This is a genomic window from Frondihabitans sp. PAMC 28766 (genome assembly GCF_001577365.1).
Taxonomy (GTDB): Bacteria; Actinomycetota; Actinomycetes; order Actinomycetales; family Microbacteriaceae; genus Frondihabitans.
This window is the reverse complement of record NZ_CP014513.1, coordinates 901,950-956,561: the sequence shown is the minus strand read 5'-3', so window position 1 is coordinate 956,561 and position 54,612 is coordinate 901,950. Positions and strand designations below refer to the sequence as shown.

Genomic DNA, 54,612 nt, shown 5'->3' with positions numbered 1-54,612 from the left:
CGGGCTGGCACAGGGCAGCGACCTCCCGACCACTGTGCTGCCCTTCATCCTGCGCGGGGTCACGCTCGCGGGGGTGAACTCGGTCGATGCGCCGCTCGCTCTGCGCGAGGAGGCCTGGGCGCGGTTGGCCGGCGACCTCGACTTCGACCGGCTCGACGGGCTCACCGACGAGGTCGGTCTGGCCGACGCGCTCACCCTCGCCGACGAGATCCTGGCGGGTCGTGTTCGCGGGCGGACGGTCGTCGACGTCCGGCGCTGACTTGTGCGAATGCTGCGACCCGGGGGTGTGTCGTGGACAAAACCGTCAGGCGTATTCTAAAGTCTGAGATACTCGATACATTCAGCTGCATAGAAGGTAAGGCATGCCCGTCCCCTCCGGCCCCGAGAACCCAGGGCCCCGCCGCCTGCTGCGCGACATCGTCTTCGAGAAGATGATCGGCGCGATTCAGGATGGCACGCTGCAGGCCGGCGAGCGGCTCAACGACGACGAGCTGGTCGCCTGGCTCGGCGTCTCGCGCACTCCGATCCGCGAGGCCATCGCAAAGCTCGTCGACTACGGCCTCGTCGAGATGGAGGCGAACCGCTACACGCGCATCGTCCAGCCGACATTCGAGATGTACCAGCACGCCGTGCAGATGCTCGGCGGGTTCCACGAGCTGAGCGCGCGCTGGGCCTTCCCGAAGTTCACCGACCGCGACGTCCAGGACTACTCGAAGCTCGCCGACACGGCGATCGCTCATCTGAAGGCCCACGACACCCGGGCCGTCGCCGACATCGGCGCTCTCACCTCGTTCACTCTCGAACGGACGGGCAACCCGCTCCTGCCGCAGCTCGAGGCGACACTCAACGCCCGCGTGGTCTTCATGGTGCAGGCCGCCCTCGACGACTTCCAATGGGACGAGACCCTCGACTACGTCGAGGCCCTTCGCGCGGCTGCGGCCGACCGTGACATCGACGCCGTCATCGGCGCCTTCCGCGTGTTCCAGAGCATCACCGAGCACCACCTCGCGGCCGTGCAGGCGCACGGCTCCATCCCGGCCTGAGGGCCGGACACAACCCGAACCGACCAGGGAGAGCCATGCCAGTCCCCGTCCCCACCAACGAGAACGCCGCGCCCCGCCGCCTCCTGCGCGACGTCGTCTTCGACAAGATGCTCGCCGCCATCGGCGACGGCACCCTCGAGCTCGGCGAGCGCCTCAACGACGACGAGCTCGTCCGCTGGCTCGGCGTCTCACGCACGCCTGTCCGCGAGGCCATCGCCAAACTGGCCGACTACGGCCTCGTCGACATCGAAGCCAACCGGTACACCCGCGTGATCTCGCCGAGCCTGCCCGAGGTCGCCGACACCGTCCGCACCGCCGTCGACCTGTGGCGGCTCGTCGCCGCTCGCGCCGTCGAAGTGATGTCGGACGAGCAGGCGGCCGGCTTCGCGACGCTGGTCGACGACGTCCTCGCCGCCTTCGATCGGCGCGAGGGCGACTTCGGCCTCCGTTTCGGCAGCCTGTTCGACTATCTGACCGCTGCGGCCGCGAGCCCGGCCCTCGACCGCATGTCCGAGACGGTCTCCGCCCGAGCCGCCTTGCTCACTCGCAAGGCCGAGGGCGCCTACCAGTGGGACGCCGGCAAGGTCGTCGCCACGAAGCTCAAGACTGCTGTCGCCGCGCACGATCCGAAAGCCGCCGCCGCCGCGCTGCCCGCATCCGACTTCATCGAAGGATGGACCGAGCGCGTCCGCGCCCTCAACGTCTTCCCCGCCTGACCCCGCCCACACACACCGTCCGATTCGGAGTACACACCCATGCCCGTCCCCGTCCCCGCCGCCGAAGCCCCCGCACCCCGCCGCCTCCTGCGCGACGTCGTCTTCGACAAGATGCTCGCCGCCATCGCCGACGGCACCCTCGAGTTGGGCGAGAGGCTCAACGACGACGAGCTCGTCCGCTGGCTCGGCGTCTCGCGCACCCCGGTGCGCGAGGCCATCGCCAAGCTCGCCGACTTCGGCCTCGTCGACATCGAGGCCAACCGGTACACCCGCATCATCTCGCCCTCGCTCGCCGACTTCGCCGACACGACACTGACCGCGTTCGACGTCTGGGCGATCGCCGCACGCCGCGGCCTCCCCGAGCTGTCGAAAGACGAGGCCAAAGAGGTCGCCCGCCTGTTGGGCACCGTGAAGCGCAGTGCGTCGGGTGCTCTGCCCGCCGACGCCATCACCAACTTCGCATCCGCGCTGCAGGTGATCGCCGGCGCAGCCTCCAGCCCCAGCATCTCGCGCCTCCTCGAGACGGTCGGCGATCGCGCCGCCCTGCTCTTCGGCATCGCCAGCAAGACCGTCACGTTCGACGTCGCCGCAGTGCTTCTGCCCAAGCTGCTCGACGCGGTCGCAGGGCGCGACGGCGAGGCCGGCGCGAAGGCGTTCTCCGATGCGTTCGACGGGATGGGCGACTACGTCGGCAAAGTCGGCGCTGCAGGCGTCTTCCCCGAGAAGTAGGGTGCGCTGAACTCGAACGCCGCGGCCGGCACCGGTGACGCGCCCGTCGTCCTCGCATTGGACGATGTCCGCGTCACCCGTGCCGGTCGCGATCTCCTTCAGCACATCGACCTCTCCGTGCGCTCCGGCGAGCACTGGGCCCTCATCGGCCCCAACGGCGCCGGCAAGACGACGATGCTCACCATGTGCGGGGCGCTCGGGCACCCGTCCGGCGGCACTGTCGAGGTGCTCGGCCGCCGTCTCGGCCGCGTCGAGCTGCGCGAACTGCGCACGCACATCGGCCACGTCGACCCGCGCCACCGCATGATCGCCGACAACAGCGTGCTCGAGGTCGCTCTCACCGGCATCACCGGCTCGAGCGACCCGGTGCCCCGCTGGGAGGCGAGCGCCGACGAGGTCTCCAGAGCGCAGGATCTCCTCGCCTCGGTCGGCCTCGCCCGTCGCCTCGACTCCCGCTGGAGCACCCTGTCACAGGGCGAGCGCGGCCGCGCCCTCATCGCCCGCGCCCTCATCGGCGATCCTGCCCTCCTACTGCTCGACGAACCCGCGACCGGGCTCGACGTCGCCGCTCGAGAGCACCTGCTGGAGACGGTCGACGCGCTGCGGGTCTCGCATCCTGCGCTCGCATCGGTGACGGTCACGCACCACCTCGAAGACCTTCCGGCATCGACCACGCACGCCATGCTGCTGCGCGACGGCCGTGTCTTCGCGACCGGTGCCGCCGACGACGTGCTCACGAGCGAGCTCGTGTCGGGTGCGTTCGACTTCCCGCTCACGATCACCCGCACGGCAGGCCGCTGGCAGGCCCGTCGCGCCTGACCCTCGCCCCGCCTCGCCCCCGCCCCGCCCCGCCCCGCCCCGAAACCCTCGCCGGCGGCTGAAACCCTCGCACGCGGCGGCCGCGCAATGCCTAGGCATTGCGCGGTTGCCGGCGGCGAGGGTCGAGCCGGGGCAACCCACCGGCCAGCAGTCGCCGAGCGAGCTGGTCGGGGTCTCGCGCGACGGGATAGTCCCACCGCACGACCCGCCGCACTTCAGGATGTGCTTCCAGCCGATTCTGTCTCCGCTTCTCGTCGATCACGGCTTGGGTGGCCGTGCGGCCTCGGAGGAAGCGTGGATCGCTGTACTTCCAATTGCCGTCGAACTCTCCAGCGATGCCGTGCGCGGGCCACCAGAAGTCGGCGAACAGCTTGCCCTGCGCGTCGAAGAACGTCTGCTGGAGGATCGGTGTCGGAAACCCGCGGGCCGCCATGCCGATCCGGCTGAAGGACTCTCCCGGGTACTGCGCGTCGCCTGATGCGAACTCGAGGGCACGGGTCGCGGCGCGGTGACGGCGTGCTCGTGTTCGCGACTCCAAGCAGCGTTCGAGCTGCTCTCGCGTGTACATCTTCGCGTGCAGGCCGTGATCGAAGAGCACGACTCCGGTCTCGAAGCCCTCGGCGAGAGCCAGATCGACCGCAGTCCGCACGGCAGACGTCACCAGGATGCCGTCGACGCGCACGAGTTCGACGTCGGGCACGGCGCCCGGTCGGCGGAGGAGCGCGGGTGTGCGAGAGCTCGTGCTGCGCGAAGGGTCGGTGACCTGGGTCTCGGCGGGCCACGAATCGATCACGGGCATTCCCCACAGAGCCGCCGCCGACCAGTGCGAAGCGACCAGCCGGGGCGAGACGCGCGCCATGTGTTCGCGCACCCGGAGGGCGTATCGCTCGCGCTTGTCCAGCGCCTTCCACGTGAGACCGTTGATGTACGAGCCGGGAACGACCCGAGCCATCGTCCCTTTTGCAGCGAGATGCCGAAGCCCGCGACTGTTCAGGCCGCCCGCCTCGAATTCGGCGGACCGGATGGGCAGGGGCGGTGGCTCGGAAGACATGCGACGAGTGTGGACGGCATTCGAACCGTCGTCCGGGCCACGATGGCGATCTGTGGACAGCTGTGCAGCGAGCGGGGCCTGTGGAGGACAGGAGGCTCACCGCGAAACCCTCTTGGACGGCATCGGCGCAATGCCTAGGCATTGCTCGGTGCCCGGCCGCGAGGGTTTGCGCCGACGGCGAGGGTTCGCGCCGGCGGCGAGGGTTTACGCCCAGCGCGAGGGTTCGCGCCGGCGGCGAGGGCTTGCGCCCAGCGCGAGAGTGCGCCGGCAGGGCCGCCCGGGCGGGGGCTACTGGGGCGCGACGGCCGCAGCGGCGGCACGAGCCGCCGACGGCAGCGCCGACAGGATGCGAGAGATCGCCGCGTCGTCGTGCGCCGCGGTCGCGAACCACGCCTCGAACACCGACGGCGGCAGATTCACGCCCTGGTCGAGCATCGAGTGGAAGAACGGCGGGTAACGCCAGGCCTCCTGCGCGCGCACGTCGTCGTAGTTGCGGGGCGCCGCGGAGGTGAACGAGAACGAGAACAGGTTGCCGGCGTGCTGCACCGAGTGCGCCACACCCTCGGCCGAGAGCGCCGCCGAGGTTTCGCGCGACACGATGTCGGCGACCTCGTCGAGCCGCCGGTAGATCGCCGCATCGGCGAGCCGGAGCGTCGCGATGCCGGCGGCGACGGCCACGGGGTTTCCGCTCAGCGTGCCGGCCTGGTAGACCGGGCCGAGAGGCGCGAGAAAGTCCATGATCTCGGCCCGACCGCCGAGGGCAGCCAAGGGCATGCCGCCGCCGATGACCTTGCCGAACGTGATGAGGTCGGGCTCCCACCCGGCCCCGTCGGGCACGACCCGAGCGGCTTCGAGGCCCCACCAGCCGGCGCTGCCGACGCGGAAGCCGGTCAGCACCTCGTCGACGATCAGCAGCGCACCGCCCCGGCGGGTGATCTCCGACAGCTCGCGGTTGAACCCGCGTTCGGGCGCCATGACGCCCATGTTGGCGGCGGCGGCCTCGACGATCACGCCGGCGATGCGCTCGGAGTTCTCGTCGAACGCCTTCCGCACGGCGTCGAGGTCGTTGTAGGGCAGCACCAGGGTCTGTGCGGCCGTCTCGGCGGTAATGCCGGCCGACCCCGGCAGCGACAGCGTGGCGAGACCGGATCCGGCCTCGGCCAGCAGCGAGTCGGAGTGACCGTGGTAGTGCCCGGCGAACTTCACGAGCAGGTCGCGGCCGGTATAGCCGCGGGCCAGCCGGATCGCCGTCATGGTCGCCTCGGTTCCGGTGGACACCATGCGGATCTTGCCGATCGGCTTCTGGGAGCCGACGCTGACGCGCTCGCGCACGATCTCGGCCAGCTCGGTCTCGCCCGGCGTCGACGCACCGAACGACAGGCCGTGGCCCGCCGCGGTGCGCACGGCATCGACGACGGCCGGGTGCGCGTGCCCCAGGATCGCGGGGCCCCAGGATGCGACGAGGTCGACGTACTCGCGGCCCTCGGTGTCGGTCACGTACGGGCCGTGCGCGTCGACGAGGAATCGCGGGGTGCCGCCCACCGAGCCGTAGGCCCGCACCGGCGAGTTCACGCCGCCGGGGATGGAGGCCTTGGCGCGAGAGAACGCGAGGTCGTTTGCTGTCTGGGTCGTCACGATCCTGAAGCCTTTCGAAAGAGGTGCAGCAGAGCTAGCGGATGGCGCGCGACGGGTCGCCGAGGCCGCGGAGGCGCTGGGCGAGGTCGACGGCGAAATACGTCAGGATCGCGTCGGCACCGGCCCGCTTGATGCCGAGGACGCTCTCGTAGGCGGCTGCGTCGAGATCGATCCAGCCGTTAGCGGCTGCCGCCTGCATCATCGAGTACTCGCCGGAGATCTGGTAGGCCCAGACCGGCACGTCGCTGGTCGCAGCGGTGTCGGCCAACACGTCGAGGTAGCTCATGGCGGGCTTGACCATCACGATGTCGGCGCCCTCGTCGAGGTCGAGCTGCACCTCGCGCATGCCCTCGCGGCGGTTGCCGTTGTCCATCTGGTAGGTGCGCCGATCGCCGACGAGCGACGACTGCACGGCCTCGCGGAAGGGGCCGTAGAACGCGCTCGCGTACTTCGCCGCATAAGCCAGGATCGCCGTGTTGCCGAAGCCGTGGCTGTCGAGCGCGTCGCGGATGGCAGCGACCTGGCCGTCCATCATGCCGCTGGGCGCGACGAGCTCGGAGCCCGCCTCGGCCTGCACGACCGCCATGTCGCGGTAGCGCTCGAGGCTGGCGTCGTTGTCGACGTAGCCGTTCTTGTCGAGCACGCCGCAGTGGCCGTGGTCGGTGAACTCGTCGAGACAGAGGTCGGTCTGCACGACCAGCGCGTCACCCGCCTCGGCGGCCGCGACGCGGGTGGCGACGTTCAGGATGCCCTCGGGGTCGGTCGCGCCCGACCCGACCGCGTCCTTCTTGTCGTCGAGTGGCACGCCGAAGAGCATGACGCCGCCGATGCCCGCCTCCACAGCCGACGCGAGCGCCGGCTTGAGGCTCTCGAGCGAATGGTGCACCACGCCCGGCATCGACGCGATCGGCACCGGCTCGGTGATGCCCTCGCGCACGAACATCGGCAGGATCAGGTCGGCGGGGTGGAGTCGGGTCTCTGCGACGAGGCGTCGAAGAGCCGGGGTGGCGCGGAGGCGCCGCCCGCGCACGGCGGGGAACGAAGACATGATCAGCTTTCGGTGGTGGAGGGCCAGCCGGCGAGCGCGTGCTCGACGACGGCCTCGACGAGGGCGGATGCCGAGCGGGTCTCGGCGATGAGGTGCACCGGCAGGCCGGCGGCACGAGCGTCGAAGGCCGTGCGGGGGCCGATGCAGGCGACGATTGCGCTCTCGGGCAGCGGTGCAAGCTGAGCGGCGATCTGCCGGGCCACGCTGCCGGAGGTGATCAGGATGACGGAGATGGAGCCGCCGGCGACGCTGTCGCGGATCACAGGATCGACGGGCACACCGACGGTGCGATAGGCGGCCACGAAGTCGGCGTCGATGCCGCGGTCGGTGAGGCCCTTCACCAACGTCGGCTCGGCCAGGTCGGACTGCGGCACGAGCACGCGGCCGTGGATCTGAGTGTGCGGCAGCTCTTTGACGAGGCCGCGGGCGGAGTTGTCGTTCTCGGGCACGAAGTCGACGCGGATGCCGGCGAGGCCGAGGGCCGCGGCGGTGGTCTCGCCGACGGCCGCGATGCGCGTGGTCGGCGCGGGCCGGATGCTGTTGCCCATCAGCACGTCGACGGTCGTCGCACTGGTGACGACGAGCCAGTCGTACTCGCCGGCCTCGAGCTTGAGCAGTGCGACCATCAACTCGTGGGCGCTCTCGGTCGGGGCGAAGTTGATCAGCGGGGCGATGACGGGGTGCGCGCCGAACGAACGAAGCATGGCGGAGACGTTGTCGCCCCACTTGCCGCCGCGCGGCACCAGCACGCTGACGCCCTTGAGTGGCTTCTCGACGTCGACGATGCGGTCCGTGTCGTTCGTCACCGTGAGCCGCCCCTCACAGGGACCCGCCCAGCGGAGCGAGCGACGCCGCGCCGTTGGCCAGCAGCTCGTCGACGACGCGACCGGCGACCTCGTGCACGTCGGCCAGCTGCGAGGCGAGCGAGCCCCACTCGAGGGTGACGCCGTGAGACGAGCTCAGGCGAGCGGTGCCGTCCGGCTGGTAGACCGTGGCGCTCAGCAGCAGCAGGCCGGCGTCGACGACAGCGGTCGCACCGATCGGCGCAGCGCAGCCGGCTTCGAGCCCGGCGAGCACCTCGCGCTCGGCCGTGACCAGCAGACGCGTCTCGCGGTGGTCCAGAGCGTGGAGACCCTTCGCGAGATCGGGCCCGGCATCGCCGTCGCGCACCTCGATCGCGAGCGCGCCCTGGCCCGGGGCGCTCGGCCAGAAGCCGAGGCCGAAGAGCTCGGTGGCCTGCTCGATCAGGCCCAGCCGGGTGAGGCCGGCCGCCGAGAGCATGACGGCGTCGAGGTCGTCGCCGACGCGGGCGAGGCGCGAGTCGACGTTGCCGCGGATGTCGACCACCTCGAGATCCTGACGCCTCGACTTGAGCTGCGCGACCCGACGCGGCGAGCCGGTGCCGACGCGAGAGCCCTCGGGCAGCTGGTCGAGCGTGAGCCCGTCACGAGCGCACAGCGCATCGCGTGCGTCGGCCCGCGTCGGGATCGCCCCGAGGGTGAGACCCGGATGCTGAGCGGTCGGCAGGTCTTTCAGCGAGTGCACCAGCAGGTCGCACTCGTCGGCCAGGAGGGCCTCGCGCAGCGCACTGGCGAAGACACCCGTGCCGCCGAGGGTGGCGAGGCTCGCCGACGACCGGTCGCCCTCGCTCGTGACCGTCACCAGTTCGACGTCGCGCCCGGTCACCTGGGCCAGCCGGTCGCGCATGAGGGTCGACTGGGCCACCGCCAGAGCGGAACCGCGTGTGCCGATTCGAAGAGCTGTCATCGCATCGAGCCTACGGAACCAGACCGGACGCCGCAGGCTTGAAGCCGAGGCGCACATTCTCGCAGCAGCCGGGTCGGCAGACGTCGTACCAGGGCCCGAGGTCGGTCACGTGCGGCCGGTCGCCGGCGGGCACACCGTCGCGGCGCTCGAGCACCAGGTCGACGAGACCGGTGACGTAGACCGGGTCGATGCCCGGCGTCGGCGTGCGAACCGCCCAGAAGCCCTCTTCTTCGCAAGATTCGAGGGCCTCGTTGTCGAGATCCCACATGACCTCCATGTGGTCGCTCACGAAGCCCAGCGGCACGATCACGACGGCCTTGGTCGGCCCGCCCGAAAGGGCGTGGATCGCGTCGTTGACGTCGGGCTCGAGCCACGGCTGCGTGGGCGGGCCGGAGCGCGACTGGAAGACGAGCTGCCACGGCACGGAGGTCGACGAGTCGAGCTCGAGGGCCGCCTCGGCTGCGGCCATGACGACCTCGGCCACCGCGCGGTGCTGCGCGGCGTAGGCACCCTCGTCGTCGAAGCCGCGGGCGGCGGGGCCGCTCTTCGAGGCGTCGGACGACGGGATGGAGTGCGTCGAGAAGAGCACCTGTACCTCGGTCGCGAGGTCGAGCCCCTCGATCTCGTTCTTCGCCTTCGTGAGCGCGTCGCGCACGCCGTCGATGAACGGCTGCACGAACCCGGGGTGGTCGAAGAACTGGCGCACCTTGTCGATCTGGACGGTGCCGAGCAGGTCGGTCGACTCGAGGGCCATCGCGAAGTCCTCGCGATACTGCCGGCACGACGAGTACGAGCTGTAGGCGCTGGTCGCGATGGCGATGAGCTTGGTGAAGCCGCGCTCGTTCGCCTCGCGCACGGCGTCGGGGATGTACGGCTCCCAGTTGCGGTTGCCCCAGAGCACCGGCAGGTCGATCTCGCGACGTGCCAGCTCGGCCTCGAGAGCCGCTTTCAGCTCGCGATTGTGTTCGTTGATGGGGCTGACGCCGCCGAAGTGCCGGTAATGGTGGGCGACCTCTTCGAGGCGCTCCTCTGGGATGCCTCGACCGCGCGTGACGTTGCGGAGGAAGGGGATGACGTCGTCCTGCCCCTCGGGCCCGCCGAAGCCGGCCAGCAGGATCGCGTCGTAGGCCGTGGGCTCGGAGACCCACTCCGGGCCCCCAGCTGCGGCCGGCGTCGCGCCGAGCACGAGCTCGCCCGTGGTGCCGACGGCGCCGTTGGTGATGTTCGTCAACTCAAGACCTCGCCGATCTCGGCCGTGGAAATGCGGCGGCCGGTGTAGAAGGGGACCTCTTCGCGCACGTGCATCCGGGCCTCGGTGTAGCGGAGGTCGCGCATGAGGTCGACGAGCTGGACGAGCTCGGGGGCCTCGAGCGCCAGGATCCATTCGTAGTCGCCGAGGCTGAAGCTCGCCACGGTGTTCGTCAGAACCTTGCGATGCGCGGCGCCCTTCATTCCGTGGTCGCGAAGCATCTTGCTGCGCTCCTCGTCGGGCAGCAGGTACCACTCGTAGCTGCGCACGAACGGGTACACCGTGAGCCAGGTCTCCGGCTCCTTGCCGCGCATGAAGGCGGGGCTGTGGTCTTTGGCGAACTCCGCCTCGCGGTGCATGCCCATGGCGTTCCAGGTGGGCAGCAGGTTTGTCAGCAAAGCCGACCTGAGCAGTTTGCGGTAGCCCGACTGGATGTCTTCGGGCACGCTGCCGTGCAGCCAGATCATGATGTCGCTGTCGGCCTTGAGACCCGAGACATCGTAGAAGCCGCGCACGGTCACACCGAACGCAGTCAGTTCGTCAACGATGGAGTCGAGCTCGGCTGCGTGGCTCGGATCGAACGCAGAGGGGCGGGCCGGATCACGACGGAGCACCGTCCACAGGGTGTAGCCCAGGGTCTCGGTTGCGGCGGTCTCGGTGTCGGTGTCGGTGTCGGGTGCAGTGTGCGCGTCGGCGCTGGAATTCATTGGTCTATCATCCCTCGTCCGGCTGGAAGCACGGAATCGGGGCACACGTCACCGCTCGCCGTCGAGGAATCAGCGGCGGCGTGACCCTCGACGGCACCCTTCAGCGACGACGCAGGGCGAGCAGAGCGAAGCCGCCCACGGCAGCCGCGGCAGCGGCAGCGCCGGCCAGCCACGGCTTCGGGTCGTCGCCGAAGCTGTCTTTCGCCTTCGATGCGGCCATGCCGAGCTGCTTGGGGATGTTGAGCTTGTCTTCGAGCTCGTTCAGCGTCGCCGCGAGCTCGGCGCGCGTGCGGTCGACCGATGCCTGGATTTCTTCGATGCTGGCCATCAGAACCGTCCTCCTACGTCAGAGCGCGGGATTCGCCCGACACCCTTCACTGCTTTGACATCGCTCTTCACGCTGTCGATGGTCTTTTTGGGCAGCGGCGGCAGACCCTTCTTGATCTGCGTGTAGCCGAGGAACCCGAGCCCGCCCGCGATCACGAGGAACAGGGCCGCCACGAGCAGCGCTGCGAGCCAGCCCGGCATGACGAGCGAGAGGGCGAAGATGCCGGCGCCGATCAAGCACAGCAGCATCAGGAACAGGAACAGAAGCGCGCCGACGATGAGGCCCGCGCCGATTCCGAACACCTTCGCCTTGGCGATGAGCTCCTTCTTGAGCAGCTCGAGCTCGCCCTTGACCAGCTCTTTCACGAGCGTGGGAATGTCGCCGAGCAGGCCGATCAGCCCTCGGGGCTTCTTGGCGTGATGGATTCCGTCGGCTCGGGTCGACTCGGTCATGTGTTCCCTCTCAGGACGTTCTCGTGGCGGATGGGGAGGGTACGCGTCAGCGGGGGCCCGATGAGGTGCGCGGCTTCGTCTGGATGCCGAGGATCTTCTTCACGCCCCAGAGCGCGAAGTGGAAGAGGCCGGTCACGACGCGCGGCAGGAGAGCCTCGGCGGCACCCTCGGCCTTGACGACCTGCTTGTGCACGACTCGGCTGTTCCAGATCTTGGAGGTGCCGGCAACGATCTGCTCGTAGCGGTGGTAGCCGGCGCGCGAGCCCAGGACATACCCGGCCGCGAGCCCGGCGACGAAGATCAGCTTGCCTCGCATGAAGCCTCCACAGTCTGTGAGCGCCGACCACCGGTCAGCGCCCTCCTAGGCTAGTCCGCCCTGCCGGGGCTTTTCCGCACGGGTTACACCAAGGGTGCCAGCAGAGCCGACTCCAGCCTCTCCGTAAGATCTGACATGGGGAATTTATTCTGCTTAGACTGGTCAGCGGAGGTGCGAACACATGCCTTTTTTGTTTGCCGGAATCGCTGTCCTGACCGTCCTCATGACCGTCCTGCCGGCCCGAGGAGTCATTCCCCGTAACGCGGTAGCCGGGATACGGATCCCGTCGACCATGTCCAGCGACGAAGCCTGGACCCAGGGCCATAGGGCCGCCATCGTCCCCACCATCGTCGCCGCCGTCGTATCGGTGATCGTGTCCGTGGTCTTGACGGTCTGCCGCGCACCTGACGGTCCGATCCAAGTGCTGATACCCGCCATGGTCCTTGTTGGCGGTGCCGGGATCGGCATGTATGCCGCGGGACGAGCCGCGAAGCGCCTGTAACTGAGCTACGCGGCGCCGGGGTCGAGGAGGGCGGCGGCCTTCGCGCGGGCGTCCTTCACGACGCCCGAGAGGCCGCGGCCGGCGATGGCCCCGCCGACGCGGATCACGCCGGTGGCCGAGGTCGAGGCGGCGCCCGAAGGAGGGCGATAGGGGGCGTCCCACTCGACGCGCCCGAACCCTTCGACCGAGGCCTCCGCAAGGGGCATACCCAGGATCCTGGAGGCGTCTTCGGTCGCAATCCCGGCCAGTTCGGCGTCGGAGGTGGAGCGATCGACGACGGGCGAGTCGTAGCTGAGCCGCAGCACGTGCCGACCGTCGGTGCGTTCGGCGAGCCACGCCCACTTGATCGTGGCGTGAGTGAGGGCCTTCGCGCGGATGCCGACGACGTCGGGCGAGCCGGTGCGGGCGATGAGCACCCCGGTGCCGCGGGGCCCCGCGTCGAGGGCGTGGTCGTCGACGACGAGGGTGGCCAACGTGATCAGGCCGGTCGTCGGATCCTGCGCCCCCAGAGTGCCGTCGAGGCGAGCGGAGTCGCGGGCGCCGAGGGCGATCACGACCGCGCTGGCGCCCAGGCGCGAACCGTCGGCGAGCGTCACCGACGTCTCGTCGTACGACCGCACCTGCGTTTCGAGGCGCACGTCGACCCCGAACGTGACGAGGTCGGCCTCGAGCTCGTCGACGAGCCGCACCATGCCTCCGCGGATGCCGCCGACGGCTGAGCCGCCCGGGGCCATCTCACGGAGGTGCCGCACCGCCCGGGCGAGAGAGTTCTGCTGCAAGAGCGCGCCGCGGAGGCCCGGCGCGACCCGGTCGACGTCGAGCACGTCGGGGTGCGCCGAGTGCACGCCCATCACGACGGGTGCGACGAGACGGTCGAGCACGGCGCTGCCCATGCGGCGGCGCACGAGCGGCCCGAGCTTCTGCTCTTTTGCACCGACGAACCCCGGCAGAAGGGAGTCGACCTCGGCTCGGAGGGCTGCGCCGGTGCCGATCACATCGATGACGTCTTTGGCCATCGCCGTGCCGGGGATGCCGAGGAGACCGGTCTTCGGCAGCGGGAAGGCGTGCCCGTCGGCCTCGACGACCCATGCGCCCCGGGGATCCGGCGCGACGACTTCGTTGCCGAGGCCGAGCTGCGTCGCCAGGGTCTGGATGGTGTCGTCGCGGGTGGCGAAGCTCTCGGCGCCGGCGTCCAGGTCGATTCCCGCGACCGTGTGGCGTGCCACCTCGCCGCCGAGCCTCGGCGAACCCTCCAACAGGATCACGCGACGCCCCGCGCGGCCGAGGTCGCGCGCGACCACCAGCCCCGCGATCCCTCCCCCGACGACGATCGCATCGGCTCGGGGCTGGCCGGAGGCGGGGTCGTGGCCGGTCGTCACAGCGTGTGCGCCAGCTCGACGATGCGGGTCAGCACGGTGGGGTCGGTGTCGGGGTTCACGCCGTGGCCCAGGTTCAGCACGTGTGCGGGGGCCGCTCGACCGCGGTCGACGACGTCGCGCACGTGCGCCTCGAGCACGTCCCACGGGGCCTGCAGAAGGGCCGGGTCGATGTTGCCCTGCACGGGAGTCGCGCCCCCGAGCCGGCGGGAGGCCTCGTCGAGCGGGATGCGCCAGTCGATCCCGACCGCATCGGTGCCCACGTCGCGCATGGCGGCCAGCACCTCGCCCGAGCCCACGCCGAAGTGGATCCGGGGCACGCCGAGATCCTCGATGTGCGCGAGCGCTCGAGCCGAGTAGGGAGCGACCAGCTCGGTGTAGTCGCGCAGCGAGAGCGACCCGACCCATGAGTCGAAGAGCTGCCCGGCGCTCGCCCCGGCGAGGATCTGCGCGCGGAGGAACGCTCCAGTCGTGTCGGCCGCCCAGATCATCAGGGCGTCCCAGGTCTCGGGGTCGGAGTGCATCAGCGTGCGCGCCCGGATGTGATCCTTCGACGGGCCGCCCTCGACGAGATACGCCGCCAGCGTGAAGGGCGCGCCGGCGAAACCGATCAGGGGGGTTTCACCGAGCTCGGCCACGGTGAGCGCGACTCCATCGGCGATCGGCTCCAGGGCGGCAGGATCCAGCGGCTCGAGTCGGGCGACGTCGTCACGGGTGCGCACGGGCGCCTCGAGCACGGGGCCGCGGCCCGGCACGATGTCGACTCCCACCCCCGCGAGCTTCACGGGCACGACGATGTCGCTGAAGAAGATGCCGGCGTCGACGCCGTGGCGTCTCACCGGCTGGAGGGTGATCTCGCTGGAGAGCGCCGGGTCGAGGCAGGCGTCGAGCATCTTCGTGCTGACGCGCAGCGCGCGGTACTCGGGCAGCGAACGGCCCGCCTGTCGCATGAACCACACCGGCAGCGTCTCCGGGCGGTCGCCGCGCAGGGCCCGCACCAGGCGCGACGAGGCGGTGCGCCCGTCGGCGAGCGGATGCGTGGCAGGAAGGGCGGAGACGTCGGGCGCGATCACGTGCCGCATTCTCGCATCCCGTCCCTCCCGTTTTACCTATAGGCGACCCGTTCGCGACAGGAAACAACTGTGCGGAGGGGCCGCACCTATAGGTAAAACGGGCGGGGCGGGGCGGGGCGGGGCGGGGCGGAGGTCAGACGGCGACGACCATCTTGCCGACGTTCTCTCCGTGCATCATGCGGGTGAACGCGTCGAAGGCGTTCGAGAGGCCCTCGACGACGGTCTCGTCCCACTGGATGCTCCCGTCGGCGACCCACGGGCCCACTTCGTCACGAAAGGCGCCCGCGAGATCCCAATGGTCGCCCATCGTGAAGCCCTCGAGGCGAAGGCTGCGGCGCACGATGTTCGTCATTCCGGTGATCCCGGCCTCCTCGCCGGTCGAGTTGTAGCCCGAGATAGCGCCGCACACGGCGACCCGGCCGAACCTGTTCAGCCGGTGCAGCGCTGCCGAGAGGTGTTCGCCGCCGACATTGTCGAAGTAGACGTCGATGCCGTCGGGCGCGGCCCTCTTGAGCTGGCCGCGGATGTCGCCCGCCCGGTAGTTGAACGCCTCATCGAAGCCGTACCTCTCGGTGAGGAGGGCGACCTTCGCGTCGGATCCTGCGCTGCCCACCACCCGCGACGCACCCTTGAGGCGCGCGATCTGGCCGACCATCGAGCCGACCGCGCCCGCTGCCCCCGAGACGAAGACGCTGTCGCCCTCCTTCAGCTTGGCGATGCGCGTCAGGCCCGTGTAGGCAGTGAGGCCGGTCATGCCGAGCGCGCCCAGATAGACCGAGAGCGAGACGCCGGGCAGCTCGGCGACGGACGCGAAGGCGCGGGCCGGCCCCTGGTCGAGATCGCGCCAGCCGTAGTTGTGCGACACCGCCGTGCCGACAGGCATCGCAGGATCGCGGGACTCGACCACGTGGCCGATCGCCCCGCCCGTCATCGCCTCGTCGAGCCGGAACGGCGGGACGTACGATGGCCGGTCGTCCATGCGCCCGCGCATGTACGGATCCACCGAGAGGAAGACGTTGCGCACGCGCACCTCGCCTTCGGCCAGCGCCGGCAGCTCGACGCGCCTCACCTGGACGTCGTCGGCGGTGGGCTCGCCGTGCGGCCGCCGAACGAGGTGCCACTGGGTGGAAATGCGGGGGTCGTCGCCGTCGGTGCTCATGCCTCGCACCCTACCCACCCCTCCCCTCCCGTTTTACCTATAGGTGCGTCGTTTCCGCCCAGAAATAACTGTGCGTAAACGATTTACCTATAGGTAAAACGGAGGGGAGAGGGGGTCGGAGGGGCTTGGCGAGCACGACCATGCGGAGGTCGTCGACACGGGGCGTGCCGTACCGGGGGTCGCCGTACGGGAAGGCGCGGAACTCGCCGGTGCGCACGAAGCCTCGGCGCTCGTAGAAGGCGATCAGCTCGGGCCGCGGTTCGAGCACGGTCATCTCGAGCGTGGTGAGGCCCCAGTCGTCGCGGCAGATCCGCTCGGCCTCGGCCATGACCTGCTTGCCGAGCCCGGCGCCCTGTCGCCCGGGTGAGACGGCGAACAGCCCGAAGTAGCCGACCGCGTCGGATTTTCGCACCAGGTTGCAGCACGCCAGGATCTCGACGCCTTCCGTCCCGACCATCAACCGCCCGGCCGGGTCGGCCAGTTCGTCGGCGAGCAGCCCGGCGTCTGTGCGAGGGCCGTCGATGAGGTCGGCCTCGGTCGTCCAGCCGACGTGGCTCGCGTCTCCGCGGTAGGCGGAGGTCACGAGGGCGACGATCGCATCGATGTCGGTCGGGTCGGCGGGGCGGAAGAGCAGCACGCCCCGACACTAGAGCACGATCACTCGACGCCGAGTCGGGCCCATGCGCCGTCATGGAAGCGGAGTTACCATGACTGTCGTGCTCATCTGCCTGACGGCGTCTCATCAGAACGCCAGCTTCGACCTCCTCGAGAAGTTGAGCGTCGGCGCACCCACCGCAGCGGGCACCCTCGTCGAATCCAGCGATTTCGTCTCGGGCGCCGTCGTGCTCGCCACCTGCAACCGCTTCGAGGCTTACCTCGACGTCGACGAGCCTCTCACCGCCGCGAGCGCCGTTGCCGTCGAAGCCACCATCGCCACGATGAGCGATGCGAGCGGCGTCGAGCCGTCCGACCTCCGCGACAGCGTGACGGTCATCACGGGCGAAGGCGTCGTCGAGCACCTCTTCGCCGTCAGCTCGGGCCTCGAATCGGTCGTCATCGGCGAAGACGAGATCTCGGGCCAGGTGCGTCGTGCACTCGAGCGCGCCCGCACCGATGGCACCACGTCGCGCGATCTCGAGCGCCTCTTCCAGCAGGCCTCGCACACCTCGCGCGGCGTCAAGAACCGCACCAACGTCGGCGGGGCCGGGCGCTCGCTCGTGCGCCTCGCACTCGAGCTGGCGTCGAGCCGGGTGACCGACTGGGCCGAGGCTCGCATCCTGCTGGTCGGCACCGGCCAGTACGCCGCGACCACCGTGACGGCGCTTCGCGACCTCGGTGCGACCGACATCGGCGTCTATTCCGCTTCGGGCCGCGCGCCGTGGTTCGCCGCCAAGCACGAGCTCGAAGCACATGTCGATCTGGCCGAGGCCATCGCCTGGAGCGACGTGCTGATCACGTGCACCTCCACCACCGAGCCCCTCGTCGTGCCCGAAGTCGTCGCCGCCGGCCCGCGCCGCCTGGTCATCGACCTCGGTCTGCCGCGCAATGTCGACCCGCTCGTCGCTCGTGTCGAGGGCGTGGAGATGCTCGACCTCGAGACGATCAGCCTGCACGCTCCCCTGCCTCAGCTGACGGCCGCCGACGACGCCCGCGCGCTCGTCACCTCCGCCGCGGCAGAGTTCCACGCCGTCGCAGCCGAGCAGTCGCTGTCGCCCGCGGTGGTGGCACTGCGCAAGCACGTCTTCGACATCCTCGACGCCGAGATCGACCGAGCACGCAGCCGGGGCGACTCGACCGACCGCACCGAGCAGGCCCTGCGCCACCTCGCCGGCGTCCTGCTGCACACCCCGTCGGTCCGTGCCCGCGAGCTCGCGCGCGAGGGTCGCGGCGAAGAGTTCCGCGACGGGCTCGAGGCGTTGTTCGGTCTGACCGACACCCGCGCCGCGGTCGCCCCGATGCCCCTGCACCCGGCCGATCGCGACACCGACGAACAGCGCAGCGCCGACGCGGTCTGACCACAGGCTCTCGGCCTAGTCGATCGACACGGCCACGACGTAGTCGGCCAGCGTCGCGGTGAAACCGTCGACGTCGCCGTCCATGAGGCAGCGCACCAGGTCGCCGACGAGTTCGTCACGCACGCCTGCGGGGGCGGCGAGTTCGATGCCGTGCACGACCTGGGCAGCCTCGGACAGCAGCACTCCGACGGGCACGACGAGCTCGTCGACCAGGGTCGGGGCGTTGCCGCCGAGCAGCGCGCGCGCCAACTCGAGGAAGAGGTCGACGTCGCACGGCGTCGCGAGGCCGAACATGTCGACGATGCCCATCCGCGCACCCTCGCCGTCGATGACACTGTGCCGCTCGATGACGCTGTGCCGCTGGATGTCGCCGTGCCGCTCGACGTCGCCGTGCCGCTCGACGAGGCCGCGCCGCTCGACGAGGCCGCGCCTTTCGATCGAGCCGGGGCAGGTGCCCCGAACGGCGGTCACCATGGCCCGGGCGAGGCGGTGGATCTGCTGCTGCGTGGTCTCGGGAGTCCAGGCGACGACACCGCTGCCGCCCCCAGGGCCGCGCGTGACGAATCCGAGGTGCCAGGCGGCTTCGAGCGCCTCGCGGGCGGTCTCGACGTCGAGGCCGTGCTCGTGGGCCAGCTGCTCGGCGTGCACGGCGTCGCCAGGCAGGTGGCGGCCAGTGGCGATGTCGACGAGGAGGTAGTCGATCGGGTCGACGACGAGAGCGGGCGAGAGGGTGAGTCCTGCGGTCATTGCTGATCCTTCGTTCGGGGAGCCGGGTTGCTCCACATCTGAGATTGCATATTTCACAGACATAGTGGTCTGTCAAGAGTGGCTTCGCAGCGTGCGCAGGATCCTGACAGCATGGAACGCGTGAATCCGATCGTCGTCAGCGCCCTGGCCCTCGTCCGCGACCGCCGCCTGCTGATGGTGACGGCTCGCGACCGCGACGTCCTCTACCTGCCCGGCGGCAAGGTCGAGCCCGGCGAGACGGGCGCGGCCGCCGTCATCCGCGAATCCCTCGAAGAGGTCTCCGTTCGGCTCGAGCGGACGAGCGTGCGCGAGCTCTTCACCGTGAGCGAGCAGGCCCACGGCGAGCCGGACGGGCGTCTCGTCGAGATGACGCTGTTCGCCGCCGACACGCGCGACGAGCCGCGCCCCGCGGCCGAAGTCGGCTCACTCACGTGGGTCACGACGGCAGACGCCGACCGGTGTCCTCCTGCCGGAGTAGCGACGCTCGCCCAGATGTCGTCCCTCGGGCTGATCGACTGACCTGTCTAGGCGTGGTTGGCTTGGGGCATGCGCACCACCACCAGGATCACGATCGCCGCGGTCGCCCTTCTCACCGCGGTCGGCCTCGCCGGATGCTCGGGCGGCAAGTCGAGCTCCGAGCCGACGGCCACCCAGACGGTCACCACGACGCCGAGCCCGAGCGACTCCGCCACGCCGTCGTCGACGCCGACGGCGCCCTCCACGACCGGCACGGGCACCGGGTCGGGCAGTGGCACCGGCAGTGGCACCGGCACCGGCACCGGCACCGTCGCGGCGTGCACCACGGCGAATTTGCGAGGCTCCCTCGACAATGCGAACGGCGGCGCGGCCGGCAGCACTTACGCATCCGTCGTCCTGACCAACGTCGGCACGGCCTCCTGCACGCTCCAGGGCTGGCCCGGCGTCTCGCTCGTCGGCGACAGCAACGGCACGCAGATCGGCGCCGCCGCCGTCTTCGACCGCACATCCCCGCACGGCACCGTCACGTTGGCTCCGAAGGCCGCGGCGAAAGCGCCGCTGCGCATCGTCCAGGCCCTCAACTACGACAACGCCACCTGCTCACCCACGACTGCCGACGGATTCCGCGTGTACCCGCCCGGACAGAAGGCGTCGCTGTTCGTGCAGGACTCCGGCGTGCACGCGTGCAAGGCTCCCGGCGTGAAGCTCCTGACCGTGTCCGCCTTCCAGTAGCCCCCTGCTCTCCCGGTCGAGGCCGGGTCTCTCAATTGGCTGCAGGCCGTGGTGAATCGAGAGACACGGCCTAGCCGACGTGCTCGAGCAGGTCGAGCCCGACCGTCCGCATCACGTCGAGCGCTCGCAGCCGCGTCGTCAGGTCGACGTCGTCGAAGTCGACGGTCACCGCGTACGAGACACCGCGTGACGGCCCGCGCAGCGCGCCGGCCTCCGATCGCACACCGGCAGCTGCGCCGGTCAGATTGACCAGCTGCAGGCCGTGGTCGCGCGCACGGTGGCCGACGGGGTCGAGCCCGAAGGCCGCTGCCACCATCGACAGGTCGGAGCCCGTCGAGAGCCAGCCGAGCACGCGATTGCTCACAGCGATGTCGACGCAGCGCCCGGCGACGAGGTCGCCGAGCAGCCCCTGCAGCTCGCGGGTCGAGCCGATCGACACCTGCGGGGCGTCGTCGGGGCCGCGGCTCGCCCGCGCGTAGTCGAGGAGGGCCGTCCGCGAAAGGCCGAGCGATTCGCCGCGCGCGCGAACGGCGTCGAGCCCCACGCGACGCGCCAGCGCATTGGTCGCCACCGGGTCGCGGACGGCACCGACGAGGGTGGCGGCGTCGAGCACCGTCAGCGACGGCGCCAGCAACGACGACCACAGACCTCCGACCCGGGTGTCGTCGACCTTCGTCGAGTCGTCGGCCTCGGCGTCGCGCACGAGTTCGTCCACGGGCGACAGCCGACCGTCTGCCACCTGCGCTGCGACGTCGATCAGCAGCAGCAGGTTGCCGACCTGCGCTGTCGGCAGCGCCACGTTCTCGTCGATGGCGAGCAGGATCTCGCCCGTGTCGAGATCCGACGCCGACGCCGAGACCCGCGCATGCGAGAACGCGAAGGCACCGAGCGCTTGGAAGCTGCGCTCGAACGGCTCGTCGCCCCGAGCACCGCTGTGGCGCCCGTGCTCGCGGACGCGCCGGCTTCGACGCGAGTCGGTGCCGTGCGACGAGCCGTTCGCAGCCATCGGTGCCTACCAGATGGTGACGCGCTCCGCCTCGGGCAGCCAGAGCGCATCGGCCTCGGTCACGTCGAAGGCCGAGTAGAACTGCTCGATGTTGCGGACGATCTGGTTGCAGCGGAACTCGTTGGGCGAGTGCGGGTCGATCGAGATCAGCCGGATGGCCTCCTCGTCGCGGATCTTCATCTGCCAGGCCTGCGCCCAGCTCAAGAAGAAGCGCTGCGCGCCGGTCATCCCGTCGACGACCGGTGCCTCGGCGCCGTCGAGCGAGATCAGGTAGGCCTTCCAGGCGATGGAGAGCCCGCCGAGGTCGCCGATGTTCTCGCCGATCGTGAGGGCGCCGTTGACGTGGTGGCCCGGTGTCTGGGCCGGCGTGAGGGCGTCGTACTGCGCGATCAGCGACGAGGTCAGCTTGTCGAACGCGGCCTTGTCGGCGGGCGTCCACCAGTCGGTGAGCTTGCCGGTGCCGTCGTACTTCGCACCCTGGTCGTCGAAGCCGTGCCCGATCTCGTGGCCGATCACGGCGCCGATCGCGCCGTAGTTCGCAGCCGCATCGCGGTTCTCGTCGAAGAAAGGGAACTGCAGGATCGCGGCAGGGAAGACGATCTCGTTGAAACCGGGGTTGTAGTACGCGTTGATCGTCTGCGGGGTCATGAACCACTCGTCGCGATCGATCGGCTTGCCGATCTTGCCGAGCTCGCGGTCGAAGCCGAAGACGGCGGTCGCGCGGATGTTGCCGACCAGGTCGTCGGCGTCGATCGACAGAGCCGAGTAGTCGCGCCACGTGACCGGGTAGCCGATCTTCGGCGTGAACTTGTCGAGCTTGTCGAGGGCCCGGGCCTTCGTCTCGTCGGTCATCCAGCCGAGCGCCGTGATGCTCTGGCGATACGCCTCGACGAGGTTGCCGACGAGGGCGTCCATCGTGACCTTCGCCTCCTCGGCGAAATGCCGCTCGACGTAGATCTTGCCGACGGCCTCGCCCATCGCGCCCTCGACGAGCGAGACGCCGCGCTTCCAGCGGGCGCGCTGCACGGGCGTGCCGGTGAGGGTCTTGCCGTAGAACTCGAAGTTCGCCTTCACGAAGTCGCTCGAGAGGTAGGCGGCGAACGAGCGCACGATCTGCCAGCGCAGCCAGTCGCGCCAGGATCCGAGGCGGTCGTCGACGAGGAGCGTCGCGAGCCCCGTCACGAACGAGGGTTCGCGCACGACGAGCTCGTCGAACACGCCGTCGGGCGCCCCGACCGCATCCCGCCACACCGTGAGGTCGATGCCGTCGGCGAGCGCCGCGGCCTCCGACCAGGGCAGGAGGTTGTACGTCTTGTCACTGTCACGGGTGGTCACGTTGTCCCAGTGCTGGGCCGCGATCGCGGTCTCCAACTCGACGACGCGAGCGGCACGCCCGGCCGGGTCGTCGAATCCTGCGAGGCCCAGCATGGTCTCGACGAACGTCGTGTACGCCGCGAGCACCGAGGCGAACTTCTCGTCGCGATAGTACGACTCGTCGGGCAGGCCGAGGCCACCCTGCTCGAAGAAGACCATGTAGCGCTCCGGGTCGCCGGGGTCGTTGTCGACGAAGAGCTGCACGAAGCCCGAGACGCCCTGCAGCTCGAACTGCCCGACCGCCTTCAGCAGCGCGTCCACGCTAGTCACGTCGTCGACGGTGGCGAGCAGCGGCTGGATCGGCGTCGAGCCGAGGCCCTCGATCGTGCCTTCGTCGAGGAAGCTGGCGAACAGGTCGCCGACCTTGCGGGCCTCGGTGCCCGGCTCGGCATCCTGCGACTCGTCGATGATCTCGCGGACGGCCTTCTCGGCGGCCTCGGCGAGGATGTAGAACGAGCCCCAGCGGGCCTTGTCGTCGGGGATCTCGGTGGTGGCGATCCACTTGCCGTTGACGTGGCGGAAGAGGTCGTCCTGCGGCTTCACCGCGGGGTCGAGGGCGTCGGTGATGATTCCGGAGGCGGTGGTGACGTCGGTCATGGCTCAAGCCTAGGGCGGCCGCCCTGCCTATGGGCCGGTAGTGTGCCTGCATGGCGCTGCCCTGGAAGCTTCACGGTGACGGACGGTCGGTCGACGCGACGAGCATCGTGCTGCCCGAAGAGCGGCTGAGCTGGCCGCGAACGATCGGCTTCGGGGCGCAGCACGTCGTGGCGATGTTCGGGGCGACCTTCCTGGTGCCGCTGATCACCGGGTTCCCGCCGGCGACGACGCTGCTCTTCTCCGGCATAGGCACGCTGCTCTTCCTCGTGATCACCCGCAACCGGCTGCCGAGCTACCTCGGCTCGTCGTTCTCGTTCCTGGCGCCGATCGCAGCGGCCACCAAGGTCGGCGGCATCCCCCTGGCCCTCAGCGGGATCATCGTCGTGGGTGTGCTGCTCGCCCTCGTCGGGGTCGTCGTGATCGTGGTCGGGACGCGCTGGATCGACGTGCTGCTGCCGCCGGTCGTGAGCGGCGCGATCGTCGCCCTCATCGGCTTCAACCTCGCACCGACGGCCGAGGCGAACTTCGCGAAGGCGCCGGTGATCGCGCTCATCACGCTGGCCGCCGTCGTGCTGGCGGCCGTCGTCTTCCGCGGCATGCTCGGCCGTCTCTCGATCTCCGTGGGCGTCGTCGTCGGGTACGTCGCCGCGTTCGTCTCGGGGCAGGTCGACTTCTCGAGCGTCGGCAAGGCGGCCTGGGTGGGGCTCCCCACCTTCACCGCGCCGTCCTTCCAGCCATCGCACCTGGCGATCTACCTCGGCTTCCTGCCGGTCGTGCTCGCCCTCATCGCCGAGAACGTCGGCCACGTGAAGGGCGTCGGGCAGCTCACGAACCGCAACCTCGACTCGCTCACCGGCCGCGCCCTGCTGGCCGACGGCGTCAGCAGCGTGCTGGCCGGCCTGGGCGGGGGATCGGCGACCACCACCTACGGCGAGAACATCGGCACGATGGCCGCGACCCGGGTCTTCTCGACCGCTGCCTACTGGGTCGCCGGCGTCATCGCGATCCTGCTGGGCCTCTCTCCCAAGGTCGGCGCGATCATCTTCACCGTGCCCGACGGCGTGCTCGGCGGTGTGACCACGGCGCTCTACGGCCTGATCGGCATCATCGGCGTGCGCATCTGGGTCGAGAACAAGGTGGACTTCTCGCAGCCGAAGAACCAGCTCACCGCCGCGATCGCCCTCGTCTTCGGCATCGCGAACTTCACGGTGGCTCTCGGCGGCGCGACGTTCAGCGGCATCATCCTCGGCACCGTCGCCGCGATCGTCGTCTACCACCTGATGAACTCGATCGGTCGCCTGCGCGGCACCTCCTGACCCCTCCCCCCCTCCGTTTTACCTATAGGCGGGCGTTTCGCGACAGGAAACTTCTATGCGGGAAACGCTCGCCTATAGGTAAAACGGCGGGGGCGGGGGCGGGGGCGCCGTCGTGCGGCCCGGGCGGAACTCGCTGGTGAACGACGTCGAGACGACCTCGTCGCCCGACAGGAGCGCCAGCACGGCTCGACCGGCGGCCTGACCCTTCTCGAGGGCGGGCTGCACCATCGTCGTGAGACCCGATGCCACGGGATCGTCGATGCGCACGCCGTCGAAGCCGACCACGCTGAGATCCTGCGGCACCTCGAGCCCCAGCTCGATCGCCGCCCGGATCACCCCGACCGCAAGCAGGTCGCTCTGCGCGATGATCGCCGTCGGCCGAGGCCCCGGCGCCCCCGGTGAGAGCAGCTCGAGCCCGGCCAGCCGCCCCTCCTCGACGATGCTGCCGAGGGTGGCGCGGCCCGAGATGCCGGGGTAGACGTCGGCGGCGCCCAGGATCCGCTCGAGAGCGGTGAACGAGGTGGCCCCCGCGATCAGAGAGGGCGACAGGATCATGCGGCGCCGATCGCGATCCAACTCGAGCGTCACGAGTGCGACGTCGCGGTGGCCGAGGTCGTGCAGGTGCTGGGCCAGCGCCCGCGTGGCCTCGCGGTTGTCGAGCCCGACGTCGACGACACCCGCGCGGGGACGGCCTTCGATCGCCACCACGGGGATGCCGCGGCGCTGCACCATCTCGACCTTCTCGTCGACGACGGGGCTGCAGCCGAACAGCACCACGGCGTCGATCGGCGCGTCGATCAGGCTGGAGTCGCCGGCCCCCGCCTCGGTGAGCAGCAGCAGCGAGATGCCGGCGGCGCCGACGACGTCGGCGATGCCGTCGAGCATCAGCACGTTCATCGGGTCGCGGAAGGCGTAGCGCAGCGCCTCTTCGAGCACGACGCCGACGATGCCCGAGCGACCGCGGCGCAGCGAGCGGGCCCGCGGGTCGGGGCCGGCGTAGCCGAGCTCGGACGCGGCGGCCAGGACGCGCTCGCGGGTCGCGCTCGCCACCGGGCCGGAGTTGTTGAACGCGAGCGACGCGGTCGAGGCCGAGACGCCTGCGCGCCGGGCCACGGCGGCCAGGGTCGGGCGTTCGTCGGACATGACACCCGATGCTAGTCGAATCGATTCGAGAAAGGGCTTGCGATGGTGCGACGAGCGTTGTTAGCGTGATGCGAGTCGAATCGATTCGATACGATTCGACAGCCGATCTCCGGCACGCGTCCCGAGCACCGATCCCGAGCACGAAGCAGACCAATGGCGACCTCCACCTCTCTCGACACCCGCACCTACGACGGCGGCCTCACCCGGCGCGACGTCGTGCGCTGGCGCAACTCGGTCTTCGTGATCTTCGCGCTCTCGGGCTTCGGCATCTCGACCTGGCTGGGGCGCGTGCCGTCGGTGCGCGACATCCTGCACGCCTCGACCATCGAAATGGGATTCTTGGCGGGGGCATCAGCGTCGGCTCCATCGTCGGCGTCACCATCTCGAGCCACATCATCGCCCGGCTCGGGGCGCGGCGCACCGTGCAGCTGTCCATGGCCCTGGTCGGCGTCGGCATGGTCGGCGGCGGCCTGATGACCTCTCTCGGCGGGGGCTTCTGGGGCATCATCGTCTTCATGGCCGTCTTCGGCTTCGGCAACGGCACCTGCGACGTGGCGATGAACGTCTCGGCGGCGGCTGCCGAGCGGGTCATCGGCAAGACGGTCATGCCGCTCTTCCACGCCTCGTTCAGCGTCGGCACGATGGTCGGCGCGGTGCTCGGCGCCCTCTGCGAACAGCTGAACATCCCCGTCGGCGCGCACGTGCCGATCATCGGGCTCGTGATCGTGGCGGGCGCTCTCGTCTACAGCCGACGATTCCAGTCAGAAGATCTGGGCCACGCCGAGAAGGCCGCCGCCGAGGTCCAACGCAACTCGTCGTGGCGCAGCCGCCTGGCCATCTGGGCGATGCCCTCCACGATCCTCATCGGCCTGGTCGTGCTCGGCATGGCCGCCGCCGAGGGCTCGGCCAACGACTGGCTGGCTCTGGCCATGGTCGACGGCCACCACGTCGACAACGCCACCGGCACGGCGATCTTCTTCATCTTCGTCACCGCCATCACCATCGCCCGGATCGCAGGATCACCGCTCGTCGACCGCTTCGGCCGCGTGCTGATGCTCCGTGCCTCGGCGGTGTCGGCGATCATCGGGCTCCTCCTCGTGATCCTGTCGCCCATGCTGTGGCTCGCCGTCATCGGAGTCGTGCTATGGGGCTTCGGCGCCGCCCTCGGCTTCCCTCTGGGTCTGTCGGCAGCGGCCGACGACTCGCGGAACGCCGCAGCGCGAGTGGGTGCCGTGGCGACGATCGGCTACGTGGCCTTCCTCGGCCTGCCGCCCCTGATCGGCTTCTTGGGCGAGCACTTCGGGCTGCTGCACGCGCTCTTCTCGGTGTTCGTGCTGATCGTGATCGCCGGCATCGCCTCGGGCGCGGCTCGCGAGCGCAGCGGCACGCACTCCTGACGGGGGGCGGTCGAACGCCTCGCCTACACTCGAGAACGTGCGTCTCGTCATTGCGAAGTGCTCGGTGGACTACGCCGGCCGCCTCTCCGCCCACCTCCCGCTCGCGACCCGGCTGCTGATGGTGAAGAGCGACGGCAGCCTCCTCGTCCACTCCGACGGCGGCAGCTACAAGCCGCTCAACTGGATGAGCCCCCGTGCACCATCACGATGGGCGAGCCCACCGACGATCAGGCCGAGGCGGGCATCACCGAGGTCTGGAAGGTGACCCAGAAGAAGACCGACGACCTGCTCGTCGTGTCGGTCTACGAGATCCTGCACGACTCCGCCCACGAGCTCGGCATCGACCCGGGCCTCCAGAAGGACGGGGTCGAGGCGCACCTGCAGAAGCTGATGGCCGAGCAGATCGACGTGCTGGGCGAGGGCCACACGCTCGTGCGCCGGGAGTACATGACGGCGATCGGGCCGGTCGACATCCTGGCGCGCGATGCCAAGGGCGGCGCCGTGGCCATCGAGATCAAGCGACGCGGCGACATCGACGGGGTCGAGCAGCTCACCCGGTATCTCGAGCTGATGAACCGCGACCCGCACCTCAAGCCGGTCGCGGGCGTCTTCGCGGCGCAGGAGATCAAGCCGCAGGCTCGCACCCTCGCCGAAGATCGCGGCATCCGCTGCCTCGTGCTCGACTACGACGCGATGCGCGGGCTCGACGACAGCGAGTCGCGACTGTTCTGAATCCTCTGAAATACAGTATTGACTTTGACTCGCGTCTCCTTCAGGATATAAATATCAACCCGAAGGGAACCCGCCCATGTCTCGCACTCGCTCTGCCAGCCCGCTCTTCGACGCCCTCGTCGCGCAGACCTCTCCGCGCACCGGTCGTCCCTGACTCCCGTCCGCCCGGGCCGCTCCGTCGCCGGCTCGACCGCGCCGACGTGGATGACGCCGAGCGCTCCGATGGCCCGTACGTCGACCGTCTCCGCGCCGGTGGCGACCCGCCCTCGCCGCGACGTGCAGACGGCCCTCCCGTCGATCTCCACCCTCGCCGTCGAGCCGATCAGCGCCAAAGACCTCACCGCGGACGAGCGCGAGATCATCGCCGAGATGGGTGGGACGGTCGCTCGACTGCTGCTGCAGATGATGAAGGACGACGACTCGACCGCCCGTCGCTGAGACTCACTCACGCGCCCTAGGCTGGAGGGGATGACCGCCTCCTCGCCCTATTCCGTCGTGCTCTTCGACCTCGACGGCACGATCGCCGACTCCGCACCGGGCATCGTCTCGTCGCTGACCGTGACCATCGGCGAGCTCGGCTTCCCCGTGCCGACTCCCCTCGAGCTGCTCGAGTGGGTCGGCCCTCCCCTCCCCCACAGCTTCACCGAGAAGCTCGGCCTGACCGGCCAGGCCCTCGAGCACGCGATGAAGGTGCACCGCGCGCGCTACTTCACCGAGGGGGCGCTCGACAGCACCGTCTTTCCCGGAATGGGCGACATCCTGCGCCGGGTGCACGGGGCGGGCATCCCGTCGTCGCTCGCGACCTCGAAGCCCGAAGCCCCCGCCAAGCTCATGCTCGACCACTTCGGCCTCTCGCCCTACCTCGACGTCATCACCGGCGCGAGCGCCGACGAGACCCGCAGCCTCAAGGCCGACGTGGTGGCGGAGGCGCTGAGGCGTCTCGACGAGCGCGGTGTCGACCTCTCGCGCCCGGTGCTGATCGGCGACCGCCACCACGACGTCGAGGGGGCAGCCGTGCACGGCGTGCCCACGATCTTCGTCGAGTGGGGCTACGGCAGCGTCGACGAACAGGCGGGCGCCGTCGCGGTCGTCTCCGACACCGGCGAGCTCGCCGCCGCCCTCGGGCTGCCCACCGAGCCGTGAGGCCGCTGGGGCCGGCCGGCCGAGCCGTCCGCTCTCCTGCGGCCTGGCTCCTCACTCTCGCGATCGTCCTGATCGCGCTCAACCTCCGCGGGCCGATCGTCGCCCTGGCTCCCGTCCTCGACGAGATCAAGAGCGACCTGGCGCTCGGCGCGGTCGTCGCCGGCCTGCTCACCAGCATCCCCGTGCTGTGCTTCGCCCTCGCGACCCCTCTCGCGTCGACCCTCATCGGTCGCCTGGGCCCCGAGCGCGCGGTCACGATCGGGCTGGCCGGCGTCGTCGTCGCCACGCTCGTCCGTTCCACCGGCGGGCAGGCGGCCTGATCGGCGGAACCATCCTGCTCGGCGTCTCGATCACGGTCGGCAACGTCGTCCTGCCCGTGGTGATCCGCCGCGACTTCAGCCCCGAGCGCGCCGGATTCATCACCGGCATCTACACGTCGGCCCTCAACGTCGGTTCGATGATCACGTCGCTCGCGACGGCCCCCCTCGCGGCGGCGACAGGTTGGCCGCTCGCGCTCATCGCCTGGGCCGGGTTCGCAGTGATCGCCGGCATCGTCTGGGTGCTGACGGTCGGAGTGCGCGGGGACGGAAACCCATCTCTCTCACCGGCGCGCACTCGTCGCTCCTGCCCGGCTTCGGCGGCAACTCGGCGCTGACGGCGCTGCACTACTACCCCGACCCCACCGGCAGCTCGCACGGCTGCGTCCGGGTGTCGGCCGCCATGACCCGGGCGCTCGCGAAGCTGCCCGTCGGCACGCCCATCGTCTTCAGCTGAGGCGCTGAAACGATAGAGGGCGAGCCGCGAGCAGCGTGGTCGAACTTCCTCCCCTGGCTGTTGTGCCTCGAGAGGAAGCGTGGCGACGGGAGGAAGACGCGGTCGTTGATCCTCCCGAGCGGAGATTCCTCGGGGCTGCCGGGCCGGGCGGCCGCCGTGCGGGGCTGCTCGGGCCGAAGAGAGGGGGCGAATGGGCCGGCTGGTACGCCGGGTTCTGTCGCGCCGTGCAAGCACGGTGCGGACGGCCATCTATCTCGGCGATACGTTGCCGCAGCGCTCTAGCGGTCTACCCGGGAACTCGGCGAGCAGCCTCGAGCGTTCCCTGTCTGACCTTGCTCCGGGCGAGGTTTACATAGCCGGCCGGTCACCCGAGCCGCTGGTGGTCTCTTACACCGCCGTTTCACCCTTACCGCGCGGCCCTGGAGCCACGTGGCGGTCTGCTTTCTGTTGCACTTTCTCGCGGGTTGCCCCGGGTGGGTGTTGCCCACCGCCCTGCTCTGTGGAGCCCGGACGTTCCTCGGCGACGGCCCGAAGGCTGTCGACGCGACCGTCTTGCCGACCCATTCGCGGGCCCAAGTCTAAGGGGTGCCAGGGCCCGCGCCGGTCAGATGCCTGACTCGTCGGTGCGCACCAGGATCGCCTGGCTGTCAGGGCACAGCAGCACGTCGTCGGGCGCGGCCGAGCGAACGGCGGCGAGGTCGCTGCCGGTCAGCTCGACGCCGCTGGCGCTCGACACCCGCGCCCGGAGGTGCGAGGCGCCGACGCCGTAGCGCTCGCGCTGGCGCTCGTAGAGGGCGAGGAGCTCGGGCGGCACCTTGCCCGCGATGGTGGCGCGGTCGGCGACGCCGTGCTCGCGCTCCGTCTCGATGGCGGCCAGCGAGATGTCGCGTGCTGCAGCCGTCGTGTCGCGCCGGGCGGCGAGGGCCTGGAGCTCGGCGTGTGTCGCCGACACGACCGAGCCGTGCAGCTCAACTCTCTCCATGACCTCGAGCTCGAGGTCTTCGAGATCGCTGCGGCGGTTGGCGAGAGCGGCGAGTTCTTGCTCGAGGGCCGTAATGTCTTTCTGCGACGAGCTCGTCTGCAGTCGGTCCCGGTCGCGCTTCTCGCGAGCGTCGACGACGGCCACGTCGGATTCGATGCGGGCGAGCTCGCGCTGGGCGTCTTCGAGGGTGCCCTCCTCGGCGGTGAGGCGGACCCGCAGCGCGGCGGTCTGGGTCTCGATCTCGCCGAGAGCCGTCAGCTCGGGCAGCTGCTTGCCGCGGTGGGCGAGCTGCTGCACGCCGGTGTCGAGCTTCTGGAGGTCGAGCAGGAGGGCCTGATCGGAGGGGCTGGCTTTCAGGGGCATAAGCGTCTCACTCGGTCGTGGTGCGAAAAAGGGCCTGGTCGTCTCAACCACGCGAGGAGTCACTCTGATGAACTCCTGACCCGTATGAAGGAGTTCCGACTCGCCCTTCTGATATACTGCTTTCAAGTGGATCGGGAGTGGTCGATCAGCGTATGACCCTCGACCAGTTCGAGGGTTTTCGCTGTCGGGGTAGACCTTCATCCCCCCGGCGCCATCGCCCCCTTCTCGAGTCGGCAGCAGTTTGGGGGCAATGATCTCCCATGACCGATCGGGTTGATCGGGGCGCATCACTCGAAGCCCGATCGGCCGAGCCACCATGTCGGCCAGTTGAAGCCCAGAACTGTTGGTCGACTTAGGGGCACACCGAAAACGGAGGCTCTGCCGCATCTTCTGCGCCGCGGGGGTTTGCATGATCCGTTCACATTCCTGCCGCAACTGAGCGTCCTCCGACGCGCCGCGCCTGTCGAAGACCACGTGGGTCACTCTGTCTTCTTGTCCACGTTCCTCCAGGTAAGCGAAGACCCGATCGAGGCCATGCCCGACGGCGACGTGATACGGATTGAGCTCGCCGGCGTTCGTCAGGCGGAACTTCGGCTTGTCGATGACGATGGCGACCACCGTGAAATCGGCCCCGTCGACAACACCGCTCAAGTCACGCAAGAAGGCATCTCGCACCGTCGCATTCATGAGAACGGCGAACTCCCCCGTTCTCCGCCTGTCTTCGCGCTCTGGGTTCACCTTTTCAAGGCTGTGATCGCCGCTCTCATCGACATAAACGACGTAGTCACCGAAATTCTCCACCGTCTCAGATTAGTATTCCGCACCGACATACATACCGCGGTTTCGGGGGCCGGGTGCAGAATGGCCGCATGTGCGGTCGATTCGTGGTTGCCAGAGCAACGTCTGACCTTTTGCCGGACCTCCTCAGCGAGTTCCCCGAGTTGGCGCGGGACGACGAGCAGGTGCGCGCGGCGACCGCCCCGAACTACAACGTCGCCCCGACCAACGCCGTCGCAGCCGTCCGGCAGCGCCACGGCGAGCGCGAACTCGCCACCCCGCGGTGGGGCTTCGTCCCGTCCTGGTACACCGATCTGAAGAAGCGCCCGCAGCCGATCAACGCGCGCATCGAGACCGTCGCCACCAGTGGGATGTTCCGCAGGGCGTTCGCGACCGGGCGCTGCATCATCCCGGCCGACGGCTACTACGAGTGGGTGGTGACCGAGCACGGCAAGCAGCCGCACTACGTGTTCGCACCCGATGCGGCGCTGGCGATGGCCGGGATCGTGACGGCGTGGCCGGATCCTGCCAAAGACAAGGACGACCCGACCCGCTGGGTTCTCAGCACGGCGATCATCACGCGCGACGCGCACGTGGCGCCCGGCGAGGTGCACGACCGCATGCCGGCGTGCCTCACCCCCGACGCGTTCGACGCCTGGCTCGACGTCGATCTCGGCACCGACGACGCGCTGGCCCTTCTGGGCGACGCCAGCCTCGAGGTCGCCGAGGGCCTGGTTCAGCACGAGGTCTCGAAAGACGCGAACAGCGTGCGCAACAACGGGCCGCACCTGATCGAGCCGCTGCCCTCAGCACACGCATAGCCAAGCGTGACCTTCGGGATGTTGCGCGGCGCGGCAGGAGGACGAGACTGGGGTTTTCGCAGCAGACAAGCGGCGAAGCGGCAGTGAGTGAGCCCGCAATCCCTCACGGAGGAGCGTCATGGAAGCCCGAAAAGTGACCTCGGTCGAACTCGACCACAACGGCCATGTGAAGCGACTGGTCAACGACCACGGCGAGTGGCCTCCGCAGGCGTGCTCCGACGTCATCGCCGACCTCGAGAACGGCATCTGCTCGTATTTCGTGGCATGGGCGGGCGACTCGCTGCCCGTGCAGACCCACCACGATTCCGGCCACGTGCGCCTCGTCGCTCGCGTCAGCCCCTACGGCGTCGACCAGCTGCTGCAGCTGCCCCGTGCCGAGACGACTCCGCCGCTCGACCGGCCTCAGACGCCCCGGCGCTACGGGCACCTGGGCGACTGAGACTGCGGTAAGCGCCTACACCGAAGCGGTCTCGCGCTTCGGCAGCACCCAGCCGGGGCGCACGTAGTGACACGTGTACCCGTAGGGGTCCTTCTCGAGGTAGTCCTGGTGCTCCTCCTCGGCCTCCCAGAAGGCGCCCGCGGGGGTGACTTCGGTGACGACCTTGCCGGGCCAGATGCCGGACGCGTCGACGTCGGCGATGGTGTCGAGCGCGACCTCGCGCTGCCGGTCGCTCGTGAAGAAGATCGCCGAGCGGTAGCTGTCGCCCACGTCGTTGCCCTGGCGGTTCTTCGTCGACGGGTCGTGGATCTGGAAGAAGAACTCGAGCAGCTCGCGGTAGGAGATGACCGAGGGGTCGAAGACGATCTCGACGGCCTCGGCGTGGCCCCTGTGGTGGCGGTAGGTGGCGTTCTCGACCTCGCCGCCGGAGTAGCCGACGCGGCTCGAGATGACGCCGGGCCGACGGCGCAGCAGCTGCTGGGCACCCCAGAAGCAGCCTCCGGCGAGGATCGCGGTCTCTGTCTGTGTAGCCATGGGGCTTCCTTTCGTCCGGTCGAAGTCGCTGGCTTGTGACTCCACCCGACTCAACACCGATGCCCCGGCGAAAGTTCCCGTCGAGCGACCCGTCACCACGAGGCTGAGCAGTTGTCTAGAATTCAACCAGAACGTCAGAAGGAGACCGCCCGCTCATGACCACTGCCACCGGCACCGCCACTGCCTCGCGCGCGCGCAAGGCCAACGCCAAAGGCCCCGCTCAGTACGCAGCGCTCGTCGTCGCCATCTTCCTGATCGTGATCGGCATCATCGGCTTCATCCCCGGCATCGTTCCCCACCTCGACCAGATCACGTTCGCGGGCCCCTTCTCGGGCGCGTTCGTCTTCAACGTCTTCCAGACGTCGATCCTGCAGAACATCGTGCACATCGTCTTCGGCCTCGCCGGCCTCGGCGCCATCGGCCGCCGGAAGAACGCGACGATGTACATCGCGGGCATGAGCTTCATGTTCGGCGTGCTGTGGCTGTACGGCCTGCTCTTCGGCAACAGCGACTTCGGCGGCAACATCTTCCCGTTCAACCCCGCCGACTTCTCCTTCAACATCGGCCTGAGCATCGCTCTCGGCATCACCGGCCTCGCCACCAGCCAGCTGGCCCTCTTCGGCAGCGACTACGAGGTCGACGACTGACCCACTGAGGCCCAGGCAGGCCAGCGTCTGCCGATTGGACCGCGACACCAGGCCCGGGCCCCTGCCACGATCGACGGATGAGCAGCATCGTCGACGTGCAGGTGGTCCGGGTCTTCTGCGATGCCGAAGGCGGGTTCGGCAACGAACTCGGCATCGTCGTCTCCTCCGCGGCGACCGAGGGCCGCGAGCAGCAGATCGCGCTCGAGCTCGGTTTCAGCGAAACGGTCTTCGTTGAGAGTGTGACCGAGGCGTCGCAGGATGCCGAGGCGGTCGCCACGATCCGCATCTTCACGCCGGCCCGCGAGCTGCCTTTCGCCGGCCACCCGAGCGTGGGCACGGCCTGGTGGCTGGCCTCGACAGGTCGCCCCGTGGCGGCGCTGCGCGAGAAGGCGGGTGACGTGACGGTGCGGCTCGACCCGTCCGATCCTGCGCTCGTCAGAGTCAGGGCACACATCTCATGGGCGCCCGCCTTCGACTGGTACGAGCTCGCCTCGCCGGCTGACGTCGACGCCGTCGACGCCACCTCGGTGACCGAGGGTCACGCCTACTACTACGCGTGGGTCGACGAGGCCCGGGGCCTCGTGCGCTCGCGCATGTTCGCGCCGAGCATGGGCATCGTCGAAGACGAGGCGACGGGTGCCGCTGCAGTCGCGCTGACCGGCCGTCTCGAACGCGACCTCACGGTCGAGCAGGGTCGCGGGTCACGGATCGTCACTACGTGGCTCGGCCAGGGCCGCGTCGAGGTCGGGGGCCGCACGGTGTGGGACCGCGCCATCGCGCTGCCCCTCGACTAGCGAGTCGAGCCGGCCGAGCCGCTGGGGCGGGTCGTGCCGGCCGTGCCGGCCGTGGCGGCCGTGGCGGCCGTGGCGGCCGTGGCGGCCGAGCGAGTAGAGCCGGGCCGCACCGGCTCGGGGCCCACGTAGCGGGCCGCAGGCCGGATGATCTTGGGGTCGCGCGCCTGCTCGAGCACGTTGGCCGTCCAGCCGAGCACGCGGGCCGCGGCGAACGTCGGCGTGAACAGCTCGCGATCGAGGCCGCAGAGCTCCATCACGATCGCCGCGTACCACTCCAGGTTCGTGTGGAGCGCCCGCCCCGGCTTGTAGTGCTCGAGCAGCACCGGCACTCGCTCTTCGACTGCGATGGCGAAGTCGACCCGCGACCCGCCGAAGCCCTGTGCGACACGCTTGAGCAGCGCCGACCGGGGATCTTCGGTGCGGTAGACGGGGTGACCGAAGCCCATGATGCGCTCGCCCGCTTCGAGCCGCGCGACGATCCACTCGTCGATGCGGTCGACCGTGCCGATCGCATCGAGGGTGTCCAGGGCGCGGCTGGGCGCGCCGCCGTGCAGCGGGCCCGACAGCGAGGCGAGCCCGCCCACCAGGCAGGCCGCGGCGTCGGCTCCGGTCGAGGCGATGACGCGGGCCGTGAAGGTCGACGCATTGAAGCCGTGGTCGATCGCGGCGACGAGATAGACCGAGAGCGCGTCGACGATCTCGGGCCGTGCCTCGCTGCCGTGGATCATCCGCAGATAGTCGGCGACATAGCCGAGCGACGGGTCGGGCTCGATCGGCTCGAGCCCCTGAGCGAGCCGCGACAGCGCCGCGATCATGGTCGGCACCGACGCGGCGAGCGCCACGAGATCGTCGCGCCGCTCGGCCTCGGTCAGGTCGTAGAGAGGGCGCAGCCCGCGCTCAGCCCCCTCGATCGCGAGTGCCGCGCGCAGGGCTGCGAGCGGCTCGGGCCGAGTGCCACGAGACGTCGTCTGGACGAGTGACGGCAGGATCGCCGACAGAGTCGGAGACAGCGAGCGCTCGCGCCCGATCCTGCCCCGGAACCCCTCGGCCGTGGCGGCGTCGGGCAGTGCCCCGTCGAGCAGCAGGCTCCACACCTCCTCCACCGACCGAGTCGCCGCGAGCTCGGTCGCGGGGTATTGGCGGTAGTGATAGAAGCCCTCGTGCCCTCGCACGTCGCTGAGCTCGGTCTCGGTCACGACGACGTTGGCGAGCCCCCGGGGCACGTCGATCAGCCGGTCGTCCATCCGCGTCGATGTGGTCATGGGCTCAGCGAATCACCTAGATTGAGAGGAGACAAGTCAACGTTGATTGGATCAACATGCAGCTGCCGCGCCTCTCGACTGCTCAGGCCGCCGCACGCCTCGGCGTCAAGCCGCAGACGCTCTACGCCTACGTCTCACGCGGGGTGATCACGAGCGAACACTCAGAGGGCGGCTCGACTTTCGACGCGCTGGCGGTCGAGGCGCTGGCCGATTCCCGTCGGCCGCGCGCTCCGGCCGCGGGCACCGGCACAGGCCCTGCCTTTCGGGCCGACACCGGGCGGCCACTCATGGTCATCGACAGCCCGCTGACGCTGATCCGCGACGACGACCTCTTCTTCCGCGGGCAGCGCGCGAGCGACCTGGCCCGCACGGCGTCGTTCGAGCAGGCCGTCGAGATCCTGTGGCAATCAGGCGCAGGAGGCGACGTGGCGTTCTCGCCCGACCGCCAGATCGTCTCGCGCGCCCGTCTCGCCGGCGACCTGCTGGGCCCGTCGGCTCACCTGGTGGACCGCCTGGCCGCGACCGTGCTGATCGCCGCGTCGTACGATCCGCTACGCGCCGACCTCGCCCGCGACGCCGTTTTCTCGGCCGGTCGACGTCTCATCGGCGAGCTGGTCGGCGCCCTGCCCCTTCGCGGTGAGGCTGCCCCGGCCGACGCCTCGCTCGCTCGGCACCTGTGGTCGCGGCTGAGCGCCGTCAGCCCGACGGACGACGACGTGCGCCTGCTCGACTCCGTGCTGGTCCTGTCGATGGACCACGACCTGGCCACGAGCACGCTCGCCGCGCGAGTAGCCGCATCCGCTCGAGCGACTCCGTACGCCGCTCTCGGCGCAGCGCTGGGCGCGGCCGACAGCAGTCTGCACGGGGCTGCCAGCACAGCGGCCGTGGCGCTGTTGCGCGAGAGCATGGAGTCGGGGCAGCCCGAGCGCGCCCTGGCCTCGAGGATCCGCGCCGCCCAGGGGCTGCCGGGCTTCGGCCATCTGCTCTACCGCGAGCGCGACCCGCGAGCCGACTTCGTCTTCGAGGCGCTGCGGCGACTGCCGCGCTTCCGAACTGCCGCGACGGCAGCAGGCCGGCTTTCGGCGATCGTCCGTTCTCGGCTGCCTCGACCGGCGAACCTCGATCTGGCCCTGGCGGTCGTCGCGATCGGCGCCGAGATGCCCGACGACGCCGGCCAGGTGGTCTTCGCCGTCGCCCGCACGGCGGGTGGCTCGCGCACATCGTCGACGAATACGAGCAGGCACCGCTGCGGATGCGGCCCGAGTCGCGATACACCGGGGTGGAGCCACCCGGCTGACCGGCCCGGTCATGCGGCCGGTTTCGCACATTTACTAAGCTCAGACTTCACAGTTCGTGATACACAGTCTAGACTGTGCATATGGCCACCGCATCGAGCACCCGCACCGCCCCCGAAGGCGCCTTCGACCGGCGCCTCCTCGCCCCGATGATGCTGGGGTCGATCCTCAACCCCATCAACTCGTCGATCATCGCGGTCGCACTCGTGCCGATCGCCCAGGCGTTCGGCGCCCCCGCGTCGCAGACGGCCTGGCTCATCTCGGCCCTCTACCTCGCCACGTCGATCGGCCAGCCGCTGGTCGGGCGCCTCGTCGACACCTTCGGCCCCAGCCGCCTCTTCCTCATCGGGGCGAGCCTCACGGCGATTGCAGGTCTCCTCGGCGCCCTCGCCCCGAGCATCGGCGTGCTGATCGTCGCCCGCGTGATCCTCGGCTTCGGCACCTGCGCCGGCTACCCCGCCTCGATGTACCTGATCCGCAGCGAGGCCAAGCGCACCGGGATCAAAAGCCCGGCCGGCATCCTCACCGCCCTCGCCGTCTCGACGCAGACGATCGCCGTCATCGGGCCGACCCTCGGCGGCCTGCTCATCGGCATCGGCGGGTGGCGCGCGACACTCGCCATCAACGTGCCGCTCGGCCTCGTGACGCTGGTGCTCGGCGCGCTGATCCTGCCGCGCCACACTGCGCTCGAGACCGAATCCGATCGGGACGGCAGCCGGGTGCGAGTGCGCATCGACATCCTCGGCATCCTGCTGTTCGCCGCCACGCTGGTCTCGCTGCTGCTGTTCTTGATGAACCTGCGGGTGAGCGACCTGCCCTTGCTCGGCACAGCCGTCCTCGCGGGCGCGGCGTTCACCCTGCGCGAGCTGCGAGCCGGCGACCCGTTCATCGACGTCCGGGTGTTCGCGGGCAACGCGCCGCTGCTGCTCACCTACGCGCGCGCTCTGCTGACTGCCACCGTCAGCTACTGCTTCCTCTACGGCTTCACCCAGTGGCTGGAAGACGGCCGCGGGCTGTCGCCGTCGGTCGCAGGCCTCCTGCTACTGCCGGTCTTCGGCCTCGCGATCCTCGTCTCGACGCTCACCGGTCGGCGCCCCGAGATCCGAGGCAAGCTGCTGGTCGGGTCGGTCGCGCAGATCGTGCTCTGCGTCCTGCTGCTGTTCGTTCACGCCGACGTCGCGATCTGGTTCCTGGTCGTGATCGCGCTGGTCACCGGCCTGCCGCAGGGGCTCAACAACCTCGCGATCCAGAACGCCCTCTACTTCCAGGCCGACCCCCAGCGCATGGGGGCCTCGGCCGGGTTGCTGCGCACCTTCTCGTATCTGGGGGCGATCTTCGCGTCGTCGGCCACCGGCTCGTTCTTCGGGGCCCGCGCCGACACCGGAGGGCTGCACGAGCTGGCGCTGTTCATGCTCGGCGCCGCCGTCGTCTTCTTCGCCATCACCCTGGCCGACAGGTCGCTGGCACGCATCAGCCGCGAGAACGCGGCGAAGGTGGGGGCGGGCGCCTCGGCGTAGCGCCCTGACCGGGGCGTCAGGCGCGAGTTGTACCGTCGGAGGCCGCCTCCCTGCACCCTGCAGCCGCGGCGTCGACGAAGGAGTCCCATGCCCGACATCACCCTCACCCAGGCCACCACGATCGTCGAAGCCGCCCGCAGCTTCGCCGAGTCGAAGGGTTTTCTCATGAACATCGCCGTCGTCGACCAGGGGGCGAATCTCAAGGCATTCGGCCGCATGGACGGCGCGTGGCTCGGCAGCATCGACATCTCGATCAAGAAGGCTCGCACCGCACGCTGGTTCGACATGGAGTCGGGCGACCTCGGCCCGCTGTCGCAGCCGGGCGGCCCGCTCTACAACATCGAGGTCTCCAACGGCGGCCTCATCACCTTCCCCGGCGGCATCCCGCTGACGGTCGGCGACGAGATCGTCGGCGCCATCGGCGTCAGCGGTGGCAGCGTCGACGAAGACCGTTCGGTGGCGCTGGCCGGAGTCGACGCGCTGTCCTGAGCAGTGCTGCCGTCGTAGGCCTGTGCAGTGTCGGGGGCCGCGCGTAGTTTCGCGGCATGACCTCGGGTGAGTGCCTCCAGCCGGGCTGCAGGGGCAGTGCCGAGAGCGGCGCGCCGGTGCAGCTCTGCGGGCACCACCTCGCACTCGCCGCCGACTGGGCGCAGGATGCCACGGGTCGCGTCGACATCCTGCCGTCACCGTGCGCCGCGTGCGGCTCGCGCCTCGGGGTGACCTACCCGTCGGGCCGCCTCTGCGCGGTGTGCGAGTGGCGCTACGGCGACTCCCCCGACGGCGAGCTGCCGCCGCCCCGGGTCGACGTCGTCTACTACATCCGCTTCGACGACCGCATCAAGATCGGCACGACGGCGAACCCGCGGCAGCGGCTCGGGCGGCTCTGGCACGACGAGGTGCTCGCGTTCGAGCGCGGCGACCGGCTCGTCGAGCACGCCCGGCACGTGCAGTTCGCTGAGCTGCGGCAGGGGCGCAGCGAATGGTTCACTGCGGCGCCCGCGCTGTTGCAGCACGTGGCCGCCGTCGGGGCCGGCCACCCCGACCCGTGGGCGCTGCACGCCCGGTGGCGCAGCGAGGCGCTCGCGCTGCGCGTCTAACCCCCGCTCGTGGTGCAGCCAGGCGCTGTGTCGCGTCGGATCGCGCCATGGCGTGGGCCGCGCGGCGGGGCCGCAATCAGGCGCGGAGGTAGGCGTCGACGAAGAGCGCGCCACGGATGTCCCGCAGGGCGTCGAGCAGGCGCGTGTACGTCGCACGCGACAGACCCGACGCGACGATGTCGTGCGGGCCGAGAGGGGGAAGGCGACCGGTGCGGACCCTGACGACCTCCCACCCTGCCGAGCGGAGCGCGCGATCCTTGCGCCGATCCGCTTCTTCGCGCGGGCCGACGTGCTCGAGGCCGTGCCGCCCCGTCGAGTCGTACTCGATCGCGACGCGCAGCTCGGGCAGGATCACATCGGGCCAGGCCTCGAGGTGGTCGAAGAACGGTCTCGCGAGGCGCACGGCGTTCAGTCCGCCGGTGAATTCCAGCCGCGAGAGCAGCCCAGCACGCAACTCGTCCTCGACGGCCGACGCGGGTGGTGGTGCGCACGTGCTCGCGAACGGTGTGCCCTCCGGCAGTTGCGGCGTCTTCGCGCAGACCGCCGCCGCGGCCGGCGTCCGTACAGGGCGCGGGCGATCGGGGCGGAGGGGGCGCGTCGAACGCATCGAGGCGGCGGTCGTGACCCAGTCGGTGCCGGTCTCGGCGATCCTGCCCGGCCGCATCGGCACGACGGGGGTGCGTGGCCGTGGTCGCGCCTGCTCTGTGCACTCGGGGCACCAGGATGAACGGCGCCGCTCGCGACCGGGCCTCGACCGCTGCTCGTCGGGCGTGGCGACGAAGACGTGGCCGACCTCGCACTGCCAGCAGAGGTACACGTCGGCCGCGGGCGGGATCTGGCTGAGCACGATGCCGCCGTTGAACTCGGGGTGGTACTGCCGCACGAGCGCGGGGTAGAACGACCACGCCTCGCGGTAGGTGCCGACGGCGTAGGGCACGGCTTCGCCGCGCGACTGCTGGCGTCGCGCCCACCAGGCGGCGATCGGCTCGGGCACAGCGGCAGGCTACGACGAGCCGCCGACATCGCCCCTCGGTGTGAGAGTTTGCGGGCTCTCTTTGGAGCGTGTAACATCTCAGATGCTTATGTAAGAGGTCACTGGTCGTGCGAACTTGAGCATCCAGGAGGGGGAGCCGTGGCAGATATCGTCGTTTCGTCAGAGGCGGTCGAGCAGGCGTCCGCGCGATTGAGCGAGCGCATCGTCGACTTCGAAGGGCGCGTGAACGCGCTCAACTCGTTCGCCGTGTCTGTGATCGGCTCGGAGTGGTCGGGCAGCGCCGCAGACGACTTCTCGTCGGACTTCGTGCAGTGGGTGCAAGGTGCCCACGAGGTCCACGATGCTCTGGCCAGGATCGCGTCGCTGCTCGCTTCGCCTGCCGAGACCTACGCGACCACCGAGCAGGGCGTCACCGCCGCCTCGCAGAGCTCGTCGGCCACGACGACGTCCGGGCCGACTACCTCCACGGCGAACCGGGAGCGCTGAGATGGCCCGCCATCGCGTCGCAAGCAGCACCATCGACGAGCTCGGGCGCGAGCTGAACCGGATCACCCAGCTCAGCTCTGATCTCATCGACGAGGCGCGGTCCGTCGAAGAGATGCTTGCAGCCGACTGGTCGGGCAGTGCCAACGCGCAGTACACCGCGCTGCAGGCCGAGTGGGCGGCAGGGGCCGCCACCCTGCAGGCCGCGGCGCAGCACATCACCGACCGGGCTCGGACGGCGGCCGCGAACTACGAGACCGCGGCCGATCACTCCAAGAGCGTGTGGGGGTAGCGACGTGGCGTATTCAGTCGTGGACGTGGATCCTGACCTGTATGTCGAAGCAGGCGATCGAGCCCGCAGGGCGGCGCGACAGGTGCGCGAGGCGGTCGACGCCGCCGTGGGCGGGCACGCGAGCTCGCACAATGCGGCGGGCAAGGGCGACGCCGGCAACGCCTTCGCCGACGGGCATGACCAGGCCTCGCGCAGCCTCCTGACGGGCGCGGCCAAGCTGGCGACGGCTCTCGACGACGTCGCCGACCGCATGGCACTCTCGGCATACACCCATGCCGCGGCCGAATGGGCCTCCTCCGGCCTCGCCGGCGACCCTCCGGGGTATCCGGTGCCCACAGGCTCGCAGTCGACGACCTTCGGGTCCATCCCGGCGATGCACGGGGGGACGGGCCACCTGCCACCGGGCTGGGACCTCATCCAGATGGTCATGTCTTTCGTCGAGTATCCCGATGCCGACACCGATGAGGTTCGCCGCACCAGCACCGTCTGGACGACACTCGGCGAGGATCTCGCGCGCATCCAAGCGTCGATCGTCGACGACATCCTCGAGCCACTCTCGTCGGTGACTGCACCCGACATCGCGGTGATCTACGCCGCCGTGCAACCGGTCATCGCGTACGGGCGTCGCCTATCGAAGCTACCGGTGGAGATCGCCCAGTTCTGCCAGAAGTTCGCCGACTTGGCCGAAGAAGTCTCGCAGTTCATCGTCACGGTTCTCGAGCAACTTCTCGTCGCGGTCGTCGCAGAAGAAGCCGCCGGGGTTCTGCTTACGATCTGCAGCCTCGGTGCAAGCGATTTCCTGGCCAATGCGGCTGCGGTCGCCGAGGCCCTCGGTGCAGGAAAGCGCATCGTGACATTCATCGCGACGTTCTACGACCGCGTCGTCGCTGCCGTGAACCTGTGCACCGGCTCCGTGAGGGGCTTGCTGGACATCGCACCCGATTTGGAAGGAGGCGGAGCGCTCTCTAAGGCCGCGTTTGTGACCGTAAAGGCGACGGTCGGGGTCTCGAAGGCGCAGTCATCGGAGGCGGCTCGTACCTGGTCCTCAACCGTCGCCACGTGGACATGGGTGAGTTGGCTGACGTGACTGCGACGGGCTTCGCGGCCGGCCTTGTCGGCGGCGGTATCAGCGACGGCGCCGGCGGGCTGTGGGAGCACGGGGCGACGAAGGCGGATGTCGCTGCGGGGTCGCGGGTGCCCGCGACGCCGGACGAGATCACCGATGGCAGCACCTCAGCGCTCGAGCACAAGGCGCCAGCCGACGATGGAACGGCACCTCCGGCCACTCGCAAGGAGGCGACTGCTCGACGCCGCGCGATCGAGAAGACCCGGTCCTCCATCGCGGGCGGGGCGGCCGCGGCAAGCATCGCCACGACGGACCTCGTCACGAGCGAAGAGAAGTTCGACGACCCCGGGGTCCTTCTCGATCCGAACGTCGCACGCTTCCGGAGCGAGATCCACGAGGAATTCATCCGGGCCGGGCGTGACAAGCTCGGCAAGTAAAATCCAATGGGTACACACAGCCGTCGCGCCCCGTCCGTCGAAGGGGGCACAGTGAAGAGAACATTCGACACGACCTTGCTGACTAAAGCTGCTAACCCAGCCCAAGTCACCACATTCCGGCAGGATGCACTGCAGGCTGGCTTCGTGACGTCGTTCACGCGCCGGGCAGCGCTCGCACAGTCGCTCATCGTCCTCATCGGCGGTATCGTCGCCCTCGCTCTTGCCTACGCTGCGCTTTCGCAGTCCCCCTCCTCTTTCATCGTCGTCATCGGTGTCTTCCTCATCGTCGCGGGCATCGCATTCGTGATCTTCGGCGTCATTCTGCTCGTACAGGCGAGTCACGCCGCCGCCGACCAGTGGCCCGGCCTCTACCGGAAGTCGCAGTTCGCAGCTGCCAATGGGTTCACATTCATCCCCTCCGAGCAGCAACCGGACCTGCCTGGCATCGTCTTCCAGATCGGTTCGAATCCGAAGTCGTTCACAGTCTTTCGAGGCTCCGGGGCCGATGCGGTCGAGTTCGGCAACTACCGTTTCGACCTGCGACGCGACGGTCCGAGTGGATACCCGCTCACGTGGAGCTACGTGTGCGCGGCGCGGCCATTGCCAGCCCACCGCGTCATCCTCGCGCCGCGCGGCCGACGACGATCGAGCTTCTACGACCTCTCTCGACTCCGGCGGCTACCGGCCGGAGACCCACGGTTCGAGGTGTGGCAGTCAAGAATCGGAGCGGTCGACACGGCGACTCTCTTCGCGCCGGCCTTCCTCGACCTCTTGGCTCAGCAGAAGCTGACGGTCGAACTCAACGAGAACCGCGTCTTCGTGTACAAAGAGGAGTGGAGGAATTTCTCGACGATCAAGGCTATGGCTGAAGTCGCCGAGATCCTCGACGCGATCGACACCGGCGTCGTGACGCCGAGGAGCTAGCGTGCCGCACTCCGAGACACCACGGCGCTCCTTCGACACCTCACCCCTCAGCGTGCGTCAGAGCCGCGCGACGTACCGCGACTTCAAGGCTCGAATGCTGGCCACGGACTTCGGGCGGCGTAAGAACGCTCGCGCACTCAAGTTCTTCTGGGGCTTCTTCGGTGGCGCCGTCACCGCGGCGGCGTTCCTCTTCATCTGGACCCGGCCTGTCGTCCACGGGGCCATCGCGAAGTCCGACCCAACCAATCACGACGGGCAGGGTTTCTGGATGCTCGTGCTGATCGTCGTCGGGCTCTCCTTCATCGTCGCCGGCCCGATCTTCACCCCGCTGTTCGGCCTGCTGCTGCAGGTCCAGTGGCGCAACCTCTACGCCACCCGAGAGTTCGCCTTCGTCAACGGACTCGAGCGGCACGATCAGTCGGACGACGACGCCGGCGGTATCGCCGACAAGGCGCACTGGCGCGGGCTGCCCTTCTTGCAGGGGTTCGCCCCGCGGGCAGTCGTCTCGGTCACGTCGTCGTCGACTCCGGAGTTCGAGCTCGGCGCCTATCAGTACGAGCGCGTGTGGTTCCGCACTCTCGCCGACCGCCAGGCGAACACCTCGAAGCCCAAGCGCGAGACGTGGGCGTACCTGCGGATCCCCCTCGACGGCGCCCCCGACATGCCGCGAATCGTCGTGAGGTCGGCCCGAGACCTCGCACCGAACAGCAGCACCTGGTCGGGGTTCACCTACCTCGAGCCGTACTGGCAGAACCCGAGCGAAGCGGTGGGCAACCCGGCGACCTTCGGGCTGTTCGCACCGCTCGGCACCGAGCGTGTGGCGAAGGCCTTCTTCACGCCGCAGTTGGTCGCCCTGCTCGAATTCAACGGCAGGCCTCTCGAGGCCGAGGTCGTCGGAGACGCTTTCTACATCTACAAGCGGCTCGTGCCGTGGAGCATCGGCTCGTCGGCCACCTACCGATGGCTCGAGAAGGTACTGGCGGCGGCCGATGTCGGCGTATTCACCCGAGTCGCGCTCGAAGGCCACGGCACTCCGGCCCCGACGCCCTCGCCGGTCGTGACGCGCCAGGGCCAGGCTGCGCCGCTCGTGCTCCGCCACGGTAGGCGCTCGATCGTGGTCACCGGGCCCGCAACCCGGCCCGACCGCGACCCGGGTGGTGTCGCCCAGAGCGGTGGCCGCCCGCCCCGGCACTGACCGGTCAGTAGGTGATCGGCTCGGTCAGCCCGCTCTGCAGCGCGAGCGTCGCCGCCTCGGCGATCGCCTGCGCCGCGAGGCCGTCGCGCAGAGGCGCCGGCACCGGCGTGCCCGCCTCGAGCGCGGCGACGAAAGCCCGGAGGGCTGCCGCATACGTCGGCTGCACGCGCTCGAACCACCCGGCGTGCAGGGGGTCGAGCAGGATGCCATCGCCCCCGTACACGGCGACGTTGCCGCTCCGCTGCCGGCGAGACTCCACGAGCCCCGTCGAGCCCATCACCTCGATGCGCTCGTCGTAGCCGTATCCCGTCCGTCGCACGCTGTCGATCTGCACGAGCGCACCGGAGGGCAGGGTCAGTGTCGCGACCGAGGTGTCGACGTCGCCGAACGAGGCGATCGACGGGTCGACGAGAGCCGACCCCGTGACCGCGACCGACACGGGATCCTGCGCCGTGATCCACCGCAACAGATCGAAGAAGTGCACCGTCTGATCGCGCATCTGACCGCCTGAGACCTTCAGGTACTCGACGGGCGGCAGAGACGGCCCGCGCGAGCTCATCTGCACGAGCTCGACGTCGCCGACCCCGCCGGACGCCACGACGCGCTGGAGAGCGGCGTGGTCGCGGTCGTAGCGCCGGTTGAAGTCGAGGTTGGCGGGCACGCCGCTCTTCTCGACGTACGCGACGACCTCGCGGGCCTCCGCAAGGCTCGGCGCGATGGGCTTCTCGACCATCACGGCGAGGCCGGCGTCGGCGGCAGCGCGGAGGTGCTGGGCGTGGGTGTCGGTCGACGAGCCGATGAAGACCGCGTCGATGGCGGCAGGATCGAAGACCTCCTCCAGCGAGGTCACGGCACGGGCGCCGTGCTTCGACGCGAGCGCCGTCGCGCGCGCGCTGTCGATGTCGTAGACGACGGCGAAGTCGACGTCGGGGTCGGCGGCCAGGTTGGCGGCGTGGACGGTGCCGATGAAGCCGGCGCCGATCAGGGCGAAGCGCTGCATGGGTGTTCCTTACGTAAGCGAAGGTCGGTGGAGGTCAGCCGACCAGCGTCGACATCAGGGTGAACATGGCCGAGGCGACCGCCTGGGGGTCCTGCTCGTTGGCCCTCGACGAGAACATCTCCGAGCACCACCAGCCGTCGTAGCCGGTCGACTTGATGGCGTCGACCCACTGCTGCAGCGGGATCGCGCCGCCGCCGATGACGACGTCGCGGTGGACGTCCTGCTGAGGGGTGTCGTTCTCGCGGTCGAGGTCGAAGCCGTCCGAGATGTGCACGGCCTTGATCAGCTCGACGGGCAGGGCGCGCACCTCGTCGAGGGTGTCGCCGGTCGTCCAGAAGTGCCAGGTGTCGAGGGTGATGCCGACGTTGTCGCGACCAGCCTCCTCGATGATCGCGAGGGCCTGGCGGCAGCGGTTGAGGCGTGCCCAGGCGAGCGGCTCGAGGTACAGCGAGAGGCCGAACTCACCGGCGATGTCGGCCGCGTCTCGCACATTCGCGGCGGTCACGCGGATCGCCTCGGCCTCGTCCAGCCCGAGAGTGGCACGGTACCGCTGGTCGTCGTCGGCCAGACGGCCGGCCTTGAAGTCTTTGACGATCTCCCAGTCGACGGGGCCGGTGCACATCTGCACGATCGGCGACCCGACCACCACGGCGATCTCGCACATGCGGCGCACTTCTGCGAGATAGCCCTCGCGCGCGGCACCCTGGCGCTCGAGATCCAGGATCGCGCCGAGACCGGTGACCTCCAGGCCCTCGAGCAGCGGCGGCAGGCTCTCGACCGCGTAGCCGGCGTCGAGGTAGCGGTAGAGCTTGGGGCTCTGCAGCTCGATGCCACCGAAACCGGCGGCCTTCGCGTACTGGATGTCGGTGACGACGTTGCCGTGGAACGTCGTGGTGACGTTCATGGAGATTTTCGGGGCCATACTTCTCACTTCTTCGTGTGCGGGGTTGGTCCGATTGTATTGACAAACTCTGACGGCCCGCCAGGGGTGGTCGTCGGCGTAGCGTGACATCCATGGATCTTCAGCTCATCGACCGTGTCGTGCTCGTCGTCGGAGGGGCCGGCTACATCGGCTCCGTGGTCTCCGACCGTCTGCGAGAGGAGGGGGCGACCGTCATCTCCGCGTCGCGCAGCGGAAGCGGGGGTGCGACGCTCGACGCGTCGGATCCTGCGTCCGTCGAGTCGGCGATCAAGTCGATCCTCGACGAACACGGCAGGATCGACGGGTTGGTCGTCACCGCCGCCCCCAGCGCCCGCACGCTCGACCCTGTCCTGGCCAACGACCCCGAACAGGTGCTGAACGCGATCGACGGCAAGGCCATCGGCTTCTTGCGCGTCGCCAACGCGGTGCTGCCCGGCATGCGCGGGCGCGGTTTCGGCCGCGTCGTGGTGATCAGCGGGCAGAACGCCTTCATCACCGGCAACACCACGGCGCTCGCCCGAAACGCGACCACGAACGTCATCGCCAAGAGCCTCGCCGACGAGCACGCCGGCAATGGGGTGGCGGTCAACGTCGTGAACCCCGGCGTCGTCACGGACGAGCCGGGCACCGACGTGGGGCTCGGGCGCGGCGGCGAGTCGAGCCCGACGCAGATCGCCGACCTCGTCGCGTTCCTGATCTCGCCTCTGTCAGCACTGTCGGGGGAGTCGATCGCGATCGCGCATCGGATGAAGGGCGTGGCGTCGCTCTAGCCGCGAGACCACACCGCGCGCTTCGGCGAGAGTCGGCGCCCCCGCGGGTGGTTGGCCCGGCGGAGGCGCCGCCGCTGATCCGGTTCCCCGTAGTGGTGCCCTCTTGCGAGATCGACCCTAGGCGACCGCGTGAGCCAAAACAAGCCGGTTCACCCGTTTTCCATGTGGTGCGCGTTCCGGCTCGCCCTCGGCTCGCCCGTCAGCCCGCCTCGGGGCTCGTGACGCGGGCGAGAAGTTCCTCGGTGGCGGCCACCCGTTCGGGCACGATCAGGCCGGGGATCAACAGCGCCCACATGTCGTGCACCCGCTCGACGAGGTCGGTGCGGTCGTGCAGCGAGTCGGAGACGAGCTGCACCCCGGTGTAGGCGGGGATGATGAACGCCGCCGCCGATGCAGGATCCGCGGTGGCCCGGACATCGCCTTCGTCACGGGCGCGAGCGAGGAGCCCCTCGACGGCCTGCATCCAGTCGAGGTAGGGGTCGATCGCCGACAGCTCCGAGGCGGTGCCGTCGGTGGTGAGGCGGATGCCGGCGCTGACGACGATCTCGCTCGTCAATTGCCGAGCGAGCCCGACGCTCCAGCGCAGGAGGCCCTCGAACGCCGAGGCCGACGTCGCGAGCGCCCTCTCGGCGTCCTCGCGCGAGAGGCGGTGCTGCTCGGCGATGACGGCGTTGGCGATCTCCTGCTTCGACTTGAAGTGGAAGTACAGGGCCCCGCGCGTCACCCGCGCTTCGTCGGCGATGAGCTCGAGCGAGGCGTTGGCGTATCCGCGGGCATCGAACACGGCGGCCGCGCCGTCGATGATCGACGCGCGGGTGTCGCGGGCTCGTTGCTGTGTGGCCACGGTTCGACCCGCCTACGTGCCCGGCTGGCGGTGCAGGTGCGCCTGCGTGAGCGCGTCCATCTCCTCGTCGGACAGCTCGTCGATCGCCTGGGCCTCGCCCCGGTCGATCCGGGCCCAGCGCACGAACAGGATGATCAGCACCGGGATGTCGGCGACCTCGGCCAGAAACCACAGGATGTCGCCCGACAGCTGCTGATCTCGCAGGGCACTCGGGAACCACCCCGGCACCGCCCCGGTCACGGTCGGGATCCCGTCGAGCACCACGTTGTGGAGGCGCAGCAGGATGCCGGGCAGCGCGTCGAAGATCAGCGCCCCGAACGAGATGATGAACTCGAACGTGATGGCGACGGCCGTGTGTCGGCGGGTCTCCTCCATGATCGGCGTGACCTGCAGCAGCCCCATCAGCGGGATCAGCACCGTGGCGACGATCTGCGAGATGGGGCTCGTGCGCAGCACCGCGGCGAACGGCGTCACGAACAGCATGAAGATGGCGAGCGTGAACAGCGGCTCGAACACCGCGTTGCCGATGAGGCGCATGAAGCGGGAGTTCAAGAATCGGTCGAGGATCGCGCGACCGGCCCCGTCCAGCGCGACCTCGGCGAGCGCGACCGGCTTGCCGAGCCCGACCAGCCACGGCACACAGAAGAGAAGCAGCGCGACGCGAGTGGTGAACGCCCAGCGCAGCTCGTAGCTGTAGACGCTCAGGATGCCGAACGAGATCACCGCGTACGACCCGAGCCCGAGCACGTAGAACATGAACGTGCGACTGATGGGCCAGCGGTGCCCCTTGCGCCCGGCGGTCGCGACACCCACGCCGTACAACACGGCGGCGGCAGCGAGGAGGATCGCGGCCGGCAGGTCGAAGTGCCAGGTCGTGAAGACGGTGCTGATGGGAGGAATGACGCGCGCCCTTCTCGGTCCGGTGCAACTGGTTCGATCCGCGAACAAAAGCCTAAGCCGCTCGCGCGCCCCTGAACACCATCCGTTCCGACGTCGAGACAGCGCAGGATGGCAGGATCGCGTCATGGACCGCCAACTGCACCGCGTCGCCGTGCTCGTGCTCGACGGGGCGAAGCCGCTCGACGTCGGGATCCCCGCGCAGGTCTTCTCGAATCGGCCGAGCATGCCTTACGAGGTGCACGTCTGTGGCGCTCGCCCCGGGCCGGTGACCGGCGGCGACGGGCTGAGCTACTTCGTCGCCCAGGGCCTGGAGGCCTTCGACGAGGCCGACACGATCTTCGTGCCCGGCTACCGGTCGCCGGCCGACACCGAAGCGCCCGAAGCCGTCATTCGCGCCCTGGAGAGAGCCCACGAGCGGGGTACCCGCATAGCAGCCATCTCGACCGGAGCCTTCGCCCTGGCGCAGGCCGGCCTGCTCGACGGCAGGCGCGCCACGACCCATTGGCACTACACGCGTGTCCTCGCCGAGCGCTACCCCACGGTGCGCGTCGACGAGAACGTGCTGTTCGTCGACGAAGGCGACGTGCTCACGTCGGCCGGCGCCGCCTCGGGCATCGACCTCTGCCTGCACCTCGTGCGTCGCGACTACGGCGTGGCCCTGTCGAACCACGTCGCACGGCGGCTCGTCGCGGCGCCGTATCGCAGCGGCGGACAGGCCCAGTACGTGCCGCGCAGCGTGCCCGAACCGCTCGGCGACCTCTTCGCCTCGACCCGCGAGTGGGCGCTCGAGCGCCTGGCCGACCCGATCACGCTCGACTCGCTGGCCCGCAACGCTCGGGTCTCGCCGCGCACCTTCTCGCGCCGCTTCGTCGACGACACCGGCTACACGCCGATGCAGTGGGTGCTGCGAGCGCGCGTCGACCTCGCCCGCGAGCTGCTCGAGCGCACCGACCTCGGGGTCGAGCAGGTCGCAGCCCGGGTGGGCCTCGGCACGGACGCCAACCTCAGGATCCACTTCCACAGGATCCTGGGCACGTCACCGACCGAGTACCGACGCACGTTCTCTGCCTAGCGACGTTGGCGCGATCCTTGCGCACACTGTCGCTCCGGCCACTTCCGGGGTTTGCGGCGGGTGGCGACGATGGGTGCAACCGAAAGGAAACCACCATGACTCGCATCGCCATCAACGGCTTCGGCCGCATCGGCCGCAACAGCCTCCGCGCCCTCCTCTCTCGCGGCGCCGACCTCGAAGTCGTCGCCGTCAACGACCTCACCGCACCCGAGACGCTCGCCCACCTGCTGCGCTACGACTCGTCGCTCGGCCGCTTCGACGGCACCGTCGAGGTCGACGGCGACGACCTGATCGTGAACGGGCAGCGCATCGCGGTGCTGGCCGAACGGGATCCTGCCGCCCTGCCCTGGGCCGAGCTCGGCGTCGAGCTCGTGCTCGAGTCGACGGGGCGCTTCACCGGCAAGGGTGCCGCTCAGGCGCACATCGACGCGGGTGCCAAGCGGGTGCTCGTGAGCGCGCCCGCCGACGGTGCCGACGTCACCCTGGCCTATGGCGTGAACACCGACGCGTACGACCCGGCGCTCCACACCGTCGTGTCGAACGCGTCGTGCACGACGAACGCCCTGGCGCCGCTCGCCTCGGTGCTCCACGACCTCGCGGGCATCGAGCACGCGTTCATGACGACCGTGCATGCCTACACGCAGGAGCAGAACCTGCAGGACGGCCCGCACCGTGACCTCCGCCGCGCGCGTGCCGCCGGCGTCAACATCGTGCCGACCACGACCGGCGCCGCGAAGGCGATCGGCCTCGTGCTGCCGCAGCTCGACGGCAAGCTGTCGGGCGACTCGATCCGCGTGCCCGTGCCGGTCGGCTCGATCGTCGAGCTCAACGCGACCGTGGCCCGCGACGTGACCCGCGAGCAGGTGCTGGCCGCCTACAGGGCGGCGGCCGACGGAGCGCTGCACGGCATCCTCGACTACTCGGAGGAGCCACTCGTCTCGAGCGACATCACCGGGCAGCCCGCGTCGGCGATCTTCGACTCCGCTCTGACCCGCGTCGACGGCAAGCACGTCAAGGTGGTCGCCTGGTACGACAACGAGTGGGGCTTCTCGAACCGCGTGATCGACACGCTGCAGCTGCTCGCGGCCTAGGCGCCGCCCGATGGATTCGACGACGAAGAGGATGGAAGACCAGATGACTCGAAGCTCGGACGGAAGCGCCGGCGACGCGAACTACGGCACCATCGGCATGAGCTACGCCGACTACCGGCGACCCGAACCGGCTTTTCTCGAGGCGATCGTGCGAACGCTCGGCGACGCGACGACCCTGGTGAACGTCGGGGCGGGGGCCGGGTCGTACGAGCCGACGCACCTCGCCGTGACGGCCGTCGAGCCGAGCGCCACGATGCGACAGCAGCGGCCCGCAGGGTCGGCGCCGGCGATCGACGCGACCGCCGAGCACCTGCCGTTCGCCGACGACGCCTTCGACGCCGCCCTGGCCTCGAACACCGTGCACCAGTGGCCCGATCTCGACGCGGGCCTCCGCGAAGTGCGCCGGGTGACCCGTGGCCCCGTCGTGATCCTGACGTCCGACCCGGCCGAGCTGCACCGGTCGTGGCTGGCCGACTACGCCCCCGAGGTCATCGCCACCGAGGCGTCGCGCTACCCGAGCCTCGACGCCCTCGCCGCAGGTCTCGGAGGCGAGGTCGAGGTCATCACGCTTCCCATCCCGCTGCTGTGCACCGACGGCTTCTCGGAGGCCTACTACGGGCGCCCGGAGGCTCTGCTCGACCCAGGGGCCCGGCGGGCGAACTCCGCCTGGAGCTTCGTGGGGCCCGAGGTCGCCGATCGGTTCGAGCAGGCCCTTCGCGCCGACCTGGACTCGGGCGCGTGGGATGCGGCACACGGGCACCTTCGCTCTCAGCCGCAGTTCGGCGGGTCACTGCGCCTGGTGGTCGGGCGGCCCTGACGACGGCTGCGGGGAATCCGTCCCGGCGCCCGCGTCCACGGGGGGTCTGGCGGAAGGCATCGCGCGGCGGTAGCGTCGTGAAATGCGCCGTGCCCCCGCAGTCATCGTGTCTCTGGTCATCGTGCTCGCAGGCGTCCTCGCGCCCCAGGCCGCTCATGCCGACGACGGCGCCCCGGTCGGGACGCCGACGGCGACCTCGTTCGACGGCACGCCGACGGTGGGCGCGATCTTCCGTGGAGCCCTGACCGACGATCACGGCTGCAGCGGCAGCGTCATCGCGAGCCCCACGCACGATCTGGTGCTGACCGCGGCACACTGCGTCTACGGCGACATCAGCAGCTGGAAGTTCGTGCCCGGATACGACAAGGGCACGACCCCTTACGGTGTGTGGAGCATCCAGTCGGCCTACGTCGACAGGTCGTGGCAGACGAGCGGCAACACGCAGGCCGACTACGCGATCCTGCGCATCGCGCCCCAGACGATCCACGGTCGCACCGAGCGGATCCAGGATGTGACGGGCGGCAACCTGCTGGGCACCGCACCTCGCGCAGGCACCACGATCACCGACCCGGCCTACAACCAGGGCGTCGACGACCAGCCGATCACCTGCACCGCGCCCGTCTACTACACCGACGGCTACCCCGGCTTCAACTGCTCGAACTACCAGGGCGGCGTGAGCGGCTCCCCCTTCCTGGCGAAGGGCCCGCTCGGCTCCACCGCCGTCGTCGGCCTGATCGCCGGCCTCCACCAGGGCGGCTGCTTCGACTACACGTCGTACTCGCCGGCCCTCACCTCGCGCGTCTACGCGACGTACCTGCGTGCCGTGCTGCACGCGAAGCCCGACACGGTGGTGCAGCCGGGCTCGGACGGCTGCTAGCTCTGTCGGAGGCTCCCGCCGTCCAAACGGTCAGGCCTCGTGGCGGGCGAGGAAGTCGGCCACGACGCCGCGAAAGGCCTCGGGCTGCTCGAGGTGCGTGCAGTGGCTGGCGCCCTCGAAGACGCGGCTCTCGACGTCGGCGATGCCGTCGACGAACGGCTGCCAGCTGGTGGCCACCGCCTCGTCGAGCTCGCCCGCGATCACGAGCGTGGGTGCTTCGACGTTGCCGAGACGGTCGACGATCGACCAGTCGCGGAGGGTGCCGATGCACGAGAACTCGTTCGGCCCGTTCATCGTGAAGTAGACCGTCGGGTCGTCGTCGACCTGCGCGAGGGTGTCGACGAGATCCTGCGGCGACGGCAGCACCCGGCAGACGTGGCGGTCGTAGAAGACCTGGGTGGCAGCGACGTACTCGGGGGTGGTCCACGCCTGCGTGGCCTCGCCCTCGGCGAGCGCGTCGCGGACATCGGTCGGCAGGAGGTCGCGCAGCGCTGACGTGCCCTCGGTCCACAGCTCCATCGACGCCGGCGAGTTGCAGATCGACAGCGAGCGCAGGCCCTTCGGCTGGCGGACGGCGATCTCGGCGCCGAGCATGCCGCCCCACGACTGGCCGAGCAGGTGGTACGCCTCGAAGCCGAGGTGCTCGACGACCTGCTCGAACTCGGCGACGAACAGGTCGGGGCTCCAGAACTCCGCCGGCGCGTCGGGCCGGTGGGTGCTGCGGCCGCAGCCGAACTGGTCGTAGTGGACGACCACTCGCCCGGTCTCGTCCGCGAGCGCCGCGATGTTCCTGACGTAGTCGTGGGCCATGCCGGGGCCGCCGTGCAGCACGATCAGCGGCAGGGCCCCCTCGCGCGGCGAGTCGGGCGTGGTCACCTGCAGCCAGGTGGATCCGCCTTCGAAGGGCATGGTGTCCGTGGTGACAGTGGGCATGGGGTGAGCCTGACCGACGAACGGGGCGTTCGCAAGCCGAGGCG

Annotated in this window: 63 protein-coding genes, 1 other RNA gene and 2 pseudogenes (1 of these 66 cut by a window edge); 37 read left to right on the top strand and 29 right to left on the bottom strand. The window is 69.8% G+C overall.

What is annotated here, in order from left to right; all coding sequences use genetic code 11:
• The 5 genes from AX769_RS04685 to AX769_RS04665 form a co-directional block, all read left to right on the top strand.
• On the top strand, positions 1 to 259 hold the end of the coding sequence (locus AX769_RS04685) for an MDR family oxidoreductase (RefSeq protein ID WP_066276494.1). The gene continues 749 nt to the left of window position 1, outside the view; the window shows 259 of its 1,008 coding nt (coding positions 750–1,008); its start codon lies off the left edge, out of view; its stop codon occupies positions 257 to 259.
• A 103-nt stretch (positions 260 to 362) separates the two neighbouring features.
• Positions 363 to 1,043 (top strand): GntR family transcriptional regulator, encoded by a 681-nt coding sequence (locus tag AX769_RS23660; RefSeq protein ID WP_066276492.1) that lies wholly within the window; start codon positions 363 to 365, stop codon positions 1,041 to 1,043.
• A gap of 35 nt (positions 1,044 to 1,078) precedes the next feature.
• Positions 1,079 to 1,759 (top strand): GntR family transcriptional regulator, encoded by a 681-nt coding sequence (locus AX769_RS04675; RefSeq protein WP_066276491.1) that lies wholly within the window; start codon positions 1,079 to 1,081, stop codon positions 1,757 to 1,759.
• A gap of 39 nt (positions 1,760 to 1,798) precedes the next feature.
• Entirely contained in the window at positions 1,799 to 2,488 is a 690-nt protein-coding gene (locus AX769_RS04670; RefSeq protein WP_066276490.1) for a GntR family transcriptional regulator, read from the top strand.
• Between the two features lie 57 nt (positions 2,489 to 2,545).
• Positions 2,546 to 3,307 carry an ABC transporter ATP-binding protein gene (locus tag AX769_RS04665; RefSeq protein WP_204249322.1) on the top strand — a complete coding sequence of 254 codons (762 nt, stop codon included), beginning with the start codon at positions 2,546 to 2,548 and terminating at the stop codon, positions 3,305 to 3,307.
• Between the two features lie 91 nt (positions 3,308 to 3,398).
• Here AX769_RS04665 and AX769_RS04660 read toward each other — a convergent pair whose 3' ends face one another.
• The 10 genes from AX769_RS04660 to AX769_RS04615 all read right to left on the bottom strand — a co-directional run bounded on the left by AX769_RS04660 (position 3,399) and on the right by AX769_RS04615 (position 11,860).
• The gene (locus AX769_RS04660; protein ID WP_066276485.1) at positions 3,399 to 4,358 is read right to left on the bottom strand and encodes a hypothetical protein; all 960 of its coding nucleotides are present in this window, start codon (positions 4,356 to 4,358) and stop codon (positions 3,399 to 3,401) included.
• Positions 4,359 to 4,646: 288 nt separating this feature from the next.
• A complete protein-coding gene (hemL, locus tag AX769_RS04655; protein WP_066276483.1) occupies positions 4,647 to 5,993 on the bottom strand; it encodes a glutamate-1-semialdehyde 2,1-aminomutase in 1,347 nt (448 codons plus the stop codon).
• 34 nt (positions 5,994 to 6,027) lie between these two features.
• Complete coding sequence (gene hemB, locus AX769_RS04650; RefSeq protein WP_066276481.1) at positions 6,028 to 7,041, bottom strand: porphobilinogen synthase; 1,014 nt, start codon at positions 7,039 to 7,041, stop codon at positions 6,028 to 6,030.
• Between the two features lie 2 nt (positions 7,042 to 7,043).
• A complete protein-coding gene (locus tag AX769_RS04645; protein ID WP_239451944.1) occupies positions 7,044 to 7,847 on the bottom strand; it encodes a uroporphyrinogen-III synthase in 804 nt (267 codons plus the stop codon).
• A gap of 13 nt (positions 7,848 to 7,860) precedes the next feature.
• Positions 7,861 to 8,808, bottom strand: coding sequence for a hydroxymethylbilane synthase (gene hemC / locus AX769_RS04640; RefSeq protein ID WP_082763487.1), 948 nt, complete (start codon positions 8,806 to 8,808; stop codon positions 7,861 to 7,863).
• Between the two features lie 10 nt (positions 8,809 to 8,818).
• Entirely contained in the window at positions 8,819 to 10,039 is a 1,221-nt protein-coding gene (locus AX769_RS04635; RefSeq protein WP_369824063.1) for a ferrochelatase, read from the bottom strand.
• Positions 10,036 to 10,764, bottom strand: a complete 729-nt coding sequence (hemQ, locus tag AX769_RS04630) for a hydrogen peroxide-dependent heme synthase (RefSeq protein ID WP_066276477.1) — start codon at positions 10,762 to 10,764, stop codon at positions 10,036 to 10,038. Before hemQ ends, AX769_RS04635 begins: the two co-directional genes overlap by 4 nt.
• Positions 10,765 to 10,864: 100 nt before the next feature.
• On the bottom strand, positions 10,865 to 11,092 hold the full coding sequence (locus AX769_RS04625) for a DUF3618 domain-containing protein (RefSeq protein WP_066276472.1): 228 nt from the start codon (positions 11,090 to 11,092) through the stop codon (positions 10,865 to 10,867).
• The gene (locus AX769_RS04620) at positions 11,092 to 11,544 is read right to left on the bottom strand and encodes a phage holin family protein (RefSeq protein ID WP_066276471.1); all 453 of its coding nucleotides are present in this window, start codon (positions 11,542 to 11,544) and stop codon (positions 11,092 to 11,094) included. The genes AX769_RS04625 and AX769_RS04620 overlap by 1 nt, the downstream gene beginning before the upstream one ends.
• A 46-nt stretch (positions 11,545 to 11,590) precedes the next feature.
• A complete protein-coding gene (locus tag AX769_RS04615; RefSeq protein WP_082763486.1) occupies positions 11,591 to 11,860 on the bottom strand; it encodes a hypothetical protein in 270 nt (89 codons plus the stop codon).
• 181 nt (positions 11,861 to 12,041) lie between these two features.
• Between AX769_RS04615 and AX769_RS04610 the strand changes: the two genes are divergently transcribed.
• Entirely contained in the window at positions 12,042 to 12,362 is a 321-nt protein-coding gene (locus AX769_RS04610) for an SdpI family protein (protein WP_066276469.1), read from the top strand.
• A gap of 5 nt (positions 12,363 to 12,367) precedes the next feature.
• On the opposite strand, the gene AX769_RS04605 is transcribed toward AX769_RS04610, so the two are convergent.
• The 4 genes from AX769_RS04605 to AX769_RS04590 form a co-directional block, all read right to left on the bottom strand.
• Positions 12,368 to 13,741, bottom strand: coding sequence for an NAD(P)/FAD-dependent oxidoreductase (locus AX769_RS04605; protein ID WP_066276466.1), 1,374 nt, complete (start codon positions 13,739 to 13,741; stop codon positions 12,368 to 12,370).
• Complete coding sequence (gene hemE / locus AX769_RS04600; protein WP_066276464.1) at positions 13,738 to 14,820, bottom strand: uroporphyrinogen decarboxylase; 1,083 nt, start codon at positions 14,818 to 14,820, stop codon at positions 13,738 to 13,740. Before hemE ends, AX769_RS04605 begins: the two co-directional genes overlap by 4 nt.
• 124 nt (positions 14,821 to 14,944) lie before the next feature.
• Complete coding sequence (locus AX769_RS04595) at positions 14,945 to 15,970, bottom strand: NADP-dependent oxidoreductase (protein WP_066276462.1); 1,026 nt, start codon at positions 15,968 to 15,970, stop codon at positions 14,945 to 14,947.
• A gap of 37 nt (positions 15,971 to 16,007) precedes the next feature.
• Entirely contained in the window at positions 16,008 to 16,607 is a 600-nt protein-coding gene (locus AX769_RS04590) for a GNAT family N-acetyltransferase (RefSeq protein WP_082763485.1), read from the bottom strand.
• A 79-nt stretch (positions 16,608 to 16,686) separates the two neighbouring features.
• Between AX769_RS04590 and AX769_RS04585 the strand changes: the two genes are divergently transcribed.
• Entirely contained in the window at positions 16,687 to 17,985 is a 1,299-nt protein-coding gene (locus AX769_RS04585; protein ID WP_082764012.1) for a glutamyl-tRNA reductase, read from the top strand.
• Positions 17,986 to 18,000: 15 nt separating this feature from the next.
• On the opposite strand, the gene AX769_RS04580 is transcribed toward AX769_RS04585, so the two are convergent.
• The gene (locus AX769_RS04580) at positions 18,001 to 18,732 is read right to left on the bottom strand and encodes a GntR family transcriptional regulator (RefSeq protein ID WP_066276459.1); all 732 of its coding nucleotides are present in this window, start codon (positions 18,730 to 18,732) and stop codon (positions 18,001 to 18,003) included.
• A gap of 78 nt (positions 18,733 to 18,810) precedes the next feature.
• Here AX769_RS04580 and AX769_RS04575 point away from each other — a divergent pair, with 78 nt between their 5' ends.
• Complete coding sequence (locus AX769_RS04575; protein WP_239451942.1) at positions 18,811 to 19,251, top strand: NUDIX domain-containing protein; 441 nt, start codon at positions 18,811 to 18,813, stop codon at positions 19,249 to 19,251.
• Positions 19,252 to 19,278: 27 nt separating this feature from the next.
• Positions 19,279 to 19,941 (top strand): DUF4232 domain-containing protein, encoded by a 663-nt coding sequence (locus AX769_RS04570; protein WP_066276456.1) that lies wholly within the window; start codon positions 19,279 to 19,281, stop codon positions 19,939 to 19,941.
• A 70-nt stretch (positions 19,942 to 20,011) separates the two neighbouring features.
• Here AX769_RS04570 and AX769_RS04565 read toward each other — a convergent pair whose 3' ends face one another.
• Both AX769_RS04565 and AX769_RS04560 read right to left on the bottom strand, forming a co-directional pair.
• Entirely contained in the window at positions 20,012 to 20,947 is a 936-nt protein-coding gene (locus AX769_RS04565) for a serine hydrolase (RefSeq protein ID WP_066276453.1), read from the bottom strand.
• Between the two features lie 6 nt (positions 20,948 to 20,953).
• Positions 20,954 to 22,918 carry a M13 family metallopeptidase gene (locus tag AX769_RS04560; protein ID WP_066276447.1) on the bottom strand — a complete coding sequence of 655 codons (1,965 nt, stop codon included), beginning with the start codon at positions 22,916 to 22,918 and terminating at the stop codon, positions 20,954 to 20,956.
• Between the two features lie 50 nt (positions 22,919 to 22,968).
• On the opposite strand from AX769_RS04560, the gene AX769_RS04555 reads away from it, so the two are divergent.
• On the top strand, positions 22,969 to 24,234 hold the full coding sequence (locus AX769_RS04555; RefSeq protein ID WP_066276446.1) for a uracil-xanthine permease family protein: 1,266 nt from the start codon (positions 22,969 to 22,971) through the stop codon (positions 24,232 to 24,234).
• Between the two features lie 72 nt (positions 24,235 to 24,306).
• Here the strand turns inward: AX769_RS04555 and AX769_RS04550 are convergent, their stop codons facing one another.
• A complete protein-coding gene (locus AX769_RS04550) occupies positions 24,307 to 25,377 on the bottom strand; it encodes a LacI family DNA-binding transcriptional regulator (protein WP_066276445.1) in 1,071 nt (356 codons plus the stop codon).
• Positions 25,378 to 25,530: 153 nt separating this feature from the next.
• Here AX769_RS04550 and AX769_RS25030 point away from each other — a divergent pair, with 153 nt between their 5' ends.
• From AX769_RS25030 to AX769_RS25930, 8 genes and pseudogenes are all read left to right on the top strand, one after another.
• Complete coding sequence (locus tag AX769_RS25030) at positions 25,531 to 25,851, top strand: hypothetical protein (RefSeq protein WP_066276443.1); 321 nt, start codon at positions 25,531 to 25,533, stop codon at positions 25,849 to 25,851.
• The gene (locus AX769_RS04540) at positions 25,743 to 26,774 is read left to right on the top strand and encodes an MFS transporter (protein ID WP_239452009.1); all 1,032 of its coding nucleotides are present in this window, start codon (positions 25,743 to 25,745) and stop codon (positions 26,772 to 26,774) included. The genes AX769_RS25030 and AX769_RS04540 overlap by 109 nt, the downstream gene beginning before the upstream one ends.
• 37 nt (positions 26,775 to 26,811) lie before the next feature.
• Positions 26,812 to 27,506 (top strand): annotated as a pseudogene (gene nucS / locus AX769_RS04535) (endonuclease NucS).
• 222 nt (positions 27,507 to 27,728) lie between these two features.
• The gene (locus AX769_RS04530) at positions 27,729 to 27,944 is read left to right on the top strand and encodes a hypothetical protein (RefSeq protein WP_157887452.1); all 216 of its coding nucleotides are present in this window, start codon (positions 27,729 to 27,731) and stop codon (positions 27,942 to 27,944) included.
• Between the two features lie 30 nt (positions 27,945 to 27,974).
• Entirely contained in the window at positions 27,975 to 28,649 is a 675-nt protein-coding gene (locus AX769_RS04525) for an HAD hydrolase-like protein (RefSeq protein WP_066276435.1), read from the top strand.
• The gene (locus AX769_RS04520) at positions 28,646 to 28,969 is read left to right on the top strand and encodes a hypothetical protein (RefSeq protein ID WP_066276433.1); all 324 of its coding nucleotides are present in this window, start codon (positions 28,646 to 28,648) and stop codon (positions 28,967 to 28,969) included. Before AX769_RS04525 ends, AX769_RS04520 begins: the two co-directional genes overlap by 4 nt.
• A 56-nt stretch (positions 28,970 to 29,025) precedes the next feature.
• Positions 29,026 to 29,304, top strand: coding sequence for an MFS transporter (locus AX769_RS04515; RefSeq protein ID WP_066276432.1), 279 nt, complete (start codon positions 29,026 to 29,028; stop codon positions 29,302 to 29,304).
• Positions 29,205 to 29,423, top strand: a complete 219-nt coding sequence (locus AX769_RS25930; protein ID WP_369824090.1) for a L,D-transpeptidase — start codon at positions 29,205 to 29,207, stop codon at positions 29,421 to 29,423. The genes AX769_RS04515 and AX769_RS25930 overlap by 100 nt, the downstream gene beginning before the upstream one ends.
• 187 nt (positions 29,424 to 29,610) lie before the next feature.
• On the opposite strand, the gene rnpB is transcribed toward AX769_RS25930, so the two are convergent.
• The 3 genes and pseudogenes from rnpB to AX769_RS25025 form a co-directional block, all read right to left on the bottom strand.
• An RNA gene (rnpB, locus tag AX769_RS04510) (RNase P RNA component class A) lies at positions 29,611 to 29,986 on the bottom strand.
• Positions 29,987 to 30,027: 41 nt separating this feature from the next.
• A complete protein-coding gene (locus AX769_RS04505; RefSeq protein ID WP_239451787.1) occupies positions 30,028 to 30,768 on the bottom strand; it encodes a zinc ribbon domain-containing protein in 741 nt (246 codons plus the stop codon).
• Between the two features lie 357 nt (positions 30,769 to 31,125).
• Positions 31,126 to 31,506 (bottom strand): annotated as a pseudogene (locus tag AX769_RS25025) (DUF3800 domain-containing protein); the annotation flags it as partial.
• Positions 31,507 to 31,679: 173 nt separating this feature from the next.
• Here AX769_RS25025 and AX769_RS04500 point away from each other — a divergent pair.
• Positions 31,680 to 32,366 (top strand): SOS response-associated peptidase, encoded by a 687-nt coding sequence (locus AX769_RS04500; RefSeq protein ID WP_239451941.1) that lies wholly within the window; start codon positions 31,680 to 31,682, stop codon positions 32,364 to 32,366.
• A gap of 118 nt (positions 32,367 to 32,484) precedes the next feature.
• Positions 32,485 to 32,805, top strand: coding sequence for a hypothetical protein (locus tag AX769_RS04495; protein WP_157887451.1), 321 nt, complete (start codon positions 32,485 to 32,487; stop codon positions 32,803 to 32,805).
• A 15-nt stretch (positions 32,806 to 32,820) separates the two neighbouring features.
• Here AX769_RS04495 and msrA read toward each other — a convergent pair whose 3' ends face one another.
• Positions 32,821 to 33,339, bottom strand: a complete 519-nt coding sequence (gene msrA, locus AX769_RS04490) for a peptide-methionine (S)-S-oxide reductase MsrA (protein ID WP_066276425.1) — start codon at positions 33,337 to 33,339, stop codon at positions 32,821 to 32,823.
• A 155-nt stretch (positions 33,340 to 33,494) separates the two neighbouring features.
• On the opposite strand from msrA, the gene AX769_RS04485 reads away from it, so the two are divergent.
• Together AX769_RS04485 and AX769_RS04480 are read left to right on the top strand one after the other, a co-directional pair.
• Positions 33,495 to 33,986, top strand: a complete 492-nt coding sequence (locus tag AX769_RS04485; RefSeq protein WP_066276423.1) for a DUF4383 domain-containing protein — start codon at positions 33,495 to 33,497, stop codon at positions 33,984 to 33,986.
• 77 nt (positions 33,987 to 34,063) lie between these two features.
• A complete protein-coding gene (locus AX769_RS04480) occupies positions 34,064 to 34,780 on the top strand; it encodes a PhzF family phenazine biosynthesis protein (RefSeq protein WP_066276420.1) in 717 nt (238 codons plus the stop codon).
• On the opposite strand, the gene AX769_RS04475 is transcribed toward AX769_RS04480, so the two are convergent.
• Positions 34,777 to 36,042, bottom strand: coding sequence for a citrate/2-methylcitrate synthase (locus AX769_RS04475; RefSeq protein ID WP_082763483.1), 1,266 nt, complete (start codon positions 36,040 to 36,042; stop codon positions 34,777 to 34,779). The two genes, AX769_RS04480 and AX769_RS04475, sit on opposite strands and share 4 nt — an antisense overlap.
• Before the next feature lie 56 nt (positions 36,043 to 36,098).
• Between AX769_RS04475 and AX769_RS04470 the strand changes: the two genes are divergently transcribed.
• The 4 genes from AX769_RS04470 (at position 36,099) to AX769_RS04455 (ending at position 39,951) form a co-directional block, all read left to right on the top strand.
• On the top strand, positions 36,099 to 37,490 hold the full coding sequence (locus AX769_RS04470) for a citrate synthase (protein ID WP_066276419.1): 1,392 nt from the start codon (positions 36,099 to 36,101) through the stop codon (positions 37,488 to 37,490).
• Entirely contained in the window at positions 37,421 to 38,854 is a 1,434-nt protein-coding gene (locus tag AX769_RS04465) for an MFS transporter (protein ID WP_066276417.1), read from the top strand. The genes AX769_RS04470 and AX769_RS04465 overlap by 70 nt, the downstream gene beginning before the upstream one ends.
• A gap of 87 nt (positions 38,855 to 38,941) precedes the next feature.
• Positions 38,942 to 39,343 carry a heme-binding protein gene (locus AX769_RS04460; RefSeq protein ID WP_066276415.1) on the top strand — a complete coding sequence of 134 codons (402 nt, stop codon included), beginning with the start codon at positions 38,942 to 38,944 and terminating at the stop codon, positions 39,341 to 39,343.
• A gap of 56 nt (positions 39,344 to 39,399) precedes the next feature.
• Positions 39,400 to 39,951, top strand: a complete 552-nt coding sequence (locus AX769_RS04455; protein ID WP_066276413.1) for an ATPase — start codon at positions 39,400 to 39,402, stop codon at positions 39,949 to 39,951.
• 76 nt (positions 39,952 to 40,027) lie between these two features.
• On the opposite strand, the gene AX769_RS04450 is transcribed toward AX769_RS04455, so the two are convergent.
• On the bottom strand, positions 40,028 to 40,945 hold the full coding sequence (locus AX769_RS04450; protein WP_066276409.1) for a zinc-ribbon domain-containing protein: 918 nt from the start codon (positions 40,943 to 40,945) through the stop codon (positions 40,028 to 40,030).
• 138 nt (positions 40,946 to 41,083) lie between these two features.
• On the opposite strand from AX769_RS04450, the gene AX769_RS04445 reads away from it, so the two are divergent.
• From AX769_RS04445 to AX769_RS04420, 6 genes are all read left to right on the top strand, one after another.
• A complete protein-coding gene (locus AX769_RS04445) occupies positions 41,084 to 41,431 on the top strand; it encodes a WXG100 family type VII secretion target (RefSeq protein WP_066276407.1) in 348 nt (115 codons plus the stop codon).
• Position 41,432: 1 nt separating this feature from the next.
• Complete coding sequence (locus tag AX769_RS04440; RefSeq protein ID WP_066276403.1) at positions 41,433 to 41,720, top strand: WXG100 family type VII secretion target; 288 nt, start codon at positions 41,433 to 41,435, stop codon at positions 41,718 to 41,720.
• A gap of 4 nt (positions 41,721 to 41,724) precedes the next feature.
• On the top strand, positions 41,725 to 42,807 hold the full coding sequence (locus AX769_RS04435; RefSeq protein WP_157887450.1) for a hypothetical protein: 1,083 nt from the start codon (positions 41,725 to 41,727) through the stop codon (positions 42,805 to 42,807).
• The gene (locus tag AX769_RS04430) at positions 42,780 to 43,223 is read left to right on the top strand and encodes a hypothetical protein (protein ID WP_162269007.1); all 444 of its coding nucleotides are present in this window, start codon (positions 42,780 to 42,782) and stop codon (positions 43,221 to 43,223) included. Before AX769_RS04435 ends, AX769_RS04430 begins: the two co-directional genes overlap by 28 nt.
• Positions 43,224 to 43,367: 144 nt before the next feature.
• On the top strand, positions 43,368 to 44,147 hold the full coding sequence (locus tag AX769_RS04425; RefSeq protein WP_066276393.1) for a hypothetical protein: 780 nt from the start codon (positions 43,368 to 43,370) through the stop codon (positions 44,145 to 44,147).
• Between the two features lies 1 nt (position 44,148).
• Entirely contained in the window at positions 44,149 to 45,342 is a 1,194-nt protein-coding gene (locus AX769_RS04420; protein WP_066276390.1) for a hypothetical protein, read from the top strand.
• Between the two features lie 4 nt (positions 45,343 to 45,346).
• Here the strand turns inward: AX769_RS04420 and AX769_RS04415 are convergent, their stop codons facing one another.
• Positions 45,347 to 46,342, bottom strand: coding sequence for a Gfo/Idh/MocA family oxidoreductase (locus AX769_RS04415; RefSeq protein WP_066276388.1), 996 nt, complete (start codon positions 46,340 to 46,342; stop codon positions 45,347 to 45,349).
• A gap of 34 nt (positions 46,343 to 46,376) precedes the next feature.
• Positions 46,377 to 47,264 carry a sugar phosphate isomerase/epimerase gene (locus AX769_RS04410; protein WP_066276386.1) on the bottom strand — a complete coding sequence of 296 codons (888 nt, stop codon included), beginning with the start codon at positions 47,262 to 47,264 and terminating at the stop codon, positions 46,377 to 46,379.
• Between the two features lie 92 nt (positions 47,265 to 47,356).
• Here AX769_RS04410 and AX769_RS04405 point away from each other — a divergent pair, with 92 nt between their 5' ends.
• A complete protein-coding gene (locus AX769_RS04405; RefSeq protein WP_066276383.1) occupies positions 47,357 to 48,034 on the top strand; it encodes an SDR family NAD(P)-dependent oxidoreductase in 678 nt (225 codons plus the stop codon).
• A 199-nt stretch (positions 48,035 to 48,233) separates the two neighbouring features.
• Here the strand turns inward: AX769_RS04405 and AX769_RS04400 are convergent, their stop codons facing one another.
• A complete protein-coding gene (locus AX769_RS04400) occupies positions 48,234 to 48,878 on the bottom strand; it encodes a ScbR family autoregulator-binding transcription factor (RefSeq protein WP_066276380.1) in 645 nt (214 codons plus the stop codon).
• A gap of 12 nt (positions 48,879 to 48,890) precedes the next feature.
• Entirely contained in the window at positions 48,891 to 49,826 is a 936-nt protein-coding gene (locus tag AX769_RS04395; protein WP_239451940.1) for a cytochrome c oxidase assembly protein, read from the bottom strand.
• Positions 49,827 to 49,902: 76 nt separating this feature from the next.
• On the opposite strand from AX769_RS04395, the gene AX769_RS04390 reads away from it, so the two are divergent.
• The 4 genes from AX769_RS04390 to AX769_RS04375 all read left to right on the top strand — a co-directional run bounded on the left by AX769_RS04390 (position 49,903) and on the right by AX769_RS04375 (position 53,635).
• Entirely contained in the window at positions 49,903 to 50,850 is a 948-nt protein-coding gene (locus AX769_RS04390; RefSeq protein WP_066276377.1) for a GlxA family transcriptional regulator, read from the top strand.
• Between the two features lie 95 nt (positions 50,851 to 50,945).
• Positions 50,946 to 51,941: a type I glyceraldehyde-3-phosphate dehydrogenase gene (gap, locus tag AX769_RS04385; RefSeq protein ID WP_066276374.1), complete on the top strand. Its 996-nt coding sequence runs from the start codon at positions 50,946 to 50,948 to the stop codon at positions 51,939 to 51,941.
• A gap of 10 nt (positions 51,942 to 51,951) precedes the next feature.
• The gene (locus tag AX769_RS04380; RefSeq protein ID WP_239451939.1) at positions 51,952 to 52,758 is read left to right on the top strand and encodes a class I SAM-dependent methyltransferase; all 807 of its coding nucleotides are present in this window, start codon (positions 51,952 to 51,954) and stop codon (positions 52,756 to 52,758) included.
• A gap of 82 nt (positions 52,759 to 52,840) precedes the next feature.
• Positions 52,841 to 53,635: a serine protease gene (locus AX769_RS04375; RefSeq protein ID WP_066276373.1), complete on the top strand. Its 795-nt coding sequence runs from the start codon at positions 52,841 to 52,843 to the stop codon at positions 53,633 to 53,635.
• A gap of 30 nt (positions 53,636 to 53,665) precedes the next feature.
• Here the strand turns inward: AX769_RS04375 and AX769_RS04370 are convergent, their stop codons facing one another.
• On the bottom strand, positions 53,666 to 54,568 hold the full coding sequence (locus AX769_RS04370) for a proline iminopeptidase-family hydrolase (protein WP_066276371.1): 903 nt from the start codon (positions 54,566 to 54,568) through the stop codon (positions 53,666 to 53,668).
• Positions 54,569 to 54,612 lie beyond the last annotated feature (44 nt).

Coding starts and splice junctions, on each gene's coding strand:
- AX769_RS23660 (WP_066276492.1), top strand. CDS start 363: ATGCCCGTCCCCTCCGGCCCCGAGAACCCAGGGCCCCGCCGCCTGCTG.
- AX769_RS04675 (WP_066276491.1), top strand. CDS start 1,079: ATGCCAGTCCCCGTCCCCACCAACGAGAACGCCGCGCCCCGCCGCCTC.
- AX769_RS04670 (WP_066276490.1), top strand. CDS start 1,799: ATGCCCGTCCCCGTCCCCGCCGCCGAAGCCCCCGCACCCCGCCGCCTC.
- AX769_RS04660 (WP_066276485.1), bottom strand. CDS start 4,358: ATGTCTTCCGAGCCACCGCCCCTGCCCATCCGGTCCGCCGAATTCGAG.
- hemB (WP_066276481.1), bottom strand. CDS start 7,041: ATGTCTTCGTTCCCCGCCGTGCGCGGGCGGCGCCTCCGCGCCACCCCG.
- hemC (WP_082763487.1), bottom strand. CDS start 8,808: ATGACAGCTCTTCGAATCGGCACACGCGGTTCCGCTCTGGCGGTGGCC.
- hemQ (WP_066276477.1), bottom strand. CDS start 10,764: ATGAATTCCAGCGCCGACGCGCACACTGCACCCGACACCGACACCGAC.
- AX769_RS04625 (WP_066276472.1), bottom strand. CDS start 11,092: ATGGCCAGCATCGAAGAAATCCAGGCATCGGTCGACCGCACGCGCGCC.
- AX769_RS04620 (WP_066276471.1), bottom strand. CDS start 11,544: ATGACCGAGTCGACCCGAGCCGACGGAATCCATCACGCCAAGAAGCCC.
- AX769_RS04615 (WP_082763486.1), bottom strand. CDS start 11,860: ATGCGAGGCAAGCTGATCTTCGTCGCCGGGCTCGCGGCCGGGTATGTC.
- AX769_RS04610 (WP_066276469.1), top strand. CDS start 12,042: ATGCCTTTTTTGTTTGCCGGAATCGCTGTCCTGACCGTCCTCATGACC.
- hemE (WP_066276464.1), bottom strand. CDS start 14,820: ATGCGGCACGTGATCGCGCCCGACGTCTCCGCCCTTCCTGCCACGCAT.
- AX769_RS04595 (WP_066276462.1), bottom strand. CDS start 15,970: ATGAGCACCGACGGCGACGACCCCCGCATTTCCACCCAGTGGCACCTC.
- AX769_RS04580 (WP_066276459.1), bottom strand. CDS start 18,732: ATGACCGCAGGACTCACCCTCTCGCCCGCTCTCGTCGTCGACCCGATC.
- AX769_RS04570 (WP_066276456.1), top strand. CDS start 19,279: ATGCGCACCACCACCAGGATCACGATCGCCGCGGTCGCCCTTCTCACC.
- AX769_RS04565 (WP_066276453.1), bottom strand. CDS start 20,947: ATGGCTGCGAACGGCTCGTCGCACGGCACCGACTCGCGTCGAAGCCGG.
- AX769_RS04560 (WP_066276447.1), bottom strand. CDS start 22,918: ATGACCGACGTCACCACCGCCTCCGGAATCATCACCGACGCCCTCGAC.
- AX769_RS04555 (WP_066276446.1), top strand. CDS start 22,969: ATGGCGCTGCCCTGGAAGCTTCACGGTGACGGACGGTCGGTCGACGCG.
- AX769_RS04550 (WP_066276445.1), bottom strand. CDS start 25,377: ATGTCCGACGAACGCCCGACCCTGGCCGCCGTGGCCCGGCGCGCAGGC.
- AX769_RS25030 (WP_066276443.1), top strand. CDS start 25,531: ATGGCGACCTCCACCTCTCTCGACACCCGCACCTACGACGGCGGCCTC.
- AX769_RS04530 (WP_157887452.1), top strand. CDS start 27,729: ATGGCCCGTACGTCGACCGTCTCCGCGCCGGTGGCGACCCGCCCTCGC.
- AX769_RS04525 (WP_066276435.1), top strand. CDS start 27,975: ATGACCGCCTCCTCGCCCTATTCCGTCGTGCTCTTCGACCTCGACGGC.
- AX769_RS04505 (WP_239451787.1), bottom strand. CDS start 30,768: ATGCCCCTGAAAGCCAGCCCCTCCGATCAGGCCCTCCTGCTCGACCTC.
- AX769_RS04495 (WP_157887451.1), top strand. CDS start 32,485: ATGGAAGCCCGAAAAGTGACCTCGGTCGAACTCGACCACAACGGCCAT.
- msrA (WP_066276425.1), bottom strand. CDS start 33,339: ATGGCTACACAGACAGAGACCGCGATCCTCGCCGGAGGCTGCTTCTGG.
- AX769_RS04485 (WP_066276423.1), top strand. CDS start 33,495: ATGACCACTGCCACCGGCACCGCCACTGCCTCGCGCGCGCGCAAGGCC.
- AX769_RS04480 (WP_066276420.1), top strand. CDS start 34,064: ATGAGCAGCATCGTCGACGTGCAGGTGGTCCGGGTCTTCTGCGATGCC.
- AX769_RS04475 (WP_082763483.1), bottom strand. CDS start 36,042: ATGACCACATCGACGCGGATGGACGACCGGCTGATCGACGTGCCCCGG.
- AX769_RS04470 (WP_066276419.1), top strand. CDS start 36,099: ATGCAGCTGCCGCGCCTCTCGACTGCTCAGGCCGCCGCACGCCTCGGC.
- AX769_RS04465 (WP_066276417.1), top strand. CDS start 37,421: ATGGCCACCGCATCGAGCACCCGCACCGCCCCCGAAGGCGCCTTCGAC.
- AX769_RS04460 (WP_066276415.1), top strand. CDS start 38,942: ATGCCCGACATCACCCTCACCCAGGCCACCACGATCGTCGAAGCCGCC.
- AX769_RS04455 (WP_066276413.1), top strand. CDS start 39,400: ATGACCTCGGGTGAGTGCCTCCAGCCGGGCTGCAGGGGCAGTGCCGAG.
- AX769_RS04440 (WP_066276403.1), top strand. CDS start 41,433: ATGGCCCGCCATCGCGTCGCAAGCAGCACCATCGACGAGCTCGGGCGC.
- AX769_RS04415 (WP_066276388.1), bottom strand. CDS start 46,342: ATGCAGCGCTTCGCCCTGATCGGCGCCGGCTTCATCGGCACCGTCCAC.
- AX769_RS04410 (WP_066276386.1), bottom strand. CDS start 47,264: ATGGCCCCGAAAATCTCCATGAACGTCACCACGACGTTCCACGGCAAC.
- AX769_RS04405 (WP_066276383.1), top strand. CDS start 47,357: ATGGATCTTCAGCTCATCGACCGTGTCGTGCTCGTCGTCGGAGGGGCC.
- AX769_RS04390 (WP_066276377.1), top strand. CDS start 49,903: ATGGACCGCCAACTGCACCGCGTCGCCGTGCTCGTGCTCGACGGGGCG.
- gap (WP_066276374.1), top strand. CDS start 50,946: ATGACTCGCATCGCCATCAACGGCTTCGGCCGCATCGGCCGCAACAGC.
- AX769_RS04380 (WP_239451939.1), top strand. CDS start 51,952: ATGGATTCGACGACGAAGAGGATGGAAGACCAGATGACTCGAAGCTCG.
- AX769_RS04375 (WP_066276373.1), top strand. CDS start 52,841: ATGCGCCGTGCCCCCGCAGTCATCGTGTCTCTGGTCATCGTGCTCGCA.
- AX769_RS04370 (WP_066276371.1), bottom strand. CDS start 54,568: ATGCCCACTGTCACCACGGACACCATGCCCTTCGAAGGCGGATCCACC.